The following is a 57,042-nucleotide window of genomic DNA, read 5'->3' on the forward strand; positions in this document are numbered from 1 at the left end:
GGGCAGGCGAGGGCGAGGGCAGGCGAGGGCGAGAGGGTCAGGCGCCGCGGAGCAGCTGGACGGTGCCGACGCGCGCATCCCAGAGCCGAAGCTCGGTGGCCAGTGCGTGCAGCGGCGCCAGCTCGAGTGCGGACACCGCCCGCTCCAGGTCGGCGAGCTTCAGGCGCCGGGCGAGCGTCACGTGCGGCGTCCAGGTCCCTGGCGTCGTGTGCGGCAGGTCGACTGCGATCTCCGCGTCGCCCGCACGCTCATGCAGCTGGGCATGGAACTCGAGCAGGCCAGCGGATGGCACGACGCTGCGGGCCAGGACGGCGCGCGTTCCGGACGTGAACAGCTGCGGCCCGCCGAGCGTGAGGGCGATCGGCAAGCCGCCTACTGCATCCCGGACGGCATCGATGTCGAGCAGGGGCGGCCCGCCAGGACCCGCTTGGCCGGAAGCCGCGTCAGCAGGCGCACTCTCCCCCTCGCCGCGCGCATCATCTGGCGACGGACTGCGAACGAGCAGCGACAGGTGCGGACGGTTGCTGGCCCCGGTGTGCGCGCCCATGCTGGACACGCGCAGCTCCCGCAGCACCCGCCATTCCTCCCGGATCTGCGTCTCGGTAGCGGTGTCGAACAGCAGCTCGAGGCTGACGATGTCACTCACGGCTCACGCTCCAGCACCTCAGAGAGCGCGGAGTGCGCCGGCGACGGCACGCTGCCCTGCGGCGTCGAGCTCGTGGACGGGCCGCGGGAGGTTCACGGTCGGCACGAGGCCGAGCTGGGCGGCGATGGCGGATGCGACCCGGTAGCTGCCGTGCGCGCGGAACAGCTCCCACAGCGGGTCGAGTCGCGCGGAGAGGCTCATCGCGAGTTCCGCCTCCCCGCCGAGGGCGGCTCGTGTGATGGCGAGGCAGGGCTCGGGCAGGACTCCCGCGAGCACCGAGTACCAGACGTCGCAGCCGCCGAGCAGCCCGGCGGCCGCATATGGGTCTCCGCTGATGCCGACGGAGATGGGCGAGCCGACCTCGTCGCGGAGGGCGGTGACGCGGGCGCTCACCTGGGCGACGTCGAGCGATGCCGGCGGGATCTTGATGGATCGCACGAGGTCGAGGCCGGCGATGCGCGCGTGCAGGGTGTCGCTCACGACGATCCCGGTGGTGGTCGGGTTGTCGTAGACGATGATCGGGATGCCCGAGGTGGCGGCCACGTCCTCGTACAACCCGTACACCTCGTCTTCGGTGAGGGGCTGGTAGGAGACGGGAGCGAGCAGGACCGCCGAGGCCCCCGCGTCCTCCGCGGAGCGCAGGTTCTCGAGCACGTCGCGGGTGCGGAGGGCGCCGATGCCGACGATGACGGGAACAGCGCCAGCGTGCTGGACGGTGAGCTTCGCGACGGCTGCCCGTTCGGCGAGGTCGAGGTAGGCGTAGCTGCCGGTCGAGCCGAGGGCGCTGATGGAGTCGACGCCGGCCGACTGGAGCCGTTCGACGAGCGCCGCATAGCTCGCTGCATCGATGCCCGCCGATGTGACGGGCGTGAGGGGGAAGGCGCTGACGCCCTCGAACAGCGAATCAGACATGGGCTCCCCCTTGGGCGTCGGCGTTCGCGGCGGGCCACGCCAGGTTCAGGGCGGCCCATTGCAGGAGGAGCACGGTCTTGGCGTCCTGGATCTCACCGCTGGCGACCATGCGAAGCGCCTCATCGAAGTCGAGCGCGACGGATTCGATCTCCTCGCCCTCCTCCTCGACACCGCCACCACCGGTGACCGGGGTGCCCGCCGACCAGGGGGCCGCGAAGAAGTGGATGCTCTCGGTCACGGAACCCGGGCTCATGAACAGCTCGAAGACGGGCGTCACCTCGCCGACGACAACGCCGAGCTCCTCCTCGGCTTCGCGGCGGATGGCGTCTTCCGGCGAGTCTCCGTCGAGGAGGCCGGCCGCGGTCTCGAGCAGCATGCCGTCGGGGTGCCCGTTGACGTAGACGGGGTAGCGGAACTGGCGGCCGAGCAGCACTTTCCGGCTCTCGAGGTCGTAGAGGAGGATCGTGGCGCCGTTGCCGCGGTCGTAGGTCTCGCGCTGCTGCGTCGCCCACTCGCCGTCGCGTCCGCGGTAGCGGAACGTGGTGCGACGCAGCACGTGCCACCCGTCGGAGGTGACCTCGACGTTCTCGATCTCGACGTTCGGGTTGCCGGTCAGCTCGCGACCAGCCTGGTCGAGCCCGGTGCGGCCACGACTGTCGGGCACGTCGACGCCGAGGTGACCGTGGGTGAGTGCGTGCTCGTGAGACGACATGGCCTAACGATGCTTCATGCGCCCAGCGAGAGCAAGACGGGCGGCGTGGGAACTTCTAGAGCGCGTCGGCGATCGACAGGCGGCCATCCTCGTAGCTCAGCGCGCGGAGGTCGAGAACGTGAGCGTCGACGACGGCACCTTCGAGGTGGTCGCCGACACCGATGATGAATCCGACTCCTGCGGCTCGAGCCGCTTCCACGCCCGCCGGGGCATCCTCGAGCGCGACGCAGTCGGCCGGGTCGAGCCCGAGCAGCTGGGCTCCTCGCCGGTAGGGTTCGGCGTCCGGCTTGCCCTTCGTGACACTCTCGGCGGTCACGAGCGCGGCCGGGACGCGGTGGCCCGCTGCGAGCAGTCTCGCCTCCGCGAGGCCCCGGGTACCGGAGGTGACAACGGCGAAGCTGGCGTCGGGGATGCTCGTCGTGAGGTCGATGGAGCCAGGTATGGCGAGCGTCGCATCCGCTCCCGCGATCTCCGCGGCTTCGAGGGCGGCGAAGGCCCCGGCGAACGAGTCGGGCGACACCAGCTGCGCCACCGTGTCCGCGGCGCGCACGCCGTGCTCGACCTGCGTGCGGAAGTCGTAGCCGGGCGCGTGGGTCTCAGCCCACGAGTCCCAGGCGACCGCGGCGGCTTCGAGCGAGTCGACGAGGACGCCGTCGCAGTCGAACAGGAACCCGGCGACGGGGTGGACGGTGGAGGTCATCTGTGCCCTTTCGAGAGCTGGAGGAAGGGTGGTGCGGGCCGGCAGCGACGCGAGCAGGGCGGGAACGTGTGTTCCCGCCCTGCTCGCGTGCGTTGCGCTGCCTTAGCGGCGGGAGCCTGAACCCGTCGAGGTGGACGCTCCAGCCGAAGCCGTGGCTGAACCGAGCTGCGCCGACTCGTCGATGTCCGCAACCTCGGCGCGCAGCTTCGCGCGGTCGCGGCGACCGAGCACGAGGGTGAGCGTGTAGAGGATGGCGAGTGCGACGAAGAGGCCCACGACGATGGCGATCTGGCCACCGGCGATGGAGAGGCCACCGAGCAGCAGACCGAAGACTCCGTAGTCGGCGTCCGAGAACGTCGAGTTCGCGAGGCCGACCTCGCCGAGCACCGGCAGGAGGAGGAGCGGCAGGAACGAGATCGCGACACCGTTCGCGAAAGCGCCGAGCACAGCGCCACGGCGCCCGCCTGCAGCGTTGCCGATGACACCGGATGCCGCGCCGGTCATGAAGTGCGCGACGACGCCCGGGACGATGATCGTCGTTCCCATGCCGACCATCGCGAGCATCGCGACGATGCCGCCGACGAAGCTCGAGAGGAAGCCGATGAGCACGGCGTTCGGTGCGAAGGTGAAGACGATCGGCACGTCGAGCGCCGGCTTCGCGTTCTTGACGAGCTTCTCGGAGATGCCCTTGAAGGCGGGGACGATCTCGGCCAGCACGACGCGGACACCGGCGAGGATGATGAACACGCCCGCGGAGAACGTCGCGGCCTGCAGGAGCAGGAAGACGATGAAGTTCTGGCCGTCGGACAGCTCGGTCTCGATGTAGTCGGCGCCCGCGAAGAGGCCGACGATGACGTAGATGATCGCCATCGAGATGGCGACGATGACCGTGGTGTCGCGGAGGAAGCCGAGGCCCTTCGGGAAGTTCAGGTCCTCCGTGGACTTGGAGGTTCCCTTGCCGCGGGTTGCGAGGGCCACGAGGCCGCTCAGCGCGATGCCGGTGCCTCCCGTGTGGCCGAGGGCGACGTCATCGGTGCCGGTGACCTTGCGCATGAACGGCTGCACGAGCGCCGGCGAGACGACCATGTAGATGCCCTGGGCGATCGAGCCCCAGAGGATGACGGCCCACGGCTCGAATCCGGCCGCGCCGAAGATGACGGCGAACATCGCCGCGATGTAGAACGCCACGTGACCCGAGAGGTAGACGTACTTGAAGCGCGTCGTCGCGGCCAGGAAGATGTTGACGACCATGCCGAAGAAGAAGATGAGCGCGGCCGCGGCGCCGTAGTCGAGCAGCACCTGCGCGACGATGGCCTCGTTGTTGGGCACGACGCCCTGCACGTCGAAGGCGGCCTGGAACATCACGCCGAACGGGTCGAGGGACCCGACGACGACGCCGGCGCCGGCCGCGAGCACGAGGAAGCCGACGAGCGTGCGGACCGTGCCCTTCAGCACGTCACTGAAGCCCTTGCCCTGGACCGCGAGCCCGATCAGGGCGATGAGCGCGACGATGACGGCGGGCTGGGTGAAGATGTCCAAGAAGACATCGAGTACTGCATCCATCGGATGCTGTCCTTTCGATGGAGCCGAAGACGCGGGAGAGCGCTCCGGAAAGTGGGGAGAAGGAGGGGCCGGCTACGCGGTCGCGATGCCGTTGCGGTTGAGTGCTTCGCCGACTTTGGCGCGCAGCTCGTTCAAGTCGATGATGCTGTCGAGGGCGACGACGTCGCCGAGGTCCTGGGCAGCTTCCGCGATGTCGCGTCCGACGAAGATGGTGTCGGCGTCACCGCGGCTCACGGAGCCGAGGTCGGCGTGGTCGACGGTCACGTCGGTGACGCCGAGCTCCTTGAGGACCTTCTCGATGTTGAGGTGGACCATGAAGCTGCTGCCGAGGCCTGAGCTGCAGACTGCGAGGAATTTCGTCATTGATGTTCTCCTGCGTTCAGGACCGCCATGACTTCGGCGGTCGTTGTCGCAGCGAGCAGGGAGTTGCGGGCTGCGTCGTCGGTGAGGAGCTCTCCGAGCTTGGCCATCGTGGCGAGGTGACTCGATGAGTCGGTCGCCGCGAGGCAGAGGAAGAGCGTTATGGGATGCGCGGGTTCGTCGTTGAGCAGCACCGCGGGGCGGACCCAGAGGGCGGAGAGCCCGGTCTCGAGCACGCCGTGCTCGGGGCGCGAGTGCGCCAGGGCGATGCCGTAGCCGAGGTCGATGTAGGTGCCGCCTGCGGCGATAGACGCGAGCATCGCATCCACGTACTGCCGTGTGATCGCGGCCGATTCGAGGAGGGGTTCGCTGACGAGTTCGATCGCGTCGCGCCACCCTTCGACGTGGTCGGCGAAGCGGATGTTCTCGGGGCTCAGATGGTCGATCATGTTCGGTCAGTCCTCCTGTGAAGGTGCGCCGCTCGAGCGCAGGCTCAGTGAGATCTCGCTGTTCTCCGGCGTGTGCCAGGCCGTGCCTTCTGCCACGGCCCGGCCATCGGCGTCGAACACGGTCGAGGAGATGCCGAGGAGCCGCATCCCGACGGGGATGTCGAGGTTGAGGGCGATCTCGGGAGTTGCCTCCTCGACGGTCACGACGAGGTCGTTGCGGTGCAGGGTCACGCCGTAGCGCTCGTTCAGGTACGCGTACAGGGACGCCTCGGAGAAGTCGGCGGTCTGTGCGTCGGGAAAGCGCTCGTAGGGCAGGTACGTGACGACGTACTGGTGCAGCTGGTCGTTCACGTAGCGCAGGCGGACGAGTTCGACGACGGTTGCGGCGAAGTCGATGCCGAGGAGCTTCGCGATGCTCTCGGAGGCCGGCGCGAGGCCTTGCCGGAGCACACGCGTCTTGACGGTGTGCCCTGCCGAGGTCTGCTGACGGTGGAAGCCGGTGACCTCGTCGGCGAATCGCTCGGGGTAGTGGACGCCGGCCTGCGGTTCGGAGACGAAGGTCCCTCGTCCGTGCTCTCGCGTGAGCCTGCCGTCTTGGACGAGCCCGTCGACAGCGTGCCGGAGCGTGATCCGGCTCACTTCGAACTCCGCGCACAGGGTGGGCTCGGCCGGGAGCCGTTCGCCGATCTCCATCGTCGATACCCGCTCGAGCAGGCTCTTGCGCACCGCCAGGTACTTGCTGGTGCCGGCGTTTGCCTCCATGATCGCCTCCTCGCGCTCATCTGTGCCAACTGCATTCGTTATGTCGTCATGATGACACGAAGCTCGACAGAGCGCAACGCCGAGCACGCACCCCTGATTTTCCGGGCTTCCTGCGGCTTGCTTCCCAAGTCGTTATGACGACATAATCACTCCATGACACTCACCACGGAGCCCTCCCCCGACGCGACCCTCGACAACGACCTCGACGCCGACGTCGTCATCGCCGCGCGACTGCTCTCGCTCGACGCCGTCGAGCAGGCGAAATCCGGCCACCCGGGGGCCGCGATCGCGCTCGCGCCGCTCGCGACGCTGCTCTTCCAGAAGCACATCCGCCACGACCCCAGAGACCCCGAGTGGGCCGGACGCGACCGCTTCGTCCTCTCCTGCGGGCACGCCAGCATCCTCCTCTACACGCAGCTGCACCTGACCGGCTACGACGTCACGCTCGACGACATCCGCGCGTTCCGCACCCTCGACTCCCGCACCCCGGGACACCCCGAATACGGGCACACGGCAGGCGTCGAGACGACCACGGGACCGCTCGGCCAGGGCCTCGGCACGGCCGTCGGCATGGCCATGGGGTTCGCGCACGAGCGCGCGCTCTTCGACGCCGACGCAGACGCTGGCGAGTCGATCTTCGACCGCCGCGTCTGGGTGCTGGCCTCTGACGGCGACCTGCAGGAAGGCATCTCCTACGAAGCCGGTGCACTCGCCGGTCGCCTCGGCCTCGACAACCTCACCGTGGTCTACGACGACAACGACATCCAGATCGAGGGCGACACCCGCCTGACGAGCAGCGAACGGACCGCCGACCGCTTCCGCGCCCAGGGGTGGCACGTCGAGGAGGTCGAGCTCCGGGCCGACGGCGAGGTCGACACAGCCGCAGTGGATGCGCATCTCAGCACCCCCGGCCCCGTCGGGAAGCCGCGCCTCGTGATCGTGAAGTCGCAGATCGCGTTCCCCTCCCCCGGTGCCGTCGGCACCGCTGCCTCGCACGGCGCACCACTTGGTGCCGTCGAGGCATCCGCTCTCCGGGAGGTGCTCGGAGTCACGACGGGGCCATTCGAGATCGCCGACGATGTCCTGCGCACCGCGAGGAAGGCCGTCGACCGCGGCGCCGAGCTGCACGCACGCTGGGACGCGGACGCCGCAGCGTGGCGGGCGGGCAGGCCAGAGCTTGCCGCCGCGCACGCAGCCTTCGCCTCCCGCCACCTGCCCACCGACCTGGACAGCCTGCTGCCCTCGTTCGAGATCGGCACGAGCGTCTCCACTCGAGACGCCTCCGGTGCCGCCATCCAGGCCCTCGCCGCAGCGACTCCTTCGCTCTGGGGCGGCTCGGCGGACCTCGCGGAACCGAACCGCACAGCCATCCACGACGGCGGCTCGTTCCTGCCGCCCTCCACCGAGCTGGGCTCCTACGCCGGGCGCAACATCCACTGGGGAGTCAGGGAGCACGCGATGGCCGCCGCCATGAACGGCATCGCCCTCTCCGGCGGCTGGCGCGTCTTCGCCGGCACGTTCCTGGTCTTCAGCGACTACCAGCGCCCCTCCATCCGCCTGGCCTCGCTCATGGGAGTGCCGGTGACCTACGTGTGGTCCCACGACTCGGTCGCGCTCGGCCAGGACGGGCCGACGCACCAGCCCATCGAGCACCTCGCGAGCCTGCGCGCCATCCCCGGCTTCACGGTCGTGCGCCCCGCAGACGCGAACGAGACCGTGGCCGCCTGGAGCGCCATCGCTCGCAGCGAGCGGCCGAGCGGACTCGTGCTCGGTCGCCAGGGCGTGCCGGTCCTTGACCTGCCGGCCGACGCGGTCCGTGAGGGCGTGCCCCGCGGCGGGTACGTCGTCTCCGACGTCGAATCGCCCGCAGCCGTCGTCATCGCGACGGGCAGCGAGGTGGCGCTCGCCCTCGAGGCCGCGGAACGTCTCGCCGCCGGCGGCGTGCTCGTCCGGGTCGTCTCCATGCCGAGTCGCGAATGGTTCGCGGCCCAGGACGCCGACTACCGCGAGGCCGTCATCCCGAGCCAGCTCACGGCTCGCGTGATCGTCGAGGCTGCGACCTCGTTCGGCTGGCACGACCTCGCCGGCGCGCACGGCGAGATCGTCGGCATCGACGAGTTCGGCCTCTCGGCGCCCGCCGACCAGGCGCTTGCAGCCCGCGGCATGACCGCCGAGCGAGTCGTCGAGGCGGTGCGGGCGACGATCAGCCGCTCTGCGTGAGGCTCCCCGCGTTGCACCGACGAGCCTCGTCGGTGCAACGCGGCGTCATGTAACCCGGCGGTCCCAGGTCACAGGAATAGCTTGCAGGTACAAGCGGTTGTTGTCCTTCGGGTGGCAACGACCACGCCCCACAGACCCCGCGCATCGCGCTTCGAACGGAGACCCATGACCGAGCAGCTGACCGTCCGCAATACGACCTCCGTCCCGATCCTCGACGCCCTCTCCGACCGCTGGAGCCCCCGCGGCTTCGACGCGAACCACGCCATCGCAGATGAAGACCTCACGGCCATCTTCGAGGCGGGGCGCTGGACCCCGTCGGCGAGCAACACGCAGCCCACGACGCTTGTCGCCGGCGTCCGCGGCACGGCGACGTTCGACAAGATCTACGGCACCCTCATGGACTTCAACCTCGCCTGGGCCGACCGGGCGTCCCTGCTGATCGCGGTCACCGTCGAGCACGAACGCGATGGAAAGCCCCTGCGCTGGGCCGAATACGACGCCGGCCAGGTCGCCGCACACCTCTCGATCGAGGCGCAATCGCGCGGCCTCCACACGCACCAGCTGGGCGGCATCCACGTGGATGCCCTCGCCGAAGCCCTGGACCTGCCTGCGGGCCGCACTCCCATCACGGTCATCGCCGTCGGCCAGCACGACGACTCCGACGCCGTGAGCGAGGAGATCCGCGCCCGCGACGCCTCGCCTCGCTCACGCCGCGAGCTCACCGACTTCGCCCAGATCGAGCGCTGAGCGCGACAGATCGCAGCGGGCGACGCCGCATCCCGGCTCGCCCCAGCCGCGTGGCGTATACACGTTGACGGCGGACGTCCCTACCGCCGGTTCCGGGCACCGAGCCCCGGCACCGCAGGACCCAACTTCATGACAGCAGGAGCAGAGGAGCGCACAATGACAGATGTCAGCACCGCCGACCGCGCCAACCGTTTGGCTGAACTTCACCAGGCCCCGGAGATCCTCCGAGTCGTGAACGTGTGGGACGCGATCAGCGCCCAGACGGTTGCGGCCCTCCCGGAGACGCAGGCCATCGCGACCGCGGGCCACTCGATCGCGGCCTCCTACGGCTACCCGGACGGCGGCATGTCGCTCGACATCGCCCTCGCAGGGGCGAAGGTCATCGTGGATGCGGTGGACCTGCCCGTCACGGCAGACCTCGACGACGGCTACGACGACCCGGCGGAGACCATCCGTCGCGCGATCGGCCTCGGCATCGTCGGGGCGAACGTCGAGGACCGCCTGCGGCCGTTCGACGAGTCCGTCGCCCGCGTCGCCGCGATCATCCGCGCCGCTGAGGCCGAGGGCGTCAACTTCCAGCTCAACGCCCGCACCGACGCCATCGCGCGCGGCGGCGAGCGCCCCATCTCGGAGAGCATCGACGACGCCATCGCGCGCGGTCGCGCGTTCCTCGATGCGGGTGCGTCCCTCGTCTTCGTCCCCGGCGCGGTCACCCGCGAGACGGTGGAGCCGCTCGTCGAGGGCCTCGGCGCCGGCAAGCTGTCCGTCATCGGCCTCCCAGGCGCTCTCACCGCCGCCGAGTTCCAGGAGCTGGGCGTCGCCCGCGTCTCCTACGGACCGCTCACGCAGCGGGTCGCCCTGCGCGCGCTGCGCGACCTCGCCATCGACCTGTACGGCAATGGGGTCATCCCGACTGACACCCCGGCCCTCAACTAGGCACGAGCATCCATGCCCCGAACGGGGCGAGACGCAGAGCGGACTTGTGGTCGTCAACCCTCACGGTTGACGACCACAAGTCCGCTCTCGGCGTCTGGGGGGCCGGGGGCCTCGGGGACCCGGCCTCCTCCCCTCCTCCCTCTTCCCTCCCGGCGTGGGACGATGGACGCAATGACTTCCGTCGACGGCACCCCCGCCCCAGCCCCCGCCATCCCAGAGCCCAAGCTGGGCCTCGTGACGCTCCTGCCCGACCCGTACGACGCGGACTCCATGTTCGAGGCGTTCGAGCTGTGGACGACGAGCCGCGGCATCACGATGTACCCGGCGCAGGAGGAAGCCGTCATGGAGCTCGTCTCCGAGGCGCACGTGATCCTCTCGACGCCGACGGGCACGGGCAAGTCGCTGGTCGCGATCGCAGCCCATGCCGCCTGCCTCGCGCAGGGCGGCCGCAGCTACTACACGGCGCCGATCAAGGCGCTCGTGAGCGAGAAGTTCTTCGCCCTCGTCGAGATCTTCGGCGCCGCGAACGTGGGCATGGTCACGGGCGACAGCTCCGTGAACCCGGATGCGCCCATCATCTGCTGCACCGCCGAGATCCTCGCTAACCTCGCCCTGCGCCAAGGCGCCGACGCCGACGTCGACCAGGTCGTCATGGACGAGTTCCACTACTACGGCGACCCCGACCGCGGGTGGGCGTGGCAGCTGCCGCTGCTCATGTTGCCGGACGTGCAGTTCCTGCTCATGTCGGCGACCCTCGGCGACGTCACCGAGATCGTCGAGGACCTCGAGCGGCGTACGCAGCGTGACGTGTCCCTCGTGACGGGCGTCGAGCGCCCAGTGCCGCTCGACTTCTCCTACGTGGTCGCGCCGACGCACGAGACCGTCGAGAAGCTCGTGGAGGAGCGCAAGACGCCCATCTACATCGTGCACTTCTCGCAGGCCGCTGCCATCGAACGCGCGCAGGCGCTGTCGAGCCTGAAGGTCGTCGACCGCGCCGGACGCGATGCCATCGCCGATGCGATCGGCGGCTTCCGCTTCACGACCGCGTTCGGCAAAGTGCTGTCCCGGTATGTGCGCGCCGGCATCGGCGTGCATCACGCCGGCATGCTGCCCCGCTACCGACGCCTCGTCGAGACGCTCGCGCAGAAGGGGCTCCTGCGGGTCATCTGCGGAACCGACACCCTCGGCGTCGGCATCAACGTGCCCATCCGCACGGTGCTCATCACGGCGCTCGCGAAGTTCGACGGGCAGCGGATGCGGCACCTCTCGGCGCGCGAGTTCCACCAGATCGCGGGGCGTGCCGGACGCGCGGGCTACGACACGGCCGGCACGGTCGTCGTCGAGGCGCCCGAGCACGAGATCGAGAACGCCGCAGCCGTGCGCAAGGCCGGAGACGACGAGAAGAAGCGCAAGCGCATCGTCAAGAAGAAGGCGCCGCAGGGCTTCGTCTCATGGGGCGAGAAGTCGTTCGAGAAGCTCGTGTCGGCCGAGCCTGAGCCGCTCACCTCGCACATGCACATCACGGCGTCGATGATCATCAACGTCATCGCTCGCGGGGGAGACGTCTTCGGCAATGCCAAGAGGCTCGTCTACGACAACCACGAGAAACCCGCCCGCCAGCGGGAGCTGGCGTTGCGCGCGATCGGCATCTTCCGCACGCTCGTGACGGCCGGCATCGTCGAGATCGGCCGGCAGGGCCGCATCACGCTCACCGTCGATCTGCAGGCGAACTTCGCCCTCAACCAGCCCCTGTCGCCGTTTGCGCTCGCCGCCATCGAGCTGCTCGACCCGGAGGCCGAGGCTGCCCCCGGCGACCGCGGCTCCGAGGAGAACACGAGCGGCGAGGGTGCCGTCGGCTCCGGCCACTACGCGCTCGACGTGGTCAGCATCATCGAGGCCACCCTCGACGACCCGCGTCCCGTGCTCTCGCAGCAGCAGTTCAAGGCGCGAGGCGAGGCGGTCGCGCAGATGAAGGCCGACGGCATCGAGTACGACGAGCGCATGGAGCGACTCGAGGAGGTCACGCACCCGAAGCCGCTCGAGGGCCTGCTTGCCCAGTCGTTCGAGCTGTTCGCGCAGCACGAGCCGTGGGTGCGCGACTTCGAGCTCTCGCCGAAGTCTGTGGTGCGCGACATGTTCGAGCGGGCCATGAGCTTCGCGGAGTACGTGAACTTCTACCAGCTCATGCGCAGCGAGGGGCTCGTGCTCCGCTACCTGAGCGACGCGTACAAGGCGATCCGCCAGACGGTGCCTGATGAGGCGAAGACCGAGGAGCTGCTCGACATCATCGAGTGGCTCGGCGAGCTCGTTCGGCAGGTCGACTCGAGCCTCATCGACGAATGGGCTTCCCTCGTCGATCCGGAGCAGCAGGCCGCGAGCGACGAACCGGTCGTGCCTCCCGCGCCGCCCAGTGTCGTCGGCAACCGCCGCGCCTTCACGGTGCTCGTGCGCAACGAGATGTTCCGCCGCGTGCAGCTCGCGGCCCTCGAGCGAGACGAGGCGCTCAGCGAGCTCGATCCTGACGTCGACTGGTCGAAGGCCCTCGACGACTACTTCGCCGACCACGACACGATGGGGGTGGATGCGGCGGCCAGGTCACCGAAGCTCCTCACGATCGACGACTCCGAGGGGCGCCAGTCCGGCGGCCTCTGGAGCGGCGTGTGGCGCGTGGAGCAGATCATCGACGACCCGGCGGGCGACCACGACTGGCGCATCCGCGCCGAGGTGGACCTCGCCGAGTCGCACGAGGCGGGCGAGGCCATCGTGCGCGTGACCGAGGTCGCGCGGCTCTAGGCCGCGCGCCGGGCGCTGCCTGCTGGGCGCCGCCTGCCAAGCGCGGCGGCACTCCGGCCACACGCCAGGGGTGTCCTCCGGGACGTTCCGCAGACCTGGGGCTTGTGCACCCGCTTGACCGAGTTCCGGTGCGTGCGCCACAGGTCTGTGCCAGTGCATCTGCAGACCTGGGACTTGCGCAGGCACGTGGCCGGGGCCAGGTGCGTGCGCCACAGGTCTGTGCCCGCGCGTCTGCAGACCTGGGGGTTGTGCACGCGCCCGGCCAAGCTCAGGTGTCTGCGCCACAGGTTTGCGCGGGGGCCTTCCGTAGACCTGGGGGTTGTGCAGGTGCCTGCCCGGGGTCAGGTGCGTGTGCCACAGGTCTGTGCCGGCGCGTCTGCAGACCGGGGGCTTGCGCACGCGCCTGGCTGAGCTCAGGTGCGTGTGCCACAGGTCTGTGCCAGTGCGTCCGCAGGCCTGGGGGTTGCGCACCCGCTTGACCGAGCTCCGGTGCTTGTGCCACAGGTCTGTGCTCGCGCGTCTGCAGGCCTGGGGCTTGCGCAGGCTTCCGGTCTGCGTCAGGTGCCTGTGCCACGGGTCTGTGCCAGTGCGTCCGCAGACCTGGGGGTTGGGCACGCGCCTGGCCAAGCTCAGGTGTCTGCGCCACAGGTTTGCGCTGCAGCCTTCTGCAGACCTGGGGGTTGTGCAGGTGCCTGACCGGGGCCAGGTGCCTGTGCCACAGGTCTGTGCTGCTGCCTTCTGCAGACCTAGGGGTTGTGCAGGTGCCTGACCGGGGCCAGGTGTCTGCGCCACAGGTTTGCGCTGCAGCCTTCTGCAGACCTGGGGGTTGTGCAGGTGCCTGACCGGGGCCAGGTGTCTGCGCCACAGGTTTGCGCTGCAGCCTTCTGCAGACCTGGGGGTTGTGCAGGCGGCTGGCCGGGGCCAGGTGCGTGTGCCACAGGTCTGTGCCAGTGCGTCCGCAGACCTGGTGGTCACGCACCCACAGCTGGGCACGCGGATGCGCGGACCCCTGGTGTGCAGCAGGGCACCGGAGGGCGCACAGGTCCCCGCTCTCGCGGCTCCTCGCTCCCTTCCGCACAGACGCTCCCTTCCGCACAGACGTTCCCTTCCGCACAGACGTTCCCCTCAGCACGAACGCCGAAACCGGATGCTCGCGACTGGCGCGTGCATCCGGTTTCGGCGTTGCTGGTGTCTGTCGGGCTCCGGCTAGCGTCGGTCGGGCTCGTGACTCGTGACGGGGGCCGCGTCCGTGGCCTCCGCAGCGTCTGGCGTGGTGCCCTCGACGCCTGCAGCAGCGGCCTCTGGGCCGCCAGCCGCCGAGCCGACGGTGCTCGGTGCGTCGTCGCCCTTGGCGCGGGTGTAGATGATGCTCGCGATCGTGGCGACGATGAGCACGCCGAAGATGAACGTGAGCGACAGCCAGATCGGGATCTCGGGGATCCAGAGGAGCGGTTCGCCGCCGTTGATGAACGGCAGCTCGTTCTCGTGGAGGGCGTGGAACATGAGCTTCACGCCGATGAAGCCGAGGATGAACGCGAGGCCGAGGTCGAGGAAGACGAGACGCTCGAGGAGTCCGCCGATGAGGAAGTACAGCTGGCGAAGGCCCATGAGCGCGAACGCGTTCGCCATGAAGACGAGGTAGGGCTCCTGCGTGATGCCGAAGATGGCGGGGATGGAGTCGAGCGCGAAGAGCAGGTCGGTGAAGCCGAGGGCCACGATGACCAGGATGAGCGGCGTCCAGACCTTCTTGCCGTTCTCGAGGATCTTCCACTTGTCGCCGTCGTAGTGCTCGCTGGCGGGGATGATCTTGCGCACGAGGCCGACCCACTTGGGCATCTCGGGCTCTTCGTCCTTGAAGGAGTCGATGGCCTGCTTGACGGCCATGTAGAGCAGCCAGGCGGCGAAGATGTAGAAGACGGAGACCCAGGCTTCGAGGATCGCGGCGCCCGCGATGATGAAGGCGAAGCGCATGACGAGCGCGATGGCGATGCCGATGAGCAGCGCCTTCTGCTGCGCGATCTTCGGCACCTTGAAGCTCGTCATGATGATGAGGAAGATGAAGAGGTTGTCGACGGACAGCGCCTTCTCAGTGGTGTAGCCGGCGATGAACTCGCCCGCGTGCTGCCAGTCCCACACGAAGCCGAGCGCGACCATGAAGACGACGGCGAGCGCGATGTAGAAGATCGACCACCAGCCGGCTTCCTTGAGGCTCGGTTCGTGCGGCGTCTTCACGTGCGTGAAGAAGTCGAATACGAAGAAGCCGATGACCACGGCAATGGTCACCGCCCAGATCCAAATGGGAACGTCCACGGGTCCTCCGGAGGGGTGAGTTCGGCGAATCGGCCGAAGGTCTCTTCCGTCGGCAGAAACCGACCGACGCGCCCGGGTGACTGATGACAGTCGCCGTGATGACGAGCGCGCCGCAGGAGGAATACTCCCCTTCAACGAAGCTCATAGTACACCGCGGGAGGGGTGGCACCAGGGGTGGGATCGAAGCTGTGAGCGAAGGCCCGGGTGCAGCTACGGGGTCGGGACGAGCGGGTAGCCGTTCAGGAGGGTGACGACGAGGGCCCCGTCGGCGCCGGGTCGCAGGATGCTGAGAGCGAGGTTGCCGATGTGGGGGGCCTGGACGCCGAGGATCGAGGTGAGCACGAGGCGGATGACGCTGCCGTGGCAGACGATGAGCGAGTCCTCGTCGGGGTGCGCTGCTGCGACTTCCGCGATGGCGGCCAGCGACCGCTCGACGACGACGCCGGTCGGCTCGATGCTCGGGTGGTCGAGTGGACGGCGAGTGCCGTCCGGCATCCAGTACTTCTGCCCCTCGAGCTCCCCGAAGCTGCGCTCGATGATGCCGGGCAGCAGCGTGGGGGCTCCGAGGCCCGTGCCCTGGCCGATGATCTCGGCCGTGGTTCGCGCACGCGACAGCGGGGAGCTGTAGAGGTGGCTCCAGCCCTGGCCGACGAGCAGCCCGGCAGCGTCGTTCGCCTGGTCGAGGCCCCGGGAGTTCAGCGGGATGTCGGTGGCTCCTTGCAGGAGTCCGGTCGCGTTCCAGTCGGTTTCGCCGTGGCGGATGAGGCCGATGCGCATAGTGCTCCATTCGAGAATTCCGCCCGCTGCCTGTTCAGGATTCTGCCGTTGGCTGAGGGGCGAACTCCCATGGTGTCAGAGCGCTGACTACGCTTGGCACATGGCTGAACGCACTCCCTGGTCACTGTCCGGCGCTCTGCGCGGCATGTTCGGCAGGCAGAAGATCGATGAGACGACGTGGGACGACCTCGAGGAGGCGCTGATCACGGCCGATTTCGGGCCCGACATCACCGACGAGATCGTCGAGCAGCTGCGCGACCAGGTCGCTCGGTTCCACACGGAGGACCCCAAGGACCTGAAGCGGATGCTCCGCGAGCTCATCGAGGAGCGCCTGTCGAAGTTCGACACGACGCTGAACCTCCGGGAGCGTCCTGCGGTGACGCTCGTGGTCGGGGTGAACGGCGTCGGCAAGACGACGACGATCGGCAAGTTCGCCAACTTCCTCCGCATCAACGGCCGCACGGTGGTCGTCGCGGCGGCCGACACGTTCCGCGCGGCCGCCGTGGACCAGCTCGCGACGTGGGCGCAGCGCGCCGGCGCGGGCATCGTGCGCCCGCAGCAGCACGGCCAGGATCCGGCCTCCGTCGCCTACCAGGCGGTGGAGATCGCCATGCGCGAGGGACTCGAGATGGTGGTCATCGACACGGCTGGCCGCCTGCAGACGAAGAGCGGCCTCATGGACGAGCTGTCGAAGATCCGCCGCGTGGTCGAGAAGCTCGCCCCCATCTCCGAGGTGCTGCTCGTCCTGGACGCGACGACGGGGCAGAACGGTGTCGCGCAGGCCGAGGCCTTCATCCAGCACGCTGGCGTGACGGGCCTCGTTGTGACGAAGCTCGACGGCTCCGCCAAGGGCGGCTTCGTGCTGGCCGTGCAGGAGCGCACGGGCCTGCCCATCAAGCTCATCGGCCAGGGTGAGGGCATCAACGACCTCGCCGGCTTCACTCCGCACGTGTTCGCGGAGAAGCTCGTCGGCTGACCGCTGCTGATCGATGAGGGGAGGGAGTCTGGTGGACTCCCTTCGCGGAGGAGAAGGAGGAGGCTGCTGTGGAACCTGACGGAGTGATCGCTGTCCTCTCGTCCGCACTCGCGGTGGCCCTCGCGGGAGCCGGCGGAGTCCTGCTCGGAGTCGGCGGGGTGCCGGTCCGGTCGTGGCCGGTGACGGTGCTCGCGATGGTGAGCATGCTCGGCGGGGTGCTGCTGATCTTGTCCGACCTGGTTTCGCCGCCGTGGATCGGCCTGGTCTTCGCGCTGGTCGTCGTCGTCGCGAACGCGGTGACAAGCGCGCTCCGGTGGAGGAGGCTCCCGCAGCTGAGCGGGGCCCGGCTGCCTGAGCTGTTCCGGCTTGTCCTGCTGCGCCCGGACATCCTGCGGCGGATGGGCGCGGATGCGGTGCAGCTGGAGGACGAGCGGCTCCGCAGGCAGGGCGGTCGCGGCGCCGACCCCGACGCTCGGCGGCAGCGGGGTCCGAGGCGCTAGCGCGGGTCCGCTTGCGCGCCGCGCTGCGCCTCACCGAGAGCTCGGCGGCACAGACGCTCACCGGCTTGTCGGCCCTTGGGAGTACGCTTCAGGCCACGTGCCGAGGAGGTCGCTCATGATGACGGATGGGCTGTTCGTGTTCCTTGCCTACGCGCTCGCGGTGGTGCTCGCGGGCGGCGGCGGCGTGTTCCTCGCGCTCGGGACGGTGCCCGTGACCTCGTGGCCGGTGAAGGCCTTCGCTATGGCGAGTCTCATCGGTGCTGGGCTGCTGGTGTCCTTCGCCTTCCCGTCGCTCACCTGGATAAGCGCCATCTACGTCGTCGTCGCGGTCGCCGCCAACGCCGTCGCCAGCGCGCTGCGGTGGAAGAGCCTCCCAGTGTTCCGCGACGAGCCCCTGCCGGAGATGCTGCGCTTCGAGCTGCTGCGGCCGTCGATCCTGCGCCGCATGGCAGCTGATGCAGAGCGGGACTCGGACGGTGCGGGCCATCCAGAAGATGTCCGAAGCGTGTAGCGCGCTCGGTTTTCCCATGCCGCGAGACAAATCCTCGAATTCTCGGGATCGCGGAAGGAATGGCGGCCGGGACGGGTTGCCTGCCTCGTGACCCGCCAGCAACGCCAGATCCTCGTCATCGCGATCCTCTCGTCCTTCGTCGCCTTTCTCGACGGGTCGGTGACGAACGTCGCGCTGCCCGCGATGGTCTCGGAGCTCGGCGGCGGCCTCGGCACGCAGCAGTGGATCGTGGACGCGTACCTCATCACCCTCGGCTCGCTCATCCTGCTCGCGGGTTCCCTGTCCGACGTGTTCGGGCGCATCTCGGTTCTGCGGTTCGGGCTCATCGGCTTCGGGGTGACGAGCGTCGCCATCGCGCTGTCGCCGACTCCCGAGTTCGTCATCGTCGCGCGGGCGCTGCAGGGGGTCGCGGGGGCGCTGCTCGTTCCGAGTTCGCTGGCGCTCATCATCTCGGCATTCCGGGACGCGGCCCAGGCGAAGGCGATCGGCACCTGGACGGCGTGGACGGGTGCGGCATTCCTCGCCGGCCCGTTCCTGGGTGGCCTCGCCGCCGACTACCTGACGTGGCGGCTCGTGTTCGGCATCAACGTCATCCCGATCCTCGTGACGCTGTGGATGCTCACCCGCCTCGGCGCCGGCTTCGATGCGCCTTCGGGTGGCCGCATCGACGTGCTCGGCGCGGTCCTCGGGTTCCTGGGCCTCGGCGGGCCGGTGTTCGCGCTCATCGAGCAGGGCAACTACGGGTGGGGGAGTCCCGTCGTGCTCCTGCCGCTGGTCCTCGGTCTGCTGAGCTTCGCGGCGTTCCTCGTCTGGCAGGCTCGCGCGCCCCATCCGATGCTGCCGCTCGGGCTGTTCCGCATCCGCAACTTCTGGGCCGGCAACATCGCCACGGTCTTCGTCTACGCGGCGCTGTCGCTCGGCGGGTTCGTGCTCGCCATCTTCCTGCAGCAGGTCGCTGGGTTCAGCGCGACCTTCGCGGCGCTGGCGACGCTGCCGACCTCGATCGCGAACGTTGCCCTCTCGTCGTGGTTCGGTTCGCTGAGCGGGCGCTTCGGGCCGCGCCTCTTCATGACGGTCGGGCCGATCCTGGCGGGTGTCGGCACCCTCCTGTACTCGGGGCTTGGCGCCGAGGTGAACTACTGGACTCAGGTGCTGCCTGGCGTGCTCGTCTTCTCCGTCGGCCTCTCGATGACGGTTGCACCGCTCACGTCCGCCATCCTCGGCTCCGTGCCGACGACGCAGTCGGGCATCGGCTCGGCGACGAACAACGCCATCTCCCGCGTGGCCGGGCTCGTCGCGATCGCCATGATCGGCGTCATCGCCGGGGGCACGATCGACGTGGACAGCTTCCAGCCGCTCATGTTCGTCACGGCGGGCCTGCTGTTCGCCGGCGCGCTCAGCTCGTGGCTCGGCGTGCGCAACCCGAAGACGGAGCCTGCGCCCGCGGCGAGCTGATCGTGCCCCGGCGCGGAGCGGGTCAGGATGCGTCGAGCGTGAACTCCAAGAGGGTGTCGTCACCGTCGCGCGGTGATCCGCGCCCGTCGGTATTGTTCGTGAGCACGAGCAGGCTCCCGGAGGAGGTCACGACGGCGTCGCGGAGCCGGCCGAACTCGTCGACGTAGAGCGCTTCGTCGCTCGCCTCCGACGCCTCCGGAATGGCGATCTTCCAGAGCCGCTCGCCGCCCAGTCCCGCCATGAAGAGGGTGTCGCGCGAGTAGGCGAGGCCGCTCGGGCTTGCCTCGTTCGTCGACCACTGCAGCACGGGGTTCACGAACGTGGCGTCGTCGCCCTGCCCCTCGACGATGGGCCAGCCGTAGTTGCCGCCCGCCGTGATCTTGTTCAGCTCATCCCAGGTGTTCTGCCCGAACTCGCTCGCCCACAGCACCCCGGAGTCATCGAACGCGAGGCCCTGCGGGTTGCGGTGACCCATCGAGTAGACGCGGTTGCCGAAGGGGTTGTCGGCGACGGGGGAGCCATCGAGCTCCATGCGCAGGATCTTGCCGTTGAGCGAGTTCTGGTCCTGCGCCAGCTCGGTCTGGGATGCGTCGCCGGTCGCCGCGTACAGGTAGCCGTCCGGCCCGATAGCCAACCTGCCCCCGTTGTGGTTGCCGGCTTTCGCGATGCCCTCCACGACGACCTCCGGGCTGCCGACGCCGACGCCGCCTTCCCAGGTGAGGGGGAAGCGCACGATGCGGTTGTCCGAGGCTGCCGTGTAGAACGCGTAGAGCCACTGCGCCTCGTCGTCGCTCGTGCCTGCGAGGGCGAGGCCGAGCAGGCCGCCCTCGCCTCCGGCCTCGACGTCGGCGATGGTCGTGACGACGCGGTTGGGGTTCGAGCCGTCGGCGGACACCTCGAGGATCTGCCCGGTGTCGCGCTCGCTCACGAGGAAGTCGCCCGTCTCGAGTTCGACGACCGACCAGGGCGCCTGGAGCCCGGTCGTGACCACTCGGGGGTCGCCGACTGGGGCGACGGGGCCGGCCTCTTCGCCGGCCGCCTCGGGTGTCGTGGGCGACTGGGTCGTGGATGCTGGCGGCGGGCTCGCCGACGCGCTCGGCTCGGCTTGCTCAGGCGTCGGCGCGCATCCGGCGAGCGTCAGCGCGGCGACGGCGGCGAGGGCGAGCAGGGGAGCGGTGCGCTTGGTCATGACGGTGGCCAATCGGTCGACGAGGGATGCCACCAGTCAAGCCGAGCAGCCTGTGCTGGCGCTCCGTGCCCGTTGAGCCCCGGTCCGCGAGCGGCGAAGCGAGTCAGCGGTTTCCGGTGTCCGCTCACCTCGTCAGTTCGTCAGCTCGTCAGTTCGTCAGCAGGAGGATGCCGAGCAGTGCCTGGGCGATGCCGATGACAAGAGCCGCGAGCACCAGTACGGCGTGCACCGTGAGGAACCGCGTCGGGCGTCCGTTCTCGTCGCGAGCCCGCGGGTCGTTCGAGACTCGCCGGTAGAACGAGGGCCAGACGACGACGTTGAAGACGGCGCCGACGAGGAGCGCGATGCTTGCGAGGAAGACCATGCCCCCAGCCTATTGGCGCGTCGACGCCTCCTCGGCGCCGCGCGCCTCGCCGAGCGTCACGGCCGCGCTCGCGGGACTCTGGCGCTTCGCGAGGGCGACATAGCCGGCGGCGTGCGGGATGAACGCCTGGCTCTCCTCAGGTGTGAGCTCGCGTCGCACCTTCGCGGGCACGCCGGCGGCGAGCACGCGGTCGGGGATGCTCGCACCCTCGAGGACGACGGCGCCGGCAGCCACCAGCGCCCCGGTGCCGATCACCGAGCGGGACAGGCACGCCGCCTTCATGCCGATGAGGGATCCGTTCGCGATCCTCGTGCCGTGGAGGAGCGCCTGGTGGCCCGCCGTCACGTCGTCCCCGATGATCGTGTCGACGTCGTGCTCGACGTGCACCACCGTGCCGTCCTGCAGGTTCGACCGTGCGCCGATGACGATGCGGCCGCCCACATCCGCTCGCAGGACGCAGCCGTACCAGACCGAGGACTCGGGGCCGATCTCGACGTCGCCGATGATGACGGCGCCAGGCGCGATCCAGGCGGTCTCGTGGATGCGGGGGGTCTTGCCCTCGAAGGGGAGGATCAGGGGAGCAGCGCTGGTCATGCTCCGATGATCCCAGTTGTGCTTCTCTCAGGCCACCCCGCACACCAGACTCCCCGGCCTCAGCTAAAATGGGCGGACTATGGCCATTTTCGGGAACCTCTCTGACCGGCTGACGCAGACGCTCGCCGGCCTCCGCTCCAAGGGCAAGCTCACGCCCGCCGACGTCGACGGCACCGTGCGCGAGATCCGTCGCGCCCTGCTCGAAGCCGACGTCGCGCTTCCCGTGGTCAAGGACTTCGCCGCGCACGTGCGCGAGCGCGCCCTCGGCGACGAGGTCAATCGCGCCCTCAACCCCGCGCAGCAGGTCGTGCAGATCGTCAACGAGGAGCTCGTGCGCATCCTCGGCGGCGACACCCGCCAGATCGAGTACGCGAAGCAGCCGCCGACGGTCATCATGCTCGCCGGTCTGCAGGGTGCAGGCAAGACGACGCTCGCGGGCAAGCTCGCGAAGCGACTCGCGGGCGAGAAGCACACGCCGCTGCTCGTCGCCGCCGACCTGCAGCGCCCGAACGCCGTCACGCAGCTGCAGGTCGTCGGCCAGCAGGCCGGCGTGCAGGTCTACGCTCCCGAGCCGGGCAACGGCGTCGGCGACCCGGTTCGCGTCGCGACGGATGCCGTCCGCTTCGCGAAGGACAAGCTGCACGACGTCGTCATCATCGACACGGCCGGACGCCTCGGCGTCGACCAGGAGCTCATGAAGCAGGCGGCCGACATCCGCCGCGCCACGAGCCCCGACGAAGTGCTCTTCGTCATCGACGCCATGATCGGCCAGGACGCCGTCGCCACGGCCAAGGCCTTCCAGGAGGGCGTCGACTTCACGGGTGTCGTGCTCTCGAAGCTCGACGGCGACGCCCGCGGCGGTGCCGCCCTGTCGGTTGCGCAGCTCACCGGGCGCCCCATCATGTACGCGTCGACCGGTGAGGGACTCGACGACTTCGAGGTCTTCCACCCCGACCGCATGGCGAAGCGCATCCTCGACATGGGTGACATCCTCAGCCTCATCGAGCAGGCCCAGAAGGCCTTCGACGAGGACGAGGCGATGGAGATCGCCGGGAAGCTCGCGACCGAGAACTTCACGCTCGACGACTTCCTGAAGCAGATGCAGCAGCTGCGCAAGGCCGGCAACTTCAAGAAGATGATGGGCATGCTCCCGGGCATGGGCCAGATGAAGGAGGCGCTTGAGAACTTCGACGAGCGCGAGCTGGTCCGCACCGAGGCGATCATCCAGTCGATGACCAAGGCCGAGCGCCAGACCCCGAAGCTGCTGAACGGCTCGCGTCGTGCTCGCATCGCCCGCGGTTCCGGCCGCACCGTCACCGACGTCAACGAGCTCGTCAAGCGCTTCGAGCAGGCGGCGAAGATGATGAAGACCGTCGCCCGCGGCGGCACCCCGCAGATCCCGGGCATGGGTCCAATTCCGGGCCAGCACGGTGGACGCAAGGCTCCCGCGAAGGGCGGGAAGAAGAAGCAGCAGGGCAAGCGCAGCGGCAACCCGGCCAAGCGCGCTCAGCAGGCCATCGAGGAAGCTTCGGCTCCGAAGCGTCCAGGCGGCGCGTTCGGTGGCGCGGGCTTCGGGCGCCAGGCGGCCGGTGACGGCCAGCCGAACGAGGCCGAGCTCGAGCAGCTCCAGAAGTACCTGGGGCGCGGCTAGCGACAAGCTCTCGGGGCGGCGTGTCCGCCTCGCCGCGGGCGACGGAGAGAACTCTCCGTCGCCCGAGTAGCATTGTCACGTCATCAAGTCGTCCGAGGAGTGCGCCATTGAGCAATGAAGCTGCAGCAACAGGCGAGGCCCGACTCCCACTCGGGCTGTTCGTCGGCATCGACCGTTCGAGCCCTGTGCCCCTGTACCACCAGGTGTCGGAGCGCATCGAGAAGGCCATCAGGGACGACACGCTTCCGGCCGGATCCAAGCTCGAGAACGAGATCTCGCTCGGGCATCGCCTCGGTCTGTCCCGCCCGACGGTCCGGCGTGCCATCCAGGAGCTCGTCGACAAGGGCCTGCTCGTGCGCCGCCGGGGCGTCGGCACCCAGGTCGTGCACGGCCCCGTGACCCGCAACGTCGAGCTGACGAGCCTCTTCGAGGACCTCGAGCGCTCGGCGCAGAAGCCCACCACGACGCTCCTCTCGCGGCGGGTGGAGGACGCGACCCCCGAGCTCGCCGAGACCCTCGGCATCGAGGTCGGAAGCCCGACGCTGCACATCTCGCGCCTTCGGAGTGCGGACGGGGTGCCGCTGGCGATCCTCGACAACGTGCTGCCGGAGCCGTTCGTCGAGCTGACGGAGGACGAGCTCGTCCAGCATGGGCTCTACCAGCTCCTGCGGGCCCGCGGCGTGACGATGCGCATCGCCAAGCAGCGCATTGGTGCGCGCACGGCTTCGCGTGAGGAAGAGCGCCTGCTCGATCTCTCCGGTGGTGCCGCGGTGCTCACGATGTCGCGCGTCGCCTTCGATGCCACGGGCCGCGCGGTCGAGTACGGCCGTCACTGCTATCGTCCCGACCTCTATACGTTCGAGATCACGCTCGTCGAGCGCTGACCCGGCTCGGCCGCTGCACGGAGAACGCCCACGGCTGGAATCGTGGGCGTTCTTCATGGAGCCTCGGGGGCGCTAGCCTCGGGGTGCGCTATGCGCGGTTCGGCACCGCGAGCTCACCCGTGAGGTACTGGGCGCGGCCGAAGCCGAAGGTCCAGTCCTCCGGTCCGTTCTCGACGTAGCCGATGAAGACGTCGTTGCCTTCGACGCCGCGCTCGCCCAGCGCCTCGGCGATGCGGGCGTAGAGCGACTGCTTCGCCTCGGGCGTGCGTCCGCGCTGCGTGAAGATCTGGATCATGACGACACCTGACGAGCGCTCGAAGCCGAGGCCGGCGTCCTGGGCGATGATCTGCCCGCTCTGGTGCTCGGTGATGATCTGGAATCGGTCGCGAGGGGGAATCCCGTACTCGGCGACGATGGCGTCGTGGATGGCGTCGGCGATGGACGAGATCTGCTCGGGGCTGCGGCCGGCGTTGACGTCGATGCGTACGAGAGGCATGGTGCGGTGTCCTTGAGGTCGAGGGGGAGGTGACGTGTGTTGTCTGAGCTCTGATTCTAACGCCAAAAGTCCTAATGTCCTAACAAATAGGAGGCGCGCACCGAGACCACGAAGGGCCGCATCCAAGCGGATGCGGCCCTTGTGGTCAGGTACGGAGCTCTCGCAGAAGAGTCGCACCCGAGTCTGCGGTCAGAACGATGGTCAGAGCGATGCCTCGAGAGCGGCATCCGCGTCGGTGAGCACCTTCGCGGCGACCTCGAGGCCCTCGATGCGGCCGAGCGAGGTGTCCTCGTGCTCGATGTTGACCCACATCTCCGGGTCGACCTCGTGCAGCGCACGAAGGAACTCCGTCCAGAACGCGGTATCGTGGCCGCGCCCGAGCGCGACGAAATCCCACGCGGAGTTCTTCGGCCATTCGTTCGCCCACTCGTCGCCGCCCAGATTGGTGCGCGGCTCGTCCGCCGAGAGCTTGCGGAACTGGTTGTCGAGCACGCCGTAGATCGCAGCCGCCGGGTTGACGCGGACGTCCTTCGCTGCGGCATGGAAGACCCACTCGCCGAGGTCGCGGACGACGGCCACCGGGTCCATCTGCTGCCAGAAGAGGTGCGAGGCATCGAGCTCGACGCCGATGTTCGTCGTGCCAGCGCGCTTGATCAGCTCGCGGAAGTTCGCAGGGTTGAACACCACGTTCTGCGGGTGCAGCTCGAGGGCGACCTTCACGCCGTGCTCGCGAGCGAGCTCGTCGATCTCAGCCCAGAACTCTGCGGCCACGTCCAGCTGGTAGTCGATGACGTCGAGCGCCGCCGAGTTCCAGGCGTTGACCACCCAGTTGACGGTGGTCGCGCTGGGCTCACCACCGGGCAGTCCCGACATCGTGACGACCCGGTCCTGTCCGAGTCGAGCGGCCAGGCGGATCGAGCGACGGATGTCCTCGGCGTGCTTCTCGCCGATCGCGCGGTCAGGATGCAGCGGGTTGCCGTTGCAGTTGAGGCCGGCGATCGAGACGCCGGTGCCCTCGAACTGCGCGAGGAACGCGTCCCTGGCCTCGTCGCTCTCGAGGATCTCGTCGAAGTTCGGGATGTGCGTGGCGGGGAGGAACCCGCCCGAATTGAGCTCGATGCCGGTGAGGCCCAGCTCGGAGATGACCGTGATCGCCTCGGGGAGCGAGCGGTCGTGGAGGATCGCGTTGTAGACGCCGAGACGCATCTCATGCTCCGTTCTTGCGTGTGCTGGTGGGGGAGATGCGGACGGCTGCGCCGTCCGCCGCGGCCGACTCGGCGACGGCGTGGAGAAGCTCCATGTTGTGGATTCCCTCCTCGAAGCTCGCGCAGCGGGGGAGTGAGTCCTCTTCCGAGATCCCCGCCACCTCCTCGAGGAAGGAGCGTGCCTGGTAGGAGAAGGCCTCGTTCTGGCCGAAGCCGACGCTGGGGGCATCCATCGCGAGACCGCCGGCGATATAGGGATGCTCCGGGCCGAGGATGATCTGGCGGTACCCGTTCTGGGCGGATGGGGCGTCGTTGAGGAAGAGCTCGATCTCGGAGGGGCGGCGCTGGTCGTAGCGGGCGGCGCCGTTCTCGCAGAACACCTCGAAGATGAGGCTGTTCGCGTGGCCTCGGGCGACCCGGGAGACCTCGATGGCTCCGGCACCCTGGGCGAACTTGAGCGAGAACGCCGCGTAGTCGTCGTTCTCGACGGGTTCGAACGTGTCGCTGACCGCTGCGTGGTCGTGCCCGAGCACCGCGCCGAGCGGGAGTGGCCGCTCGTGGATGACCGTGCTGAGGGTGCCGCCGCTGACTTCCTGGATCTCGCCGCCGAGGAACTCCGCGATATAGGTCATGTGGCTTCCGACATCGGCGAGGGCGCCGCTGCCGGGGCCGCCCTTGAAGCGCCAGCTCATGGGCGCGGTCGGGCTGCACGCGTAGTCGGTCCAGTAGCGACCGCTGAAGTGCAGGAGCTTGCCGAGTGTTCCGTCCTGGATGAGCTGGCGGATGTACGCGATGCCGGGGGAGCGGCGATAGGTGAAGCCGACGCGGGCGATGGAGTCCGCGCGCTCGGCTGCTGCTGCCATGGCGTGGGCGTCCTCGATCGAGTCGCTGAGCGGCTTCTCGCAGAGCACGTGCTTGCCGGCGGCGAGGAGCCCCTCGACGACCTCGCGGTGCAGCGAGTTCGCGATGACGACGCTGACGACGTCGATGTCGTCGGCTGCCGCGATGGCCTGCCAGGAGGAGTCGGTGCGCTCGTAGCCGAAGCGTTTGGCGGCGAGTGCGCCGAACTCCGGGTTGACGTCTCCGATCGAGACGAGGCGGATCTCCGGCAGCGTGGGGCTGTAGAGGGTGGATGCGACGCGGTAGGCGGCGGCGTGTGCGCGGCCCGCCATGCCTGCGCCGATGACGGCGACGCCCAGTGGCTTTGTCATTGGTTCTCCTGTGTTTCTGCGAGAGCTGTGTTGGGTGAGCGCAGGCGACCGACGACGGTGTTGGAGCGCTACACTGGAAGGTAGGTCATGAAACAATGTCCTGTCAAACGATCGTCGTCCGGAGTGTCGAATGCCCCCTTCCCCGCGCCAGAAGCGTCCGACGATCTACGACGTCGCCGAACGCGCCGGAGTCTCGAAATCTCTCGTCTCGCTCGTGCTGCAGAACTCGACTCGCGTCAGCGACGAGAAGCGGGCAGCGGTGCGCGCGGCGATCCAGGAGCTCGGGTACCTGCCGAGCCGGGCCGCCACGGCACTCGCCGGAAACCGCACACGTGCCATCGGTGTCATGATCGACGACTTCCGGAACCCCTGGTTCGTCGATCTGCTCGAGGGGATGCAGGCGGTGCTCAACTCGCCGGGCTTCCACGTCACCGTCGCCGACGCGAACCTCAACGCGCACCTCGAGCAGTCGCCCATCAGCGGCTTCCTGGCGGCGGGTGTCGAGGGGCTCGTCATCGGCGGTGACGTCGACGCGGTTCCCGCCGAGGGGTTCCCCGTGCCGACGGTCGTCGCCGGCAATCGTGCGATCGTGCCGGCGGGCGCCGACCTCGTCGCGAACGACGACGAGGCCGGCGCGCGGCTCGCCGTCGAGCACCTTCGCGACCTCGGGCACACGCAGATCGGCCACGTCACGGGTACGGGCCGCGCCGCCGAGCTCCGGCGGCGCTCCTACGAGCGCACCATGCGCGACGCGGGTCTCGAGCCGCGTGTCATCGGCGGCTCGGGCGCGACCGACCAGGGCGAGGGGCGTCGCGCATCACGAGAGCTCTTCGAGCGTTGGCCGGCCACGAGCGCCGTCTTCGCGGCGAACGACGTCATGGCGCTCGGCGTGCTGGGAACGCTCGATGAGCTCGGCCTGCGCGTTCCCACGGACGTGTCGATCGTGGGCTACGACGATTCGCACCTCGCGGGCTTCGACCACCTCTCGCTCACCTCGGTCGATGACCGAAGCGCCGAGGTCGGTCGTGCCGCGGCTGAGCTCCTGCTCGCCCGCATCGAGGGGGTGCGGACGGCAGCCCGCGACGGGGCAGCAGGGGTTCCGTCTCGGGCGGTCCGGAAGGTCATCCAGCCAACGCTCACCGTGCGCGGCTCGACGGCGACCGCGGCGAATGCCACGAACACCTGAGGCCGCCACCGGTTCTCCAGCTACGAGCCAGCACGAGTGCCAGGCGGCTGTGACTCAGCGGTCTCGACGCGCCCCAGCAGCGGGTTCGAAAGCCAGCACGAGCGGCTCTTCCCACCCCTGCTCGGCGTACGCTCCCAAGACGCTCTCGCGCAGCTCGTCGAACTTGTCTGCGGGATGCATGACGAAAACCGAGCCGCCGAGGCCCGTGCCGGTCATGCGGGCGCTCGCCGCGCCCAGGTAGGTGGCCAGCTCGACGGTGAAGTCGATGCGCGGCGTCGAGACCTCGAAGTCCTCGCGCAGCGACACCTGCGACTCCGCGAGGAGATGGTTCCGGGATTCGGGCGCCTCTCCGGTACGCATGAGCTTCGTGAACTCGAGCGTGCGGGCGATCTCGGACACCACATGCCGTGCGCGCCTGAACACGGTGTCGTCGAGCCGGTCGGCCGCTGCGTCCAACTCCGCGGGCCGCACCTCGCGAAGCGTCTGGAACCCGAGGGTCTCGGCCGCGCGGGCGCAGTCGTCTGCCCGCTGCGCGAACTCGGCCGACCAGTTGCGGTGGGCTTCCTTGGTGTCGATGAGCACGCGCACGAAGCCGGAATCGACGGAGCTGGGCGCAGGCAGGATCGAGACGTCGGAGCCGCGAGCATCGAAGAACACGTCTTCATTGCTCCGCGCGGCGTGCACGGTGATGTGGTCGCTCAGTCCGCTGGGCGCGCCGACGATGTCCGCCTCCGTCTGGCGCCCGATCTCGGCGAGCTCCTCGACGTTCATCCCGAGGCCCCAGAAGTCGTTGAGTGCGGTGCTGATGGTCGCGCAGACGGATGCCGAGGAGGCGAGTCCGGCGCCGACGGGCACGTCCGTCGTGAGGAAGATGTCGAGGCCCGTTCCCAGGAAGAAGGGGACTCCGGGGTCGGTCTCGTCGCCGTCTCCGCGCGTGCCCTCCGGCGGGTTCTCGCGTGCGAAGCGGAGCATGCTGGCGACCGCGCCGAGCGGGTAGGCGCGCCAGTCGCGTGCGGGGATCTCCGAGGCGATCGATCGCAGGTCGGTGACCGCCTCGTCGGGCGAAAGGTCGGTGACGATGCGGATGCGCCCGTCGTCGCGGGGCGCGATCGCCGCGCTGGAGCGCAGGGGGATCGCGCAGGCGTACCCGACGCCATCCTGCAGGTCGGTGTGGTCGCCCATGATGCTGACCCGGCCGGGTGCCGACCAGACTCCGAGGGGCTCTCGCTCGAACGCGGCTCGGAAGCCGTCGCACACGATCGTCGTCAGGTCTCTGCTCATCTCGTCACCGTTTCTCAGGCATGGGCGAATGGGCGTCCGCCCCTGTGCATGCGCACGGTGATTCTAATAAATGCGTCCTGGACGAGCGCCGAAACCCCCGCGAGTGGGCCGTCCCCCTGGTCGGGAGGCGCTCGGCGTGCTAGGGTCGACAGCTTGTGGGTCCTATTTCCCACGATCGTCGTACCGTTTGTTGTTCGAGGGCACCTTTTCTGCCTCGGCACGATTTCACGAGTTGCGGCGAACGGGCACATTCGCCCGCATCATCGCCGCAAGAGCGCAGCACACGAGTGTTGTGCGTTCTCTGCGTGCCGATTGAAAGGCATGACCTCCATATGACGGAAACCACCTCAACTTTCGCCGAACTCGGCGTCCCCAAGTCGCTCGTGACCGTGCTCGACGCAGCCGGCAAGCACGAAGCCTTCCCCATCCAGCAGTCCACGCTTCCGAGCACCCTCGCGGGTCGCGACGTCCTCGGCCGTGGAAAGACGGGCTCCGGCAAGACGCTCGCGTTCGCCATCCCGCTCGTCGCACGCCTCGCCGGTGCAGTGTCCGGCGGCAAGCGCCGCCCGGGCCGCCCGCTCGGCCTCGTGCTGCTCCCGACCCGTGAACTCGCGACCCAGGTCGCCGCGGTCATCGAGCCGCTCGCGAAGGCCGCCGGCCTCACCGTGACGACCGTCTTCGGCGGCGTCTCGCAGCGCCCCCAGGAGACCGCGTTCCGCAACGGCGTCGACATCGTCGTGGCCTGCCCCGGCCGCCTCGACGACCTCATGAAGCAGCGCATCGTGAACCTCGATGCCGTCGAGGTCACCGTGCTCGACGAGGCCGACCACATGGCCGACCTCGGCTTCCTGCCCGTCGTCACGCGCATCATGAACGCGACGCCGCAGTCCGGCCAGCGTCTCCTCTTCTCCGCCACGCTCGACAACGGCGTGGACAAGCTCGTGAAGAAGTTCCTGAGCGACCCGATCCTCCACTCGGTCGACGAGTCGAACTCGCACGTCGCCGCCATGACGCACCACGTGTACGAGGCGGAGACGCCTGAGGCGAAGACCGCCCTCGTCCACGCGCTGGCGAGCGGCAAGGGCCGTCGCATCATGTTCATGCGAACCAAGCACCAGGCGAAGAAGCTCGCGAAGCAGCTGACCGCGTCCGGCATCCCCGCCGTCGACCTGCACGGCAACCTGTCGCAGAACGCCCGTGACCGCAACCTCGCGGCCTTCTCCGGTGGCGAGGTCAACGTGCTCGTCGCGACCGACGTCGCCGCCCGCGGTGTGCACGTCGACGCCATCGAGCTCGTCGTCCACGTCGACCCGCCCGCCGAGCACAAGGCGTACCTGCACCGCTCCGGCCGCACCGCCCGCGCGGGCTCCGAGGGTGACGTCGTCACGCTCATGCTCCCGAGCCAGCGCAAGGACACCGAGATGCTGCTGCGTCGCGCCAAGATCGGCGTCACCCCGCAGCGTGCGAACGTCAACTCGCCGTTCGTGAACGAGCTCATCGGCGAAGTCGCCCCGACCGTGCGCCCCGTTCCGGGCGGACCGGGATCCGGCAACGTCGAGGTCAGCCAGGGCCGTGGCACGTCGCAGGGAGCGAACGCTCGTCGCAAGCGCGACGCTGCTCCTGCTCGCGGCGGCGCAGCTCGTGGCGGCTCCGGCAACGGCGGCGGCCGCGGTCGTGCAGCCTCGTCCTCCTCGCAGGGCTCGTCCGCGTCGCGTCCAGCGCGCGGACAGGCAGGCGAAGGCGCAGCTCAGGGCCAGCGTCGCGGAGAATCTCGTCCGCGTCGTGCCGGCACCTCCTCGCCGGCCGCGCCTTCGCGTGGTGGCGAGCGCGGCGGTTCGCGTCGCGCCAGCTGGTCCTCCGGCCAGTAGTCAGCGCCTCACACGCAGCATCCTGAACGGGCGGTCCGAGCAATCGGCCCGCCCGTTCGGCGTCTCTCGCGTGCGTGCCCCGTCCGCATCCGCGTGGGGATTCGGCGTCGACGCTGAACGGGCGCGCCCTTCTCGTGCGGATGTCGCTGTGGTTCGGCGTCGGAGGGCGCCTCAGATGGGGGAGTCAGCAAGCAGGTGTGCCGTGAGGGTGTCGAGGTGGGCGCGCACCGCCGTTGGGCCATCGTGCTCGAGCAGGGTGAGGTAGCGCTCGTGGTCCTCGGCCAGCCCCTTGGCACCGTAGTGCTCGTGCGCTCCCGCGAGCAGGAGCCTCACCTCGCTCTCGAGCGAGCGCGCAGTCTCGCTGATCCGGGGGCTCCCTGCCGTATCGATGATCGCCTGGTGCACGGCCGCGTGAGCTGCTTCAAGCTGCCGCCACGAATGTGCATCGGTCACCTCGAGCTCCCGCAGCCGGGCGACCTGGGCCAGGATCGGCGCCCGCACCTCGTCCGGCCAGCCGTCCGGGTGTTGGGCGTTCAGGATGCGCACGGCCTCGGATTCGAGCGCGCAGCGCAGATCCTGCATGGCGCGGATCTCGGCGTCGTCGAGGTTCGTGACCTCGACCCCCTTGTAGGGGGCTGAGTGGACGAGGCGCTCGGACGCGAGGGTGGCCAGCGCCGTTCGCACCGTGTGCCGCGAGAGCCCGAACTCGGCGGCGAGGTGCTCCTCGCGCAGCGACTGGCCGCGGACGTAGCTCCCCTCGAGGATCCGGTCGCGGAGGGCCGCCGCGAGCTTCGCCGACGCGGTCGGCCGCGGCGTGAGCGCGGCGGCCTCGGGATGGGGCTTCTGGTGGATCATCGCACGCCTCGGCCCGCCGGGTCCTGGCTCGCGTTCGTTGCGCGTGCGGGCAGCGGCCCGCCACTGCGTGTGCGAGCACGAGTCGCGCCGAGCACGAGGACCAAGATGCCCGCCGCGAGCACGATGAGGCCAAAGGCTTCGAGGCCGGCGAGCTGCTCTCGGAGCACAAGCAGCCCGAGGATGCTCGCGGTCAGCGGCTCTGCGAGCGTCAGCGTCGAGACGGTCGCGGCCTGCAGCTTCGCGAGCCCGGCGCCGAAGCAGAGGTAGGCGACGGTGGTGGTGACGACGCCGAGCCACGCCGCGGTCGCGAGGCCGGCCGGCGTGAGCATCCACTCGGCGCCGCTCGCGAGGAGCAGGGGGATGCTCAGCACCCCAGCGGTACCGAAGACGAAGCCCATGGTGCCGTCGGCACTCCAGCCGCGGTTCATGAGGGCCTTCGCCGAGAGGGTGTAGATGCTGTAGCTCGCACCGGCGCCGACCGACGCCGCGATGCCGCCGAGGTTCGCGCCGCCGGCATCCCCTGCCCCGGCGGCAGCGATGAGGGCGACGCCGAGGATGGCGATCGCGGTCGCGACGCCCCAGCTCAGGCCGGGGAAGCGGCGCTCGAGCCCCCACTGCAGGAGGCCGGTGATGACCGGGGCTGATCCGAGCGCCAGGACGGTGCCGACGGCGACGCCGCTGCCCGCCGTCCCGGCGAAGAACAGCGGCTGGTAGAGGAGCACGCCGAGCGCGCCCAGGGCGATGAGTCCGAGATGGGCACGATTCGGGCGGCGGATCCGGGCGGAGTCCGGCGTGGGCTGCGGGGGGCCTCCGTGCGCGCCGTGGCGGCGCAGCGCGGCGAACAGTGCCCAGGCGCCGAGGAGCGTGCCGCCGAGCGCGAGGCGAGCGGAGCCCAGCGAGAACGCGCTCACCTCGGGCGCGCCGAGTGCCTGCGCCGTCCCGGTCGTGCCGAAGCAGACCGCGGCGAAGAGGACGAGCAGAAGCGGTGTCATGGGCTGATTGTTACACAATCCTCGGCTCTGCGCCGCACGCGAAGAGACAAGCGATGGGCTCGGCCGATTCGGCCGAGCCCATCGCTCGATGGTGCAGCGGGAGCGTTACTTCTTCGCGGTCGGGAGGAAGATCGCTCCGGTCGTGACGTCCTCATCCAGCGCCTCGAGCGTACGTCCACGAGTCTCGGGGATCTGCGTCGCGACGAAGAGGAGTGCGAGCACGCCGACTCCCGCGAACACGAAGAACGTGCCCGTGATGCCGAGCGCATCCACCACCGAGGGGAAGTACAGCGAGATGAAGCCGTTCGCGACCCAGAGGGCGAAGATCGAGACGCCCATGCCGATGCCGCGCATGTGCAGCGGGAAGACCTCGGAGAGGTAGACCCAGACGGCCACGTTGAGGAACGTCTGCATCGAGCCGACGAACGCGACGACGAGGAACAGGATGACCCAGGGGCGCAGCGGGTTGCCCGGCTCGAGGATCATGGACGAGAAGCCGATGAGCAGGTGGCAGGCCGTCGTGAGCGAGAAGCCGATGATGAACGTCTTGCGGCGGTCGAACCTGTCCATGTAAGAGAGGGCGATGAAGGCACCGACGACGGCGATGATGCCGGGGGCGATGTTGGCGATGAGCGCCGCGCTCGAGTCGAAGCCCGACTCGATGAGCACGATCTGGCCGTAGTACATGATCGAGTTGATGCCCGTGAGCTGCTGCGCGACACCGAGCCCGATGCCGACCAGCAGGATGCGGCGGAGCCACTTGTTGCCGAGGATGGCCTTGAATCCGACCTGCTTCTCCTGACCCTCTTCGAGGGCGACCTTCTCGACCTGAGCGAGCTCAGCCTCGGCGCGCTCGGGGGAGCGGACGGTCTTGAGGACCTCGAGGGCCTCGGCGTCGCGGCCCTTCTCGACGAGCCAGCGCGGCGACTCCGGCATACGCAGCATGCCGAAGAACAGGCAGATCGCCGGGATGGCGCAGATGGCGAACATGATGCGCCAGACGCCGTCGAGGTGCCCGAGGGTGTTGCCGAGGATGGCGTTGATGACGAACGCGGAGAGCTGGCCGATGACGATGGCTGCTTCGTTGCGACCCGAGATGGACCCGCGGATCTCGTACGGGGCGAGCTCGGCGAGGAAGACCGGCACGACCGTCGATGCGCCACCGACGGCGAGGCCGAGGAGGATGCGGCCGACGACGAGCACTTCGAAGTTCGGGGTGAAGACGACGACGACGGTGCCGAGGAAGAAGAGCACGGCGAGCATGATGATCGTCTTGCGGCGGCCCCAGCCATCGGAGAGGCGGCCGCAGAAGATGGCGCCGATGGCGGCTGCGAAGACCAGGGAGCTGGTGACGACGCCCTCGGTGAGTGGCGTGAGGCCGAGCTCCTCGGTCATCGGGTTCAGTGCGCCGTTGATGACACCCGTGTCGTAGCCGAAGAGGAGACCGCCGAAGCACGCGACGATCGAGATCAGCCCGAGCCGCGAACGGTGCGGCCCAGCTGTGAGGGGCGGAAGTGATTTCTCGGCGGTGGGGCCCGCCGGGTGCGATGAGGCCATTTGGACGTCCTTGTCATGGATGCTGCGAGGTGGAGCGGGGTTGTGCGGGGGTGCTGCGGGGGCGCGTTTTCTGCGAACGCGTGTCTTGATGGTAACCGAAGAATGACGTGATGTGAATATGTCCTGACAAATATTCCGGGAGGGCGTGTGGCCCCGCAGCTCAGAGCTGCGGGGCCACACGGTGTCAGGAGGAGGCGACAAGCTCCCGGATCTTCTCGAGCTGGAACTTCGAGACCTCGTCGGCCCGTTCGTCTTCCGCGAAGACGTTCGAGACGATGAGCGCGTCCTCACGGTCGAGGTAGCCGATCTGCTTCAGCGTCGTGAACAGCTCCGCGAAGTCGACATCGCCGTCGCCGATGCGCAGGTGCTGGTGGATGCGCGCCTCGTTGCCCGGAGGGTTCGAGATGTAGCGCAGCCCGTGCGAGCGGTGATGGTCGAACGTGTCCGCCGTGTAGACGGCGCCCAGGCGCTCGCCCAGCTCGGGGAGCAGCGTCGTCGCGCGGTCGCCGTAGTGGAAGGTGTGCGAGGCGACGTACACGAAGCCCACGTTCTTGCTGTTGAGCCCGCGGATGACGCGCCACCCCTCGAGCCCGTCCTCGACGAAGTCGTTGGGGTGCGGGTCGATGTTGAGCTGGATGCCCTCGCGCTCGAGGATCGGCAGGAGCGTCTCCATCGAACGGTGGAAGGCGTCCTCTGACTCGTTGAACTGTGCAGGCTCACCGCTGAACTCCGTGTTGATCACGGGGATCTCCAGGATCGAGGCGAGCTCGATGACGCGAGTGAAGTTGCGCACCGCGGCGAGGCGACCCGCCTCTTCTGGGCCCGAGATGCGCTGGACCGGGAGGATGGCGGGGATCGTGACGCCGGCATCCGCTGCGCGCTTCTTGAACTTCAGCGCGTACTCGTCGTCGGCCGACGGGTGGCGGAAGAACCACGAGAAGTCGGGGTGCGGCGTGATCTGCAGGTACTCGTAACCCAGGCGGGCAGCGATATCCGGGAAGTCGAGGAAGCCGGCGTCGTGGTGGAGCGGCGTCGGGTCCAGGGCGATGCGAACCATGATGACTCCTTATGCCTTGTCGTAGAACGCGGGGCGCTCGACCTGCTGGACCTCGACGATGCCCCCGTCGAACGCCTTGACGCCCGCCTCGCAGGCCAGGGCCACGCGGTAGCCGTGGAACGCGTCAGGGCCGTCGATGGTGCCGCGGGCGACCGCGTCCACCCAGCGCTGGATCTGCACGTCGTAGGCCGCAGCGAAGCGGGTCACGAACGAGCGGTGCTCCTCCTTCGCGAACGCGCCGTCCGACCAGGTCTGCACGCCGTTGGCCTGGCCGATTCGCGCGAGGCCGTTCGAGAAGACGGCCTCGGTCGCGACCTGGTAGCCGAACTTGATGCTCACGTTCATCTCGACGTCGACGAGGATGCCGTTCTCGAGCTCCAGGAGCACGAGGATCGGCTCCCGCAGTCGCTCCGGCGAGTTCGGGTTGCGGCGCATGTACTTGATCTCGATGCTGCGGATCTCGCTGCCCGCGAGCCACGGGATGACGTCGAGCTCGTGCACCACCGAGTCGTTGATGAGCATGTCCTGCGTGTACGACTCGGGCACGTCGGGGTTGCGGTGCACCGCGCGAAGCGCGAGGAGCTCGCCGGCCTCGCCAGAGGCGATGATCTCGCGCAGGCGGGCGTACTCCGCGTCGAACCGACGCATGAAGCCGAGCTGGATGAGGGGCCGGTCGGATGCGGCCATCTCGGCCTCGACGACCCGGAGCGAGGACGCGGAGTCGGCGGTCAGGGGCTTCTCGCACAGGATGGGGAGCTTCGCCGCGAGGGCGGGCAGGAGGACGGGCTCGTGGAACTTGCCCGGCGTCGCGATGACGACGGCGTCGACGGCGTTCGCCGCGATGGCGTCTTCGATGCTCGTGAACCACTGCGCACCCGGGGCATTCTCGAGGGCTGCGGTGCCGCGTCCCTCATCGGGCTCGATGACGGCGGAGACGATCGCGCCGCTGATGCGCTTCGTGATGCGGGCGATGTGGTCGGCGCCCATGAGGCCGGCGCCGACGACGCCGACGCGGAGGTCAGTTGAAGTCATGGTGATGGTTCCTCTTCTTCAGGTGCTACTTGGCGCGGGCCGCGGGCGTGGAGCCGCAGATGTGCTTGAGCGTGCGCTCGGCGATCGGGTACGGGCGGTCGGCCGAGCAGCCGAACATGTCCTGCTCGACGATGCCGAAGATGTTCGGGTCGATCTCTGCGGCGCGGGCGACGATGGGCCCGAGCTCCGGGATGCCGTTGGGGGGCTCGACCATGATCATGTCGGCGGCTGCTTCTGCCCACGACACGTCGTTCTTGAGCACGTCGAAGAGCTTGTCCGGGTCGACCTGCTTGAGGTGCAGGTAGCCGATGCGCTCGGGGTACGCGTTCATGAGACGGAGGCTGTCGCCGCCGTAGTAGGAAAAGTGGCCCGTGTCGAGGCAGAGGTTCGTGTACCTGGCGTCGGTCTCGGTGAGGAGCCGCTCGACCTCGCGGTACGTGCCCACGTGGCTGTCCGCGTGCGAGTGGAACTGCTGCTTGACGCCGTACTCCTCGAGGAGCGCCTTGCCGAGACGGTCATGCCCGGCTGCGAGGCGCTTCCACTGCTCGGCGTCGAGCGTGCGTGCCTCCTTGGCCTGGCCCGTGATGTCGTCGCGCCACATGTCGGGGATCGTCACGAGGTGCTCGGCACCGAGCTTCGACGCGAGGCCCGCGACGGCGATGGCCTGATCCCAGGCCCGCTGCCACTGGCTCTCGTCCTCGTTGTGGAAGCCCGTGAACACGGTTCCCGCGGAGAGCTTGAGGCCGCGCGACTCGAGCTCATCGGAGAGCTGGTCGGGGTCGGTGGGGAGGTAGCCGTACGGGCCGAGCTCGATCCACGTGTAGCCGGCCTTGACGACCTCGTCGAGGAACGTCTGCCACGGGATCTGGCCGGGGTGGTCGGGGAGCCAGATGCCCCAGGAGTCAGGTGCGGTCCCGATTCGGATGCTCTGCGACATCGTCGTCTGCTTTCTGTAGAGGGTCGTTCGTGTGCGGTTGGAGGAGTGCTTGCGGCGGGTCGGTCAGCCGAGCAGCGGCCGCTGCGCGGCCTTCTGCTCCAGGTAGTCCTCACGCGCGCTCTTCGTGGAGTCGAGCGTGGAGGTCTCGGCGACCGGTACGTCCCACCATCCCTCGCCGTCGGGGGCGTAGAGGAGGGGGTCGCTGTTGATGTGGATGAGCGTGGAGGTGTCGGACGCCTTGGCCTTCGCCATCGCCTCGCGCAGCTCGCCGATGGCGTTCGTGCTCGGCTCGATCTCAATCGTGTCGATCCCGTAGCTGCGGGCGTTCGCCGCGAGGTCGACCGGGAGGATCTGCTCGCCCTGGAAGTTGGAGCCCGCCTCGTCGAAGGCGCGGTACCAGGTACCGAAGCGCTCGGAGCCGACCGTCTCGGAGAGGTGTCCGATGGAGGCGTAGCCGTGGTTCTGGATGAGCACGACGATGATCTTGATGCCCTCGGCGACTGCGGTGACGAGCTCCGTGTGGAGCATGAGGTACGAGCCGTCGCCGACCATGACGATGACATCGCGGTCAGGGGCAGCACGCCGCACGCCCATGCCTCCTGCGATCTCGTAGCCCATGCAGGAGAACGCGTATTCGACGTGGTAGCCGAGCGGGTCGCGGACGCGCCACAGCTTGTGGAGGTCGCCCGGCAGCGATCCCGCCGCCTGGACGATGACATCGCGGGGGTCGCTGGACTCCTGCACGGCGCCGATGATCTCGGACTGGCCGGGCAGCTCGAGGCCGCTCGGCTCGAACGCGAGGTCGACAGCCGCATCCCACTCGGTCTTCTGGCCCGCGATCTGACGCGAGTAGTCGTCGCTCACGCGGAAGCCGGAGAGGGCCCCGATGAGCTTCACGAGCGTCTCGCGCGCATCCGCGATGACGGGCAGCTGCGAGCCGTGCTTGTAGGCGTCGAACGCGGCGACGTTGATGTTGACGAAGCGCACCCCGTCGTTCTGGAAGACCGTGCGGCTGGCTGTCGTGAAGTCGCTGTAGCGCGTGCCGATGCCGATGACGACGTCGGCCTGCGCGGCGAGGCGGTTCGCGGCGGTCGTTCCGGTCGCGCCGATGCCGCCCAGGTACTGCGGGTGGTCCCAGTCGAGGGCGCCGCCGCCAGCCTGGCTCGTGCCGACGGGGATGCCGGTGGCCTCGACGAAGGCGCGCAGCTCGTTCTCGGCACCCGAGTAGATGACGCCTCCGCCGGCGACGATGATCGGGTTCTTCGCGTTCCTGATCGCCTCGACGGCGCGCGCGAGCGGGCCGGCCTCCGGGAGGGGGCGACGGATGTGCCACTCGCGCTCCTCGAGGAAGGCGAGCGGCACGTCGATGAGCTCCGCCTGCACGTCCTCGGGCAGCGCGATCGTCACGGCACCGGTCTCGGCGGGGTCCGTGAGGACGCGCATGGCGGCGAGCGCGATCGAGTACAGCTGCTCTGGGCGCTGCACGCGGTCGAAGAAGCGGGAGAGGGGACGGAACGCATCCGTCACCTGGATGCCCGTGTCGTGCGGGAACTCGAGCTGCTGCAGGACGGGGTCGGCGACGCGCGTCGCGAACGTGTCGCTCGGCAGGAGCAGCGCGGGCAGGCGGTTCGCGGTGGCGAGTGCAGCGCCCGTGAGCATGTTGGCGGCGCCGGGTCCGACGGATGCGGCGCTCGCGTACGTCGCGCGGCGCCGGCGCATGCGCGCGTAGCCCACCGACTGGTGCACCATCGCCTGCTCGTTGCGCGCCTGGAAGTACGGCATGAGGCTCGGGTCCTCGACGTTGGCCTGCTTGAGAGCCTGGCCGATGCCGGCGACATTGCCGTGGCCGAAGATTCCGAACATGCCTGGGATCGTGCGCTCACGCACGTCGCCGTCGACGGTGTACTGCTTGCCGAGGAACTCGACGAGGGCCTGGCCGACGGTCATTCGCTTGGTTGACATCTGCGTCATTTCCTTTTGGTGGAGCTGGTTGCTTGGAGAAGCCTGGCGGGTTACTCGGTGCCGTACGGCAGGCGGGAGTCGAACTCCTGGGAGGTCCACTGCTCGCGCACCCAGCCGTGGGCGGGGTCATCGCTGATGAGCCATTCGCGTGCCTCGTCCGGGCCCGCCATGACGTTCAGGTAGTACAGGTCGTAGCCGGGGGCCGCGACGGCGGGGCCGTGGTAGCCGAAGGGGACCAGGGCGATGTCTCCTGTGCGCACTATCTCGTTGATCGAGATCTCGCCCGCCGGCGACGTGTAGGTCGCGAACATGCCGAAGGCGTCAGCGCCCTCTGGCACGGTGGCGTTCTTCGTGGGCTCGCTCTCGAAGTAGTAGATCTCCTCGAGGCGGCTCTCGTGGCCGGGGTGGTGCTCGTCGTGCTTGTGGGGCGGGTACGACGACCAGTTCTCGGCCGGTGTGATGACCTCGCACACGATGAGCTTGGCAGCCTGCAGCGAGCCGGGGATGCCGAAGTTCTGCACCTGACGGCTCGAACGACCGGCACCGCGGAGTTCCACCGGCACGTCGCTCTTGCGGAGCACCTGGAACGGGAAGACCTGGGTTGTCGGCGCCTCGGCGACGGCGACCCTGCCGCGTCCCGTGACCACGGCGCTGGTGCCGACGGGGAGGTAGGCGACGTCCGCGGGCCCGTCGAAGACCGAGGCACGGCCCTCGAGCTCGACGGATGCGGGCGCATCCGCCCCGTCGAGCTCGAGGGACGCGTCTCCGCGGAGGGGGATGACCATTCGCTCAATGTCGCCTGCGGGCAGCTCGAGGCGCACACCATCGGAGAGGTCTGCGACTCGGATGCCCGTGTGTTCCCAGCCGGGGAGCGTCGCATCGACAACGCTCTCCCAGCCGTCTCGCGAGAGGGCTCCGCGGGCCCTGAACCAGGTGTTCTCCGCAGCGTCCCGAGGGGGTGCTGATGTGTGTGAGGACATTGCTCGTGAGTCTTTCTGGTGAATGGTCGTGGTGGGGCAGCTCGTAGTGCTGAGCTGTCTAGTCGTTTTCGGGGAAGCCGAGGTTGATGCCGCCGTGCTTGGCGGGGTCGAGCCAGCGGCTGGTGACGGCTTTCTCGCGGGTGTAGAAGTGGAAGCCCTGGAGGCCGTAGGCCTTGCTGTCGCCGAAAGCGGAGTCTTTCCAGCCGCCGAAGGAGTAGTAGGCGACGGGCACGGGGATGGGGACGTTGATGCCGATCATGCCGACCTGGATCTCGTTCTGGAAGCGGCGGGCTGCGCCGCCGTCGTTGGTGAAGATCGCGGTGCCGTTGCCGAACTGTCCGGTGTTGATGAGCTCCACGCCTTCCTCGAAGCTCTTCACGCGCACGATGCCGAGGACGGGGCCGAAGATCTCTTCCGTGTAGGCGCGGCTGGTGGTGGGGAGGTTGTCGATGAGGGTGGGGCCGAGCCAGAACCCGCCCTCGGCGCCTTCTGCCGTGATCTCGCGTCCGTCGACGAGCACGTCGGCGCCATCGTCGTGGGCGATCTGGATGTAGGAGGCGATCTTNTCAGGGGTGCGTTAGCGTGGGTCACGAAAACCTCCGTGTTGCGATGCGAGTGTGGTAACCCACATCCTCACGGAGGTTTTCGCTTCCCTCAAACCATCAAACGTTCACAACGTCCCAGGTCAATACAGCTAGCGGCGCAGGTGGGCGCGTTCGATGAGCGCCTGGAACTGCAGCTCGGCGGCGCCGATGAACAGCAGGTCGCTGCCGAGCCCGGCCCGCACGACCTCGACCTCCCCGTAGTTCGGGGCGAGCGTGTGCTCGGCGAGGATCTCGAGGAAGAAATCGCGCTCGAGGTCCAGCAGCACGCCGAGGAACCCGCCGAGCACCACCCGCTCGGGGTTCAGGATGTTGATCATGTTGCGCACGCCGACGCTCAGCACCCCGAGCTGGCGGTGCGTCTCGAGCTTCACCGCTGGGTCGATGTTCTGCTGCAGCATCCGCTCCAGCTCGTCGTCGCTGGCGCTCTTCGTGCCGAGGGCGGCGAGCAGTCGACGCCTGCTGACGACACGCTCAAGCTCGTCGTCGCCCGAGTTGCCGAGCGCCGCGGGAGTCGCCACGAGGTTGTGTCCGAACTCACCCGCGTAACCGGCGACACCGTGCAGGAGTCGGTCGTCGGCGATGATGCCGCCGCCGATGCCGCTCGCGCCACCGTTCATGTAGAGCATGTTGCTGATGCCGCGACCGGCGCCGAAGATGTGCTCGGCGACCGCGCCGAGGTTGGCGTCGTTCGCGGCGAGCACCGGCAGGCCCGTGGCCTTCTGCAGCTGCTCGGCGAGCGGCACGTCTCGCCACTCGAAGTGGGGAACCCAGCGCACGAATCCGTCGGAGGCCCGGACGAGTCCTGGCACGGCGACGCCGATGCCGACGCACTCGTAGAGCGTGTCGAGGCTCTCGCTGAGGCCCTCGACGAGGGCTTTCACGATGGCGACCGCTTCCCTCGCGGTCGGCGGCTTCTCGGTTTCGAAGCGGATGCGCTTCAGGAGCTCGCCGCGGAAGCTCACGACACCCACGTTGAGGGCATCCACCTCCGGCACGACCGCGACGGCGACGATCTTGTCGCAGACGCCGACGATGGGGCTTGGCCTGCCGACAAGATTCGTGGCGACGGGCTCGTGCTCCTCGACGATGCCGCGGTCGGCGAGCTCGGAGACGAGCGCCGCGATGGTGGAGCGGTTGAGGCCGGTCTCGCGGGTCAGCTCCGCTCGGGACGCATGCCCGCCGCGGTGGAGGCGTTCGAGGATGAGGGAGAGGTTCGACGAGGCGACACGATCGGTGGCCATGCCCGTCCTCTTCTCTCGCTCATCACGGCGTTGCGTGTTTGGTTCAGGTTCTCGTTCCGGGCAGGCTGGCGCTCGGCCGAGCCGTTCCGTCGCCCGCGCTGGGATCAGCGCGGGCGACGGAAATAGATCAGCTGCGTCCGCCTCGGCGCTTGCCGAGCACGTCGATCGCCACGGCGAGCAGCAGCACGAGGCCCTTGATGACCGACTGCCAGGCCGAGTCGACCGAGAGGATCGAGAGTCCCATGTTGAGGACACCCATGATCATCGCGCCGATGACTGCGCCGATAACCGTACCAACTCCACCGGTCACGGCCGCACCGCCGATGAACGCCGCCGCGATGGCGTCGAGCTCGTAGGTGTTGCCGGCTGAGGCGACGGCGCCACCTGCGCGAGCCGTCGTCACGATGCCGGCGAGCGCCGCGAGCACACCCATGTTGACGAAGATGAGGAAGTTGACGCGCTCCGTGCGCACACCGCTCATCTTTGCCGCGAAGAGGTTGCCACCCATGGCATATACGTTCCGGCCGAAGACGGTGCGCTGCAGGATGAACGTGTAGAGCATGATCAGCACGGCCAGGATGATGAGGATGATCGGCAGGCCCTTGTGCGCCGAGAGCAGCCACGCGAACGCGAGGACTGCGATGGCGACGATCGCGAGCTTCGCGATGAGGGCAGCCCCGGGCTCGACGGGAAGGTCGAGCTTCTTGCGGCGTGTTCGGGTGCGGAGCTGGCTTCCGATGACGGCTGCGACCACGACAAGCGCGATCAGCATCGTGACGACGTCGTGCCCGCCGAGCATCGTGCCCATCGACTGCGGCAGCGAGCCCTTGCCGATGGCGACGAACTCGTCTGGCAGCGCGTTGATCGTTCCACCCGTGAGGAGCACGAGCGTGAGGCCTCGGAACAGCAGCATGCCTGCCAGCGTCACGATGAACGCAGGTATGCCCACGTAGGCGATCCAGAATCCCTGCCAGATGCCGATCACCGCCCCGGCCGCGAGGCCGATGAGCACGGCCGCGAACCACGGCAGTCCCCATTGGGTGATGGCGATGGCCGTGATGGCGCCAACGACGGCGACGACCGAGCCGACCGACAGGTCGATGTGACCCGCGATGATGACGATGATCATGCCGACCGCGAGGATCAGCACGTACGCGTTCTGCTGGATGAGGTTGTTGATGTTCGCGGGCAGCAGGAGCTTTCCGCCGGTGAGGATCTGGAACAGGATGATGATGACGGCGAGTGCGCCGAGGATCCCGTACTGACGGACGTCGACCGACATCCTCACTTTCCGGGTGCCTGCTTCTTTCGCGGCCTCGGTGTTCGTGGTGGTCACGACTCGTCCTTTCCAGCGGTCATGTACTGCATGAGCAGTTCCTGTGTTGCGTTCTCCTTGGAGACCTCACCCGTGAGGCGGCCTTCGGAGATCGTGTAGATGCGGTCGGCGAGACCGAGCAGCTCGGGGAGCTCGGAGGAGATCACGACGACCGCCCTGCCCTGCTCGACGAGCTTGTTGATGAGCCCGTAGATCTCGTACTTCGCGCCGACGTCGATGCCGCGGGTGGGCTCGTCGAGGAACAGCACGTCAGGGTCGGTCTGCAGCCATTTGCTGAGCACGACCTTCTGCTGGTTGCCGCCGGAGAGCTTGCCCGTGAGCGTCGCGACGCTCGCCGTCTTGATGTTCATGGACTTGCGGTAGCCCTCAGCGACGCCGTTCTCCTTGATGCCGTCGACGACTCCCCAGCGGGAGACCTTGCCTTCGGCTGCCGCGGAGATGTTCGCCTGGATGTCGCCGATGAGGTTGAGGCCGAGGTGCTTGCGGTCCTCGGTGGTGTACGCCAGGCCGTTCTTGATGGATTCGTTGATCGTCTTCGTGGAGATCAGCTGTCCCGACTTGTACACCTCACCGGAGATGTTCGTGCCGTAGCTGCGCCCGAAGATGCTCATCGCGAGCTCCGTGCGGCCTGCGCCCATGAGGCCGGCGAAGCCGATGATCTCGCCGGCGCGCACGTGGAACGACACGTCGTCGACGACCTTGCGGCTCGGGTCGGCCGGGTGGTGCACTGTCCAGTTCTCGACGCGCAGCTTCTCCTCTCCGATGACCGCCTCGCGGGGAGGGAACATGGAGCTGAGCTCGCGGCCGACCATGGCGCGGATGATCCGCCCTTCGGTCGCATCCGGTTCGGTCATGTCGATCGAGTCGATCGTTGCACCGTCGCGGATGATCGTGACGCGGTCTGCGATGCGCCGGATCTCCTTGAGCTTGTGGGAGATGATGATCGACGTGATGCCCTGCTCGCGCAGCTGCTCGATGAGGCCGAGCAGGTGCGCGGAGTCTTCGTCGTTGAGGGCCGCGGTGGGCTCATCGAGGATGAGCAGCTTCACGTCTTTCGAGAGCGCCTTGGCGATCTCCACGAGCTGCTGCTTGCCGACGCCGATCTCGCGGATGACGGTGGCGGGGTTCTCGTTGAGGCCCACGCGCTTGAGCAGCTCCGCCGCACGGCGGTTGGTCTCATCCCAGTCGATGACGCCGAAGCGCTGGATCTCGTTGCCGAGGAAGATGTTCTCCGCGATCGACAAGTATGGGCTGAGTGCGAGCTCCTGGTGGATGATGACGATGCCGTCGTGCTCGCTGTCGTTGATGGTCTTGTACCGCACCTCGCGGCCATCGAACTCGATGGTCCCCTCGAAGGTGCCGTGGGGGTAGACGCCGCTCAGGACCTTCATGAGCGTCGACTTGCCCGCGCCGTTCTCGCCGCAGATGCCGTGCACCTCGCCGCGACGGACTTCGATGTCGACGCCCGCGAGGGCTCGCACACCGCTGAATTCCTTCACGATGTTCGACATCTTCAGGATTGTGTCGTCTTGCACCATTGCTCCGTCTCACTTTCCGAGCATCAACGCTCGGCACTGCTGCGCCTCGAGGGCGCGAGCTGCAACAGAAGCGCGCTCGGGCTGGTGTGGGGGCACAGCCAGCCCGAGCGCGTTCAGTGTGTGGTGTCGGTGACTCGTTAGAGTCCGACGTCCGATGCCTTGAGGAAGCCACTGTCGATGAGCTTCTCCTGCACGGTGTCCTTCGTGACGACCTCGGGGTCGAGGAGGTACGAGGGGACGACCTTGACGCCGTTGTCGTAGCTCTCGGTGTCGTTGACGTCGACCTCGGTGCCTGCCTTGAGCGACTCGACCATGGCGAAGACCTGGTCGCCGAGGAGGCGGGTGTCCTTCCAGACCGTCATCGACTGCTTGTCGGCGAGGATGTTCGTGACCGATGCCTTGTCAGCGTCCTGACCCGTGAGGATGGGCCACTCGGAGCCGGGCGTGTAGCCGGAGGAGACGAGCGCCTCCGCGATGCCCTGGGCGAGGCTGTCGTTCGGCGAGAGAACGACGTCGACCTTCTTGTCGCTGTAGTTCGAGGCGAGACGGTTCTCCATCTCGTCCTGAGCGCCAGCGCTCTCCCAGCCCTGGATGCCGACTGAAGCCCAGTCATCGTTCGATGCCGGCGACTTGCCGGAGGCGACGACGAGCTTGCCTTCGTCGATGTACGGCTTGAGGACGTCCCAGGCTCCGGAGAAGAAGAACTTGGCGTTGTTGTCGTCCGGGCTGCCGGCGAAGGGCTCGAGGTAGAACGGGCCAGGCTGGTTCTCGAGGTCCAGGCTGTCGACGATGTACTCGCCCTGGAGCTTGCCCACCGCGTAGTTGTCGAACGTCGCGTAGTAGTCGACGTTCTCCGTGTCGTTGATGAGGCGGTCGTAGGCGATGATCGTGATGCCTTCGTCAGCCGCATCCTGCAGCACCGGTGCGAGCACCGAGCCGTCGATGGCGGCGACGACGAGCACGTCGACTCCGGATGCGATCTGGTTCTGGATCTGCGAGATCTGCGTGTCCGGGTCGTTCTCGGCGTACTGCAGGTCGGTCGTGAAGCCGGCCTCGTCGAGCTTGCTCTGGAGCTGCGCTCCGTCGTTGATCCAACGCTCGAGCTCGCGGGTTGGCATCGAGATGCCGACGCTCTCGACCTCGACTGCTGCTCCTGCTTCGCCGGTTGCTGCTGGGTCTGCTGGCGCGTCGCATGCGGTGAGACCGAGTGCGAGGCCTCCAACGACTGCGAGACCGAGCAACTTCTTCGTTGCTGACATGACGGTCATTTCCTCTCTGAAATGTGTTGCCCTAAGTTGTCGCGCCAAACATATACCCACTTGGGTCAGGTTGTGCAACCCCGTGTCAGATTCGTGACAAAACTGGCCCCAAGCACCATCCGAACCGTGTCCCATCCGGAACTCGTGGTGGAAGTGACACAACGAAGTGCTATATGTTGCTCTCTGGAACTTATCAACGACGATACCTAGAACGGACTCCCATGTCTCTGACTCCCACCCCCGCAGACAAGTTCTCATTCGGTCTGTGGACCGTCGGCTACAACGGGACCGACCCGTTCGGCGGCCCGACGCGCGCCGACCTCGACGTCGTGCACGTCGTCGAGAAGCTCGCAGAAGCCGGCGCCTACGGCCTCACCTTCCACGACGACGACCTCTTCCCGTTCGGCTCGAGTGACGAGGTCCGCGACTCGCAGATCTCCCGACTCCGTGGCGCACTGGATGCGACCGGGCTCGTGGTTCCCATGGTCACGACGAACCTCTTCTCCGCTCCCGTGTTCAAGGACGGCGGCTTCACCTCCAACGACCGCGACGTGCGCCGCTTCGCGCTGCGCAAGGTCCTCCGCAACCTCGACCTCGCCGCGTCGCTCGGCGCCGAGACGTTTGTCATGTGGGGCGGCCGCGAGGGTGCGGAGTACGACTCCGCGAAGGACATCCGCCAGGCCCTCGAGCGCTACCGCGAGGCCGTCAACCTCCTCGGCGACTACGTCACCGACAAGGGCTACAACATCCGCTTCGCGATCGAGCCGAAGCCGAACGAGCCCCGCGGCGACATCCTGCTCCCCACGGTCGGCCACGCACTCGCCTTCATCGAGACCCTCGAGCGCCCGGAGCTCGTCGGCGTGAACCCCGAGGTCGGGCACGAGCAGATGGCCGGCCTCAACTTCGCGGCAGGCATCGCGCAGGCCCTCTATCAGGGCAAGCTCTTCCACATCGACCTCAACGGCCAGCGCGGCATCAAGTACGACCAGGACCTCGTGTTCGGCCACGGCGACCTGCAGAACGCGTTTGCGCTCGTCGACCTGCTCGAGAACGGCGGCCCCAACGGCGGCCAGACCTACACGGGCCCGCGTCACTTCGACTACAAGCCCTCGCGCACCGAGGACGAGACGGGCGTCTGGGAGTCGGCGGCAGCGAACATGCGCACCTACCTCCTCCTCAAGGAGCGCGCGGCTGCGTTCCGCGCCGACCCCGAGGTGCAGGAGGCTCTCGCGGCGTCCCGCGTCGACGAGCTCTCCACGAACACGCTCGGCGAGGGCGAGACGTACGACGACTTCCTCGCTGACCGCTCCGCCTTCGAGGACTTCGACGCGAACGCCTACTTCAACGGCAAGGGCTTCGGCTTCGTGCGCCTGCAGCAGCTCGCGCTCGAGCACCTCATGGGCGCACGCGGCTAGTCCACGTCCCAACAGCTGACGGGCTCCCCCGTCCCCCTCGCAGAGCTGCGGCGGATGCACTCACCACGCGCGTGCATCCGCCCCAGCTCTGTCGTGCATGCTCGATCACTACCTGAACCTCAACACAGCACTCGCCCTACAGAAAGCAGACCACCATGCTCGTCGCCGGCTTCGACTCGAGTACGCAGAGCTGCAAGCTCGTCATCCGCGATGCGGCGACGGGTGCGCTCGTCCGCCAGGGGCGCGCAGCTCACCTCCCCGGCACGGAGATCGACCCGGCGAACTGGTGGGCGGCCGTCCAGGGCGCGACCGAGGCCGCGGGCGGGCTCGACGACGTGGCGGCGATCTCCGTCGCCGGCCAGCAGCACGGCATGGTCGCCCTCGACGCCGAGGGCCGCGTCGTCCGCGACGCCCTCCTCTGGAACGACACCCGCAGCGCAGGCGCAGCACGCGACCTCATCGCCGAGTTCGGCCAGGCTGCGCTCGTCGAGCGCACGGGACTCGTGCCCGTTGCCTCCTTCACCATCACGAAGCTGCGCTGGCTGAGGGATGCGGAGCCCGAGAACGCGGCGCGCGTCGCAGCCGTGGCCCTCCCCCATGACTGGCTCACGTGGCGTCTCCTCGGCTACGGCCCCGCAGATGAGAGCCCCCTCGGCCCGGACCTGACGAAGCTCACGACCGACCGCTCCGACGCGTCGGGCACCGGCTACTGGTCGCCCTTCACGCTCGACTACGACCGCGAGCTGCTCATCGCGGCCCTCGGCCACGACGCCATCCTGCCTCGTGTGCTCGGACCGGACGAGGTCGCGGGGAAGACGCCGGCCGGCGCGCTCGTCGCCGCGGGCGCCGGCGACAACGCCGGCGCGGCGCTCGGCCTCAACGCGCGCGCGGGCGACGTCGTCGTCTCCATCGGCACCTCAGGCACCGTGTTCTCCGTCGCCGACCGACCGGTGGTCGATCCCCGCGGCGGGCTCGCCGGGTTCGCGGACGCGACGGGAGCATTCCTTCCCCTGTCCGCGACCCTCAACGCAGCACGTGTCATCGACACGACCGCCGAGGTGCTCGGCGTCGACCATGAGGAGTTCGGTCGGCTGGCCGCATCCGCCCCCGTCGGTTCCGGTGGTCTCGCGTTCGTGCCATACCTCGACGGGGAGCGCACCCCCGACCTGCCGGATGCGACCGCATCGCTCCTCGGCATGACCCGCGGCTCATTCACCCGCGAGAACCTCGCCAGGGCCGCAGTCGAGGGCATGCTCGGCAGCCTCGCGCAGGCACTCGACGCCCACCGTGCGCTCGGTGTCGAGGCGAAGCGAGTCATGCTCATCGGCGGCGCCGCGCTGAGCGAGGGCGTGCGCGCCGTCGCGCCGACCCTCTTCGATGTGCCCGTCGAGATCCCAGCACCCGGCGAGTATGTCGCCGACGGCGCGGCCCGCCAGGCCGCCTGGGTGGCGACCGGGACACGTCCGGACTGGCCCGTCGAGACGATCGCTCGCCTCGAGCCTGCCCCTGACGCGGCGCTCCGCAGCCGATACGCGGCGGCCGCGAAGCTCGCCCGCGACGCGGAAGAAGCAGGGACGGGACTCCACGCCGCCTGACCAGCGAAAGCGCGCGTCGCGGGCACGTGCCGAAACGCGGAGTTACAGAGAGGGGCAGCGCCAGTCGGCGCTGCCCCTCTCTGCATTACTGGGTTCGCATCACGAAGCTGCGATCACCGGGCCCCTTAGGCCTGGATGGTCTCGACCTTCGTGCCGCTCTCGACCTCGATCTTGCGTGGCTTCGCGCGCTCGCTGACCGGCACGGTCACGGTCAGCACGCCATGCTCGTAGCTCGCCGCGATGCGCTCGGTGTCGAGCCCCTGGCCGAGCGTGAACTGGCGGAGGTAGCTGCCGCCGTTGCGCTCACGGACGAGCCACTTGGCCCCCTCGGCGTTGACCGTGCTGCGCTCGGCCCGGATCGTCAGCTGCTGGCCGTCGAGGTCGACGTCGATCGAGCTCGGGTCGATGCCGGGCAGGTCAGCGGTGAGGATGTAGTGGTCGGCCTCGCGGTAGAGGTCGATGGGCATCGAACGCGGGCTGTTCGGTGCTCCCTGGAAAAGTCGTTCCATCTCCTGGAACGGATCGAAGACGCGTGCCATGTCGTTTCCCCTTCCTTGTACGCACGCTCGTCTACGCGAGACGGTGCGGTGAACTTGAGTCGACTGGTGTCAACTTCCTTGAGCAGAAAATTAGCACTCCGCCCCCTCGAGTGCCAGAAAATTCGCTGAAAACCCCGTCAGCCTTGGGCGAACGCACCCTCGAAGGAAGTCAGCGCGCGTCGACGCGGGGCGCGAAGCTCAGTGGGAGCGGTGGTCTTGCACGGTCATACGCGGGCCATGCTTCGGGCGCGGGTTGCCCGCGAGCTTGATGAGCCGCACGACCCGCTCGCGATGTCCGCGCCACGGCTCGAGCAGCTCCCGCATGCCGTCGTCGTCGACGTCGCAGCCCGCGAGCGCCCATCCGACCATGTTGGGGATGTGGTAATCACTGAAGCTCGGAGCGTCGGGGTCGCCATGCGAGCGCTGCACGGTCTCGTTGGCCGTCCACACACCGACGCCCACGATCGAGCGAAGACGGCGAAGCGGCTCCTCCGACCCCGTCGGCAGGCTGCTCGTGCGCTCCAGCGCCGAGGCGACCGTCGCCGAGCGGATGACCGTTCCGGATCGCGAGGAGTCGACGCCGGCCCGGTGCCAATCCCAGCTCGGAATGCGCCGCCACTGCTCCGGCGTGAGCGGCAAGCGCAGGTGCCGCGGCACGAGACCGGCCGGCCCTGGCGCCGCGTCGGCGTGGTCGCGGTGCAGGATGTCCCACGCGCGATGCGCCTCGAGGCCCGTGATCTTCTGCTCGATGATCGCCGCACTCAGCGCCTCGAACACCGCACCTGACTTGGGGAGCCGCATCCCCTCGTTCCGTCGCCGCACATCCGCCAGCTCCGGCAGGGCGTCGAGGCGGAGCTCGCTCCAGTCGTCGTCGCTGCCCAGCAGCGTGGGAGCCTCATCGACCGCGATCTCAGCAGCTTCACCCCACGACACGATCCGCACCCCCTCCCGCGCCTGGCGGAACACCGTCGTCGCGCCTCCCGCCAGCGAGTGGGACGTGCGCCAGACGTCGCGCGACACGGGATGCACCCAGCACGTCGGATCTCGCCTGCCCCGCATGAGGGGAGACAGGGTCTGCTGCACATCGACCGGCGCCGCCGGCCGATAGAGCGACATGACCCGATCTGGCATGCCGCAAGGGTACGCAGACCCACGGACATTCGGCGTGAGCCCCTCACCTAAAATCGTCCTCATGGCTGTCCCCAAGATCGTGCTCTACTACGCCTTCGCTCCCCTCGCCGACCCGGAGGCGATCCGCCTCTGGCAGCGCGACCTCGCGGCGTCCCTGGGGCTGCGTGGGCGCATCCTGATCTCCAAGGACGGCATCAACGGCACCCTCGGCGGCGAGCTGAACGCGCTCAAGCGCTACGTGCGCACCACCCGGGAGTACGCGGCCTTCAAGGATGCCGACTACAAGTGGTCGGAGGGCACTGGACTCGACGAGCAGGGACAGAGCCTCGACTTCCCACGCCTCAGCGTGAAGGTGCGCGACGAGATCGTCAGCTTCGGAGCACCGGGCGAGCTCGAGGTCGACGAGCACGGCGTCAAGGGCGGCGGGACCCACCTCGCCCCCGACGAGCTCCACGCACTCGTCGAATCGCGCGACGAGATCGTCTTCTTCGACGGCCGCAACGCGATCGAGGCGCAGATCGGCCGCTTCGAGGGGGCCATCGTTCCGGAGACCGGAACCACCCGCGACTTCATCGCCGAGCTCGAATCGGGCAAGTACGACGACCTCAAGTCGAAGCCCGTCGTCACCTACTGCACGGGAGGCGTACGCTGCGAGGTCCTCTCCGCACTCATGCTCAAGCGCGGCTTCAGCGAGGTGTACCAGCTCGACGGCGGCATCGTCCGGTACGCGGAGCAGTTCGGCAACGAGGGACTCTGGAAGGGCTCCCTCGCGGTCTTCGACGCACGCGAGCACCTCGAATTCGGCCCCGACACCGACATCCTCGGCCGCTGCCGCGAATGCGAGACGCCGACGCACCGCACCCAGAACTGCACCGACCCCTCCTGCAGGGAGCGCTTCGTCGCCTGCGAGGACTGCGGCAAGCGCGCGCTCCACTGCCCAGAGCACACGACCGCGAGCCTCAGCGCCCCAGCGGGGGCACCATCCGGTCGGTGACACGCCGGAGACGAAAGACATCTTCACAAATCGGAGATCTTGGATGTCGCGGCACACTGCGCCGCGCTGAGGCACCACATTTGTGGTGACGTAGAACAAAATTGCGCGCTGAGGCTCCTGGCTGCGAGCGGAGCCCCTTCCGCACGGCTATCGTGTGTAGCGGCATAGAAACATTGCCGATACAAACCATCCGTAGATTCGCAGAGTGGCGAATCCTCGCTTGTAGAAATAGCAGTTCCAGAATCTCGTTCAGTCGTCGTGCCCAGCCCGACTCGCACTGGAGGTACTCCGTGCCCCTTCTCCCCAGTCCGCTCACGCCAGCCGGTTCGCGCTCAGCGACCGCCCGGCGTTCCCGGCTCACCCGAACCCACCGAATGCTCGCGGCGCTCGCGATGTCGCTCTTCGCGTTCCTCGGCGTCTTCGCGATGGCCGGCCCCGCGAACGCAGCGGCCGACCCCGTCGACGAGGAGTCACCGTACTCGATCAGCGGCATCCTCAACTACGAGGGAGAACCCGTCGCGGGCGTCTCGCTCACCGTCGACGGCGACGGCTACTCCGAGACAGTGGAGTCGGGTGAAGACGGCCGCTGGCGAGTGCCCGTCCCAGGCCCAGGCAACTACACGGTCACGCTCGACACCGAGACCCTGCCAGACGGCATCGACCTGCGGAACGAGGACGGCGCCACCGCAGAGGTCACCGAGGACGAGTGGTCGACGACCAACGTCGGGCGCCTCTTCGCACTCGGAGAGGACACCAGGCAGAGCAGCAACTTCGGCTCGCAGCTCATCGAGCGCCTCGTCGCCGGCCTCAACTTCGGCCTGCTCATCGCGCTCGGCGCGATCGGCATCACCCTCATCTTCGGCACCACCGGGCTGAACAACTTCTCCCACGGCGAGCTCGTCACCTTCGGCGGACTCATGGCCTGGCTCTTCGCCGTCGTCATGGGGCTCAACATCTTCGTCGCCATCATCGTCGTCGTGATCCTCGGCGCCGCCTTCGGCTGGCTCCAGGATGCGACCCTCTGGAAGCCGCTGCGCAAGCGCGGCGTGCGCCTCGTCCCGGCGATGATCGTGAGCATCGGCCTCGGCCTCGCACTCCGGTACCTCTACCAGTTCTTCTTCGGCGGGGCGATCCTCCCGATGAGCTCGGTGGGCCTCAGCGGAGCCGTGGAGTTCGGCCCCGTGCGCATCACGACGGGCTCGCTCCTCAGCATGGGCATCTCGATCGTCACGCTCCTCCTCGTGGCCCTGTTCCTGACGCGCACCCGCGTCGGCAAGGCCACCAGGGCCGTGTCCGACAACCCGTCGCTCGCAAGCGCATCCGGCATCAACGTCGACCGCATCATCCGCATCGTGTGGACCACGGCAGGTGGCCTCGCCGCCCTCGCCGGCGTCATGCTCGCCCTCTACCGCCAATCCTCATGGGACATGGGCTTCCAGGTGCTCCTGCTGATGTTCGCCGCCGTCACCCTCGGTGGCCTCGGCTCCGCCTACGGTGCTCTCGTCGGCTCGCTCGTCGTCGGCATCTTCGTCGAGCTCTCGACCCTCTTCATCCCCGCCGACCTCAAGTACGCGGCGGCGCTCCTCATCCTCATCCTGGTCCTGCTCGTCAGGCCCCAGGGCATTCTCGGCCGCCGCGAGCGAGTCGGCTAGGAGACGAACCATGGACTGGTCAAACATCCTGAGCAACGCCGTCGGCGAGCTCCTCAGCCCCACCACCGCTGCCTACGCGCTCGCCGCGATCGGCCTCGGCATCCACTTCGGCTACACCGGCCTCCTCAACTTCGGCCAGGCCGCGTACATGCTGCTCGGCGCGTACGCGTTCGCGATCCCGACGATCAGCCTCGGCTGGCCCATCTGGGCCGCCGTGCTGTGCGTCATCGTCGTCTCGATCGTCTTCTCGTTCATCCTCGGCGTCCCGACGCTGCGGCTACGAGCCGACTACCTGGCCATCGTCACGATCGCCTCCGCCGAGATCCTGCGGTACATCGTGACGACGACCGGCCTCACCCCCGTGACGGGCGCGGCCAACGGCCTGAACGGCTTCAAGGGAACCTTCGCGGCCATCAACCCGATCCCCGACGGCACCTACGGCTTCGGCCCCTTCACCTACAACGCCTACGACTGGTGGACCCGCATCGTCGGCTGGGGCCTCGTCATCCTCGCGACCCTCCTCGTGTGGGCGCTCATGCGCAGCCCGTGGGGCCGCGTCGTCCGCGGCATCCGCGAAGACGAGGACGCCGTGCGAAGCCTCGGCAAGAACGTCTTCGCCTACAAGATGCAGGCGCTCATCACGGGTGGCCTCCTCGGCTCCCTCGCCGGCATCATCTTCATCCTGCCGAGAGCCGTGCAACCCGCGAACTACACGACGGGTCTCACGTTCTTCATCTGGACGATCATGCTGCTGGGTGGAGCCGCGACGATCTTCGGCCCAATCGTGGGAGCGATGATCTTCTGGGTCGTGCTCTCGCTCACGCAGGGCATCCTGTACGGCGCGATCGAATCGGGCGCGATCACCTTCCTCTCGACGACGCAGGCGGGCCAGCTGCGCTTCATCATCGTCGGAATCGCGCTCATGCTGCTGGTGGTCTTCAGACCCCAGGGCATCTTCGGAAACAAGAAGGAGCTGAGCTTCAGTGCCTGAGCAGACGAGCCCGCCAACGGGCATCCTCCCCACCCACGAATTCGTCGACGGCAAGGTCGGCCCCGGCTGCAAGAAGGTCGACCCGATCGTCATCGCCGACGGCGTCACCCGCCAGTTCGGCGGCAACACAGCCGTGGATGTGCAGCACCTCGAGATCCCGCGCGGCAAGATCACGGCGCTCATCGGCCCCAACGGCGCCGGCAAGACGACCATGTTCAATCTGCTGACGGGCTTCGACAAGCCCAACACGGGCACGTGGTCGTTCGACGGCACCTCCCTCGCCAACGTGCCCGCCTTCAAGGTGGCCCGCTCCGGCATGGTCCGCACCTTCCAGCTCACGAAGTCCCTCGGACGCATGACCGTGCTCGACAACATGCTCCTCGGCGCCGACGAGCAGGGCGGCGAGGGCATGCTGCGCGCACTGTTCAAGCCGCTGTGGCGCGACCGCGAGAAGGAGATCACCGAGAAGGCCGACGAGCTCCTCGCCCGCTTCAAGCTCGACGCGAAGCGCGAGGACTACGCGGCGTCGCTCTCCGGCGGACAGCGCAAGCTGCTCGAGATGGCACGCGCCCTCATGAGCAGCCCGAAGCTCATCATGCTCGACGAGCCCATGGCCGGCGTCAACCCGGCCCTCGTGCAGTCGCTCCTGGGCCACGTCAAGGAGCTCAAGAACGACGGCACCACGGTGCTGTTCGTCGAGCACGACATGCACATGGTCACCAACATCTCCGACTGGGTCGTCGTCATGGCGGAAGGCCAGATCGTCGCGGAGGGCCCGCCCGAGACGGTCATGAAGGACCAGGCCGTGATCGACGCCTACCTCGGCGCGCACCACGACCAGGACCTCGGCGACCTCGACATCCAGGAGCTGGAAGTCGAGCGCATCGCCGAGGAACAGGGCGTCGAAGCGGCGGCCGAGTACGAGGCCGAGGTGCTCGGGACGACCACGATCGCCGAGGAGATCGCCGAGACGAAGCCCGGGACCGAGACGACGGAGAGTGACAGCAAATGAGCGAGACGACGCCCAACGCATCCGGTTCTGCGACAGCGACGACCCCCAGAAGCGACGCTGTGCTGTCGACGATCGACCTCGTCGGCGGCTACCTGCCCGGCGTGAACATCCTCAACGGATGCTCGATCGACGCCTACCCCGGCGAGCTCATCGGCATCATCGGGCCCAACGGCGCCGGCAAGTCGACGGTACTCAAGGCCATCTTCGGGCAGATCAAGATCCGCGGCGGCAGCGTGATGCTGAAGGGCGAGGACATCACGGGCCTGCGCGCCGACAAGCTCGTCGCCAAGGGCGTCGGGCTCGTGCCGCAGAACAACAACGTCTTCCCGTCACTCACGATCGAGGAGAACCTCGAGATGGGGCTCTTCCTGCGCCCCAAGGTCTTCAACGAGCGATTCGAATTCGTCGCCGACCTCTTCCCCGAGCTCGGGAAGCGCCGCAAGCAGCGCGCGAGCTCCCTCTCCGGCGGTGAGCGGCAGATGGTCGCCATGGCGCGGGCCCTCATGATGGACCCGTCGGTGCTGCTCCTCGACGAGCCGTCGGCGGGCCTCTCCCCGGTACGTCAGGACGAGACGTTCCTGCGCGTGCGCCAGATCAACCGTGCCGGCGTCTCCGTCATCATGGTCGAGCAGAACGCGCGCCGCTGCCTGCAGATCTGCGACCGCGCCTACGTGCTCGACCAGGGCAAGGACGCGTACACGGGTACCGGACGCGAGCTGCTCAACGACCCGAAGGTCATCGCCCTCTACCTCGGCACGCTCGCGGCCGACGAACAGGCGAAGGACGGCGACGCGGCCCACTAACCGCGAGCATCCACCCAGCCGCCCCCGGCGAAGCCGAAGCCGATCGCTGCCCGGCGTTTCGCCCCCTGCCAGACTGCGCAGAGGGCGAAACACCGGGCAGCGTTGCGTGGGCCCCGTGGGCCCCGTGGGCACCGGGGCACCTGGGCGCCGGGGCGCCGTGGGCACCGTGGCGCCCAGGTTCAGCGCGGAGCTCACCTCCCCCAGAGGGAGACAAGCACTGCCCGGCGTTTCCCCCACTGCGACAGCCCACAGAGGGCGAAACACCGGGCAGCGTTGCGAGCGGGGGCGAGGGGAGCGAGGG

Annotated in this window: 51 protein-coding genes; 19 read left to right on the forward strand and 32 right to left on the reverse strand. The window is 68.4% G+C overall.

The annotated features are described in order from the left end of the window. Positions 1–37: 37 nt before the first annotated feature. From GV007_RS01000 to GV007_RS01035, 8 genes are all read right to left on the reverse strand, one after another. A complete protein-coding gene (locus GV007_RS01000; protein WP_236558228.1) occupies positions 38–646 on the reverse strand; it encodes a 2'-5' RNA ligase family protein in 609 nt (202 codons plus the stop codon). Between the two features lie 18 nt (positions 647–664). Beyond that, positions 665–1,558 carry a dihydrodipicolinate synthase family protein gene (locus GV007_RS01005; RefSeq protein ID WP_228503033.1) on the reverse strand — a complete coding sequence of 298 codons (894 nt, stop codon included), beginning with the start codon at positions 1,556–1,558 and terminating at the stop codon, positions 665–667. Next, positions 1,551–2,270 (reverse strand): NUDIX domain-containing protein, encoded by a 720-nt coding sequence (locus GV007_RS01010; protein WP_160070620.1) that lies wholly within the window; start codon positions 2,268–2,270, stop codon positions 1,551–1,553. Before GV007_RS01010 ends, GV007_RS01005 begins: the two co-directional genes overlap by 8 nt. Positions 2,271–2,325: 55 nt before the next feature. Then, positions 2,326–2,970: an HAD-IA family hydrolase gene (locus GV007_RS01015; protein ID WP_160070621.1), complete on the reverse strand. Its 645-nt coding sequence runs from the start codon at positions 2,968–2,970 to the stop codon at positions 2,326–2,328. A 102-nt stretch (positions 2,971–3,072) separates the two neighbouring features. Beyond that, positions 3,073–4,533 (reverse strand): PTS ascorbate transporter subunit IIC, encoded by a 1,461-nt coding sequence (locus tag GV007_RS01020; protein WP_160070622.1) that lies wholly within the window; start codon positions 4,531–4,533, stop codon positions 3,073–3,075. A gap of 72 nt (positions 4,534–4,605) precedes the next feature. After that, on the reverse strand, positions 4,606–4,896 hold the full coding sequence (locus tag GV007_RS01025) for a PTS sugar transporter subunit IIB (RefSeq protein ID WP_160070623.1): 291 nt from the start codon (positions 4,894–4,896) through the stop codon (positions 4,606–4,608). After that, a complete protein-coding gene (locus GV007_RS01030; protein WP_160070624.1) occupies positions 4,893–5,342 on the reverse strand; it encodes a PTS sugar transporter subunit IIA in 450 nt (149 codons plus the stop codon). The genes GV007_RS01025 and GV007_RS01030 overlap by 4 nt, the downstream gene beginning before the upstream one ends. A 6-nt stretch (positions 5,343–5,348) precedes the next feature. Next, the gene (locus GV007_RS01035) at positions 5,349–6,104 is read right to left on the reverse strand and encodes a GntR family transcriptional regulator (RefSeq protein ID WP_160070625.1); all 756 of its coding nucleotides are present in this window, start codon (positions 6,102–6,104) and stop codon (positions 5,349–5,351) included. Positions 6,105–6,257: 153 nt separating this feature from the next. On the opposite strand from GV007_RS01035, the gene tkt reads away from it, so the two are divergent. The 4 genes from tkt to GV007_RS01055 all read left to right on the forward strand — a co-directional run bounded on the left by tkt (position 6,258) and on the right by GV007_RS01055 (position 12,800). Continuing rightward, the gene (gene tkt, locus GV007_RS01040) at positions 6,258–8,324 is read left to right on the forward strand and encodes a transketolase (protein WP_160070626.1); all 2,067 of its coding nucleotides are present in this window, start codon (positions 6,258–6,260) and stop codon (positions 8,322–8,324) included. A 165-nt stretch (positions 8,325–8,489) separates the two neighbouring features. Continuing rightward, a complete protein-coding gene (locus tag GV007_RS01045) occupies positions 8,490–9,071 on the forward strand; it encodes a nitroreductase family protein (RefSeq protein WP_160070627.1) in 582 nt (193 codons plus the stop codon). Between the two features lie 156 nt (positions 9,072–9,227). Continuing rightward, positions 9,228–10,007 (forward strand): isocitrate lyase/PEP mutase family protein, encoded by a 780-nt coding sequence (locus tag GV007_RS01050; protein ID WP_160070628.1) that lies wholly within the window; start codon positions 9,228–9,230, stop codon positions 10,005–10,007. A gap of 171 nt (positions 10,008–10,178) precedes the next feature. Continuing rightward, complete coding sequence (locus tag GV007_RS01055) at positions 10,179–12,800, forward strand: DEAD/DEAH box helicase (protein ID WP_160070629.1); 2,622 nt, start codon at positions 10,179–10,181, stop codon at positions 12,798–12,800. Positions 12,801–14,006: 1,206 nt separating this feature from the next. On the opposite strand, the gene GV007_RS01060 is transcribed toward GV007_RS01055, so the two are convergent. Together GV007_RS01060 and GV007_RS01065 are read right to left on the reverse strand one after the other, a co-directional pair. Next, a complete protein-coding gene (locus GV007_RS01060) occupies positions 14,007–15,110 on the reverse strand; it encodes a TerC/Alx family metal homeostasis membrane protein (RefSeq protein ID WP_160070630.1) in 1,104 nt (367 codons plus the stop codon). 210 nt (positions 15,111–15,320) lie between these two features. Next, on the reverse strand, positions 15,321–15,887 hold the full coding sequence (locus GV007_RS01065) for a histidine phosphatase family protein (RefSeq protein WP_160070631.1): 567 nt from the start codon (positions 15,885–15,887) through the stop codon (positions 15,321–15,323). Positions 15,888–15,987: 100 nt separating this feature from the next. Between GV007_RS01065 and ftsY the strand changes: the two genes are divergently transcribed. The 4 genes from ftsY to GV007_RS01085 all read left to right on the forward strand — a co-directional run bounded on the left by ftsY (position 15,988) and on the right by GV007_RS01085 (position 19,329). Further along, positions 15,988–16,863, forward strand: coding sequence for a signal recognition particle-docking protein FtsY (gene ftsY / locus GV007_RS01070; RefSeq protein WP_104332234.1), 876 nt, complete (start codon positions 15,988–15,990; stop codon positions 16,861–16,863). Between the two features lie 68 nt (positions 16,864–16,931). After that, positions 16,932–17,363, forward strand: a complete 432-nt coding sequence (locus GV007_RS01075) for a hypothetical protein (RefSeq protein WP_160070632.1) — start codon at positions 16,932–16,934, stop codon at positions 17,361–17,363. A 115-nt stretch (positions 17,364–17,478) separates the two neighbouring features. Continuing rightward, entirely contained in the window at positions 17,479–17,874 is a 396-nt protein-coding gene (locus GV007_RS01080; protein ID WP_160070633.1) for a hypothetical protein, read from the forward strand. An 87-nt stretch (positions 17,875–17,961) separates the two neighbouring features. Next, positions 17,962–19,329 carry an MFS transporter gene (locus GV007_RS01085; protein ID WP_160070634.1) on the forward strand — a complete coding sequence of 456 codons (1,368 nt, stop codon included), beginning with the start codon at positions 17,962–17,964 and terminating at the stop codon, positions 19,327–19,329. 22 nt (positions 19,330–19,351) lie between these two features. Here the strand turns inward: GV007_RS01085 and GV007_RS01090 are convergent, their stop codons facing one another. From GV007_RS01090 to GV007_RS01100, 3 genes are all read right to left on the reverse strand, one after another. Beyond that, positions 19,352–20,518, reverse strand: a complete 1,167-nt coding sequence (locus GV007_RS01090; protein WP_160071521.1) for a PQQ-dependent sugar dehydrogenase — start codon at positions 20,516–20,518, stop codon at positions 19,352–19,354. A gap of 148 nt (positions 20,519–20,666) precedes the next feature. After that, the gene (locus GV007_RS01095; RefSeq protein WP_104240636.1) at positions 20,667–20,882 is read right to left on the reverse strand and encodes an SCO4848 family membrane protein; all 216 of its coding nucleotides are present in this window, start codon (positions 20,880–20,882) and stop codon (positions 20,667–20,669) included. A 9-nt stretch (positions 20,883–20,891) separates the two neighbouring features. Continuing rightward, on the reverse strand, positions 20,892–21,476 hold the full coding sequence (locus GV007_RS01100; protein ID WP_160070635.1) for a gamma carbonic anhydrase family protein: 585 nt from the start codon (positions 21,474–21,476) through the stop codon (positions 20,892–20,894). 79 nt (positions 21,477–21,555) lie between these two features. Between GV007_RS01100 and ffh the strand changes: the two genes are divergently transcribed. Together ffh and GV007_RS01110 are read left to right on the forward strand one after the other, a co-directional pair. Next, entirely contained in the window at positions 21,556–23,127 is a 1,572-nt protein-coding gene (gene ffh, locus GV007_RS01105; protein ID WP_104240638.1) for a signal recognition particle protein, read from the forward strand. Between the two features lie 107 nt (positions 23,128–23,234). After that, positions 23,235–24,011: a GntR family transcriptional regulator gene (locus tag GV007_RS01110; RefSeq protein WP_104240639.1), complete on the forward strand. Its 777-nt coding sequence runs from the start codon at positions 23,235–23,237 to the stop codon at positions 24,009–24,011. Between the two features lie 88 nt (positions 24,012–24,099). On the opposite strand, the gene GV007_RS01115 is transcribed toward GV007_RS01110, so the two are convergent. The 3 genes from GV007_RS01115 to GV007_RS01125 all read right to left on the reverse strand — a co-directional run bounded on the left by GV007_RS01115 (position 24,100) and on the right by GV007_RS01125 (position 26,923). After that, a complete protein-coding gene (locus GV007_RS01115) occupies positions 24,100–24,507 on the reverse strand; it encodes a tautomerase family protein (RefSeq protein WP_160070636.1) in 408 nt (135 codons plus the stop codon). Between the two features lie 201 nt (positions 24,508–24,708). Continuing rightward, the gene (locus GV007_RS01120; protein WP_160070637.1) at positions 24,709–25,713 is read right to left on the reverse strand and encodes a sugar phosphate isomerase/epimerase family protein; all 1,005 of its coding nucleotides are present in this window, start codon (positions 25,711–25,713) and stop codon (positions 24,709–24,711) included. Between the two features lies 1 nt (position 25,714). Beyond that, complete coding sequence (locus tag GV007_RS01125) at positions 25,715–26,923, reverse strand: Gfo/Idh/MocA family protein (protein WP_160070638.1); 1,209 nt, start codon at positions 26,921–26,923, stop codon at positions 25,715–25,717. Between the two features lie 130 nt (positions 26,924–27,053). On the opposite strand from GV007_RS01125, the gene GV007_RS01130 reads away from it, so the two are divergent. Next, complete coding sequence (locus GV007_RS01130) at positions 27,054–28,109, forward strand: LacI family DNA-binding transcriptional regulator (protein WP_160070639.1); 1,056 nt, start codon at positions 27,054–27,056, stop codon at positions 28,107–28,109. Between the two features lie 54 nt (positions 28,110–28,163). Here the strand turns inward: GV007_RS01130 and GV007_RS01135 are convergent, their stop codons facing one another. Further along, a complete protein-coding gene (locus tag GV007_RS01135) occupies positions 28,164–29,390 on the reverse strand; it encodes a galactokinase (protein ID WP_160070640.1) in 1,227 nt (408 codons plus the stop codon). 332 nt (positions 29,391–29,722) lie between these two features. Here GV007_RS01135 and GV007_RS01140 point away from each other — a divergent pair, with 332 nt between their 5' ends. Next, positions 29,723–31,258, forward strand: coding sequence for a DEAD/DEAH box helicase (locus GV007_RS01140; protein WP_104298495.1), 1,536 nt, complete (start codon positions 29,723–29,725; stop codon positions 31,256–31,258). Between the two features lie 171 nt (positions 31,259–31,429). Here the strand turns inward: GV007_RS01140 and GV007_RS01145 are convergent, their stop codons facing one another. From GV007_RS01145 to chvE, 13 genes are all read right to left on the reverse strand, one after another. After that, positions 31,430–32,113, reverse strand: coding sequence for a GntR family transcriptional regulator (locus tag GV007_RS01145; protein WP_160070641.1), 684 nt, complete (start codon positions 32,111–32,113; stop codon positions 31,430–31,432). Further along, complete coding sequence (locus GV007_RS01150; protein WP_160070642.1) at positions 32,110–33,105, reverse strand: DMT family transporter; 996 nt, start codon at positions 33,103–33,105, stop codon at positions 32,110–32,112. Before GV007_RS01150 ends, GV007_RS01145 begins: the two co-directional genes overlap by 4 nt. Positions 33,106–33,210: 105 nt before the next feature. After that, positions 33,211–34,683 (reverse strand): sugar porter family MFS transporter, encoded by a 1,473-nt coding sequence (locus GV007_RS01155; RefSeq protein WP_160071522.1) that lies wholly within the window; start codon positions 34,681–34,683, stop codon positions 33,211–33,213. Between the two features lie 163 nt (positions 34,684–34,846). Further along, positions 34,847–35,719, reverse strand: coding sequence for a sugar phosphate isomerase/epimerase family protein (locus tag GV007_RS01160; RefSeq protein ID WP_160070643.1), 873 nt, complete (start codon positions 35,717–35,719; stop codon positions 34,847–34,849). 9 nt (positions 35,720–35,728) lie between these two features. Beyond that, positions 35,729–36,751, reverse strand: a complete 1,023-nt coding sequence (locus GV007_RS01165; RefSeq protein ID WP_104341549.1) for a Gfo/Idh/MocA family protein — start codon at positions 36,749–36,751, stop codon at positions 35,729–35,731. Between the two features lie 25 nt (positions 36,752–36,776). Next, complete coding sequence (locus GV007_RS01170) at positions 36,777–37,688, reverse strand: sugar phosphate isomerase/epimerase family protein (RefSeq protein ID WP_104240651.1); 912 nt, start codon at positions 37,686–37,688, stop codon at positions 36,777–36,779. Positions 37,689–37,751: 63 nt separating this feature from the next. After that, complete coding sequence (iolD, locus tag GV007_RS01175; RefSeq protein ID WP_228502823.1) at positions 37,752–39,650, reverse strand: 3D-(3,5/4)-trihydroxycyclohexane-1,2-dione acylhydrolase (decyclizing); 1,899 nt, start codon at positions 39,648–39,650, stop codon at positions 37,752–37,754. A gap of 50 nt (positions 39,651–39,700) precedes the next feature. Beyond that, entirely contained in the window at positions 39,701–40,630 is a 930-nt protein-coding gene (gene iolB / locus GV007_RS01180; protein WP_160070644.1) for a 5-deoxy-glucuronate isomerase, read from the reverse strand. A gap of 58 nt (positions 40,631–40,688) precedes the next feature. After that, positions 40,689–41,195: aldehyde dehydrogenase family protein (locus GV007_RS01185; protein WP_160071524.1), on the reverse strand; the 507-nt coding region annotated here is incomplete at its 5' end. 129 nt (positions 41,196–41,324) lie between these two features. Next, complete coding sequence (locus GV007_RS01190; RefSeq protein ID WP_160070645.1) at positions 41,325–42,476, reverse strand: ROK family transcriptional regulator; 1,152 nt, start codon at positions 42,474–42,476, stop codon at positions 41,325–41,327. 127 nt (positions 42,477–42,603) lie between these two features. Then, positions 42,604–43,758 carry a multiple monosaccharide ABC transporter permease gene (gene mmsB, locus GV007_RS01195; protein ID WP_160071525.1) on the reverse strand — a complete coding sequence of 385 codons (1,155 nt, stop codon included), beginning with the start codon at positions 43,756–43,758 and terminating at the stop codon, positions 42,604–42,606. A 50-nt stretch (positions 43,759–43,808) separates the two neighbouring features. Next, the gene (gene mmsA / locus GV007_RS01200; protein WP_323741402.1) at positions 43,809–45,323 is read right to left on the reverse strand and encodes a multiple monosaccharide ABC transporter ATP-binding protein; all 1,515 of its coding nucleotides are present in this window, start codon (positions 45,321–45,323) and stop codon (positions 43,809–43,811) included. Positions 45,324–45,487: 164 nt separating this feature from the next. Beyond that, positions 45,488–46,609: a multiple monosaccharide ABC transporter substrate-binding protein gene (gene chvE / locus GV007_RS01205; RefSeq protein WP_160070647.1), complete on the reverse strand. Its 1,122-nt coding sequence runs from the start codon at positions 46,607–46,609 to the stop codon at positions 45,488–45,490. A gap of 221 nt (positions 46,610–46,830) precedes the next feature. Here chvE and xylA point away from each other — a divergent pair, with 221 nt between their 5' ends. After that, entirely contained in the window at positions 46,831–48,024 is a 1,194-nt protein-coding gene (xylA, locus tag GV007_RS01210; protein ID WP_160070648.1) for a xylose isomerase, read from the forward strand. Positions 48,025–48,179: 155 nt separating this feature from the next. After that, positions 48,180–49,619, forward strand: a complete 1,440-nt coding sequence (locus GV007_RS01215; RefSeq protein ID WP_160070649.1) for a xylulokinase — start codon at positions 48,180–48,182, stop codon at positions 49,617–49,619. A gap of 125 nt (positions 49,620–49,744) precedes the next feature. Here GV007_RS01215 and GV007_RS01220 read toward each other — a convergent pair whose 3' ends face one another. Further along, on the reverse strand, positions 49,745–50,158 hold the full coding sequence (locus GV007_RS01220; protein ID WP_104243543.1) for an Hsp20/alpha crystallin family protein: 414 nt from the start codon (positions 50,156–50,158) through the stop codon (positions 49,745–49,747). 198 nt (positions 50,159–50,356) lie between these two features. Beyond that, positions 50,357–51,289 carry a DNA-3-methyladenine glycosylase family protein gene (locus tag GV007_RS01225; RefSeq protein ID WP_160070650.1) on the reverse strand — a complete coding sequence of 311 codons (933 nt, stop codon included), beginning with the start codon at positions 51,287–51,289 and terminating at the stop codon, positions 50,357–50,359. 61 nt (positions 51,290–51,350) lie between these two features. Here GV007_RS01225 and trhO point away from each other — a divergent pair, with 61 nt between their 5' ends. The 5 genes from trhO to GV007_RS01250 all read left to right on the forward strand — a co-directional run bounded on the left by trhO (position 51,351) and on the right by GV007_RS01250 (position 56,741). Beyond that, positions 51,351–52,283, forward strand: a complete 933-nt coding sequence (trhO, locus tag GV007_RS01230; protein WP_160070651.1) for an oxygen-dependent tRNA uridine(34) hydroxylase TrhO — start codon at positions 51,351–51,353, stop codon at positions 52,281–52,283. A 290-nt stretch (positions 52,284–52,573) separates the two neighbouring features. Beyond that, positions 52,574–53,935 carry a branched-chain amino acid ABC transporter permease gene (locus tag GV007_RS01235; protein WP_236558229.1) on the forward strand — a complete coding sequence of 454 codons (1,362 nt, stop codon included), beginning with the start codon at positions 52,574–52,576 and terminating at the stop codon, positions 53,933–53,935. A 10-nt stretch (positions 53,936–53,945) separates the two neighbouring features. Continuing rightward, positions 53,946–54,926, forward strand: a complete 981-nt coding sequence (locus tag GV007_RS01240; RefSeq protein ID WP_160070652.1) for a branched-chain amino acid ABC transporter permease — start codon at positions 53,946–53,948, stop codon at positions 54,924–54,926. After that, positions 54,919–55,938, forward strand: a complete 1,020-nt coding sequence (locus tag GV007_RS01245; RefSeq protein WP_181062590.1) for an ABC transporter ATP-binding protein — start codon at positions 54,919–54,921, stop codon at positions 55,936–55,938. The genes GV007_RS01240 and GV007_RS01245 overlap by 8 nt, the downstream gene beginning before the upstream one ends. Beyond that, on the forward strand, positions 55,935–56,741 hold the full coding sequence (locus GV007_RS01250; protein WP_104243553.1) for an ABC transporter ATP-binding protein: 807 nt from the start codon (positions 55,935–55,937) through the stop codon (positions 56,739–56,741). The genes GV007_RS01245 and GV007_RS01250 overlap by 4 nt, the downstream gene beginning before the upstream one ends. The last annotated feature ends 301 nt before the right edge of the window (positions 56,742–57,042 follow it).

It is taken from the genome of Pseudoclavibacter sp. 8L, from assembly GCF_902506465.1.
Classification (GTDB): domain Bacteria; phylum Actinomycetota; class Actinomycetes; order Actinomycetales; family Microbacteriaceae; genus Pseudoclavibacter.

Bases quoted from the DNA above. Each gene is read 5' to 3' on its own strand.
- GV007_RS01005 (WP_228503033.1), bottom strand. From the start codon at position 1,558: ATGTCTGATTCGCTGTTCGAGGGCGTCAGCGCCTTCCCCCTCACGCCC.
- GV007_RS01010 (WP_160070620.1), bottom strand. From the start codon at position 2,270: ATGTCGTCTCACGAGCACGCACTCACCCACGGTCACCTCGGCGTCGAC.
- GV007_RS01015 (WP_160070621.1), bottom strand. From the start codon at position 2,970: ATGACCTCCACCGTCCACCCCGTCGCCGGGTTCCTGTTCGACTGCGAC.
- GV007_RS01020 (WP_160070622.1), bottom strand. From the start codon at position 4,533: ATGGATGCAGTACTCGATGTCTTCTTGGACATCTTCACCCAGCCCGCC.
- GV007_RS01025 (WP_160070623.1), bottom strand. From the start codon at position 4,896: ATGACGAAATTCCTCGCAGTCTGCAGCTCAGGCCTCGGCAGCAGCTTC.
- GV007_RS01030 (WP_160070624.1), bottom strand. From the start codon at position 5,342: ATGATCGACCATCTGAGCCCCGAGAACATCCGCTTCGCCGACCACGTC.
- GV007_RS01035 (WP_160070625.1), bottom strand. From the start codon at position 6,104: ATGGAGGCAAACGCCGGCACCAGCAAGTACCTGGCGGTGCGCAAGAGC.
- tkt (WP_160070626.1), top strand. From the start codon at position 6,258: ATGACACTCACCACGGAGCCCTCCCCCGACGCGACCCTCGACAACGAC.
- GV007_RS01045 (WP_160070627.1), top strand. From the start codon at position 8,490: ATGACCGAGCAGCTGACCGTCCGCAATACGACCTCCGTCCCGATCCTC.
- GV007_RS01050 (WP_160070628.1), top strand. From the start codon at position 9,228: ATGACAGATGTCAGCACCGCCGACCGCGCCAACCGTTTGGCTGAACTT.
- GV007_RS01055 (WP_160070629.1), top strand. From the start codon at position 10,179: ATGACTTCCGTCGACGGCACCCCCGCCCCAGCCCCCGCCATCCCAGAG.
- GV007_RS01065 (WP_160070631.1), bottom strand. From the start codon at position 15,887: ATGCGCATCGGCCTCATCCGCCACGGCGAAACCGACTGGAACGCGACC.
- ftsY (WP_104332234.1), top strand. From the start codon at position 15,988: ATGGCTGAACGCACTCCCTGGTCACTGTCCGGCGCTCTGCGCGGCATG.
- GV007_RS01080 (WP_160070633.1), top strand. From the start codon at position 17,479: ATGATGACGGATGGGCTGTTCGTGTTCCTTGCCTACGCGCTCGCGGTG.
- GV007_RS01090 (WP_160071521.1), bottom strand. From the start codon at position 20,518: ATGACCAAGCGCACCGCTCCCCTGCTCGCCCTCGCCGCCGTCGCCGCG.
- GV007_RS01095 (WP_104240636.1), bottom strand. From the start codon at position 20,882: ATGGTCTTCCTCGCAAGCATCGCGCTCCTCGTCGGCGCCGTCTTCAAC.
- GV007_RS01100 (WP_160070635.1), bottom strand. From the start codon at position 21,476: ATGACCAGCGCTGCTCCCCTGATCCTCCCCTTCGAGGGCAAGACCCCC.
- ffh (WP_104240638.1), top strand. From the start codon at position 21,556: ATGGCCATTTTCGGGAACCTCTCTGACCGGCTGACGCAGACGCTCGCC.
- GV007_RS01115 (WP_160070636.1), bottom strand. From the start codon at position 24,507: ATGCCTCTCGTACGCATCGACGTCAACGCCGGCCGCAGCCCCGAGCAG.
- GV007_RS01120 (WP_160070637.1), bottom strand. From the start codon at position 25,713: ATGCGTCTCGGCGTCTACAACGCGATCCTCCACGACCGCTCGCTCCCC.
- GV007_RS01125 (WP_160070638.1), bottom strand. From the start codon at position 26,923: ATGACAAAGCCACTGGGCGTCGCCGTCATCGGCGCAGGCATGGCGGGC.
- GV007_RS01130 (WP_160070639.1), top strand. From the start codon at position 27,054: ATGCCCCCTTCCCCGCGCCAGAAGCGTCCGACGATCTACGACGTCGCC.
- GV007_RS01135 (WP_160070640.1), bottom strand. From the start codon at position 29,390: ATGAGCAGAGACCTGACGACGATCGTGTGCGACGGCTTCCGAGCCGCG.
- GV007_RS01140 (WP_104298495.1), top strand. From the start codon at position 29,723: ATGACGGAAACCACCTCAACTTTCGCCGAACTCGGCGTCCCCAAGTCG.
- GV007_RS01145 (WP_160070641.1), bottom strand. From the start codon at position 32,113: ATGATCCACCAGAAGCCCCATCCCGAGGCCGCCGCGCTCACGCCGCGG.
- GV007_RS01150 (WP_160070642.1), bottom strand. From the start codon at position 33,105: ATGACACCGCTTCTGCTCGTCCTCTTCGCCGCGGTCTGCTTCGGCACG.
- GV007_RS01160 (WP_160070643.1), bottom strand. From the start codon at position 35,719: ATGGTTCGCATCGCCCTGGACCCGACGCCGCTCCACCACGACGCCGGC.
- GV007_RS01165 (WP_104341549.1), bottom strand. From the start codon at position 36,751: ATGACTTCAACTGACCTCCGCGTCGGCGTCGTCGGCGCCGGCCTCATG.
- GV007_RS01170 (WP_104240651.1), bottom strand. From the start codon at position 37,688: ATGTCGCAGAGCATCCGAATCGGGACCGCACCTGACTCCTGGGGCATC.
- iolD (WP_228502823.1), bottom strand. From the start codon at position 39,650: ATGTCAACCAAGCGAATGACCGTCGGCCAGGCCCTCGTCGAGTTCCTC.
- iolB (WP_160070644.1), bottom strand. From the start codon at position 40,630: ATGTCCTCACACACATCAGCACCCCCTCGGGACGCTGCGGAGAACACC.
- GV007_RS01190 (WP_160070645.1), bottom strand. From the start codon at position 42,476: ATGGCCACCGATCGTGTCGCCTCGTCGAACCTCTCCCTCATCCTCGAA.
- mmsB (WP_160071525.1), bottom strand. From the start codon at position 43,758: ATGTCGGTCGACGTCCGTCAGTACGGGATCCTCGGCGCACTCGCCGTC.
- mmsA (WP_323741402.1), bottom strand. From the start codon at position 45,323: ATGTCGAACATCGTGAAGGAATTCAGCGGTGTGCGAGCCCTCGCGGGC.
- chvE (WP_160070647.1), bottom strand. From the start codon at position 46,609: ATGTCAGCAACGAAGAAGTTGCTCGGTCTCGCAGTCGTTGGAGGCCTC.
- xylA (WP_160070648.1), top strand. From the start codon at position 46,831: ATGTCTCTGACTCCCACCCCCGCAGACAAGTTCTCATTCGGTCTGTGG.
- GV007_RS01215 (WP_160070649.1), top strand. From the start codon at position 48,180: ATGCTCGTCGCCGGCTTCGACTCGAGTACGCAGAGCTGCAAGCTCGTC.
- GV007_RS01220 (WP_104243543.1), bottom strand. From the start codon at position 50,158: ATGGCACGCGTCTTCGATCCGTTCCAGGAGATGGAACGACTTTTCCAG.
- GV007_RS01225 (WP_160070650.1), bottom strand. From the start codon at position 51,289: ATGCCAGATCGGGTCATGTCGCTCTATCGGCCGGCGGCGCCGGTCGAT.
- trhO (WP_160070651.1), top strand. From the start codon at position 51,351: ATGGCTGTCCCCAAGATCGTGCTCTACTACGCCTTCGCTCCCCTCGCC.
- GV007_RS01240 (WP_160070652.1), top strand. From the start codon at position 53,946: ATGGACTGGTCAAACATCCTGAGCAACGCCGTCGGCGAGCTCCTCAGC.
- GV007_RS01250 (WP_104243553.1), top strand. From the start codon at position 55,935: ATGAGCGAGACGACGCCCAACGCATCCGGTTCTGCGACAGCGACGACC.